The 55,988-nt window shown below is 65.3% G+C and carries 50 protein-coding genes, 1 tRNA gene and 1 pseudogene (2 of these 52 cut by a window edge); 24 read left to right on the plus strand and 28 right to left on the minus strand.

What is annotated here, in order from left to right; translation table 11 throughout:
* Positions 1–119: the 5' portion of an ABC transporter substrate-binding protein gene (locus ACYBYQ_RS04965; RefSeq protein WP_459617366.1), read on the minus strand. 1,432 nt of this gene lie to the left of the window's left edge; only the first 119 of its 1,551 coding nucleotides appear in the window; it begins with the start codon at positions 117–119; its stop codon lies off the left edge, out of view.
* Between the two features lie 47 nt (positions 120–166).
* Positions 167–1,438: an amino acid deaminase gene (locus ACYBYQ_RS04970; protein ID WP_459617368.1), complete on the minus strand. Its 1,272-nt coding sequence runs from the start codon at positions 1,436–1,438 to the stop codon at positions 167–169.
* A gap of 180 nt (positions 1,439–1,618) precedes the next feature.
* Between ACYBYQ_RS04970 and ACYBYQ_RS04975 the strand changes: the two genes are divergently transcribed.
* The 3 genes from ACYBYQ_RS04975 to ACYBYQ_RS04985 all read left to right on the plus strand — a co-directional run bounded on the left by ACYBYQ_RS04975 (position 1,619) and on the right by ACYBYQ_RS04985 (position 4,800).
* Positions 1,619–2,959: a replication-associated recombination protein A gene (locus tag ACYBYQ_RS04975; RefSeq protein ID WP_459617370.1), complete on the plus strand. Its 1,341-nt coding sequence runs from the start codon at positions 1,619–1,621 to the stop codon at positions 2,957–2,959.
* Positions 2,960–2,991: 32 nt separating this feature from the next.
* Positions 2,992–4,338, plus strand: a complete 1,347-nt coding sequence (gene serS / locus ACYBYQ_RS04980; protein WP_459617372.1) for a serine--tRNA ligase — start codon at positions 2,992–2,994, stop codon at positions 4,336–4,338.
* A gap of 213 nt (positions 4,339–4,551) precedes the next feature.
* Positions 4,552–4,800: a hypothetical protein gene (locus ACYBYQ_RS04985; RefSeq protein ID WP_459617374.1), complete on the plus strand. Its 249-nt coding sequence runs from the start codon at positions 4,552–4,554 to the stop codon at positions 4,798–4,800.
* A 241-nt stretch (positions 4,801–5,041) separates the two neighbouring features.
* Here ACYBYQ_RS04985 and ACYBYQ_RS04990 read toward each other — a convergent pair whose 3' ends face one another.
* Positions 5,042–5,350: a virulence factor gene (locus ACYBYQ_RS04990; RefSeq protein WP_459617376.1), complete on the minus strand. Its 309-nt coding sequence runs from the start codon at positions 5,348–5,350 to the stop codon at positions 5,042–5,044.
* A 310-nt stretch (positions 5,351–5,660) separates the two neighbouring features.
* Between ACYBYQ_RS04990 and ACYBYQ_RS04995 the strand changes: the two genes are divergently transcribed.
* Both ACYBYQ_RS04995 and ACYBYQ_RS05000 read left to right on the plus strand, forming a co-directional pair.
* Positions 5,661–5,855, plus strand: a complete 195-nt coding sequence (locus tag ACYBYQ_RS04995; RefSeq protein ID WP_459617378.1) for a hypothetical protein — start codon at positions 5,661–5,663, stop codon at positions 5,853–5,855.
* A gap of 534 nt (positions 5,856–6,389) precedes the next feature.
* A complete protein-coding gene (locus ACYBYQ_RS05000) occupies positions 6,390–6,986 on the plus strand; it encodes a BPSL1445 family SYLF domain-containing lipoprotein (protein WP_459617380.1) in 597 nt (198 codons plus the stop codon).
* A gap of 73 nt (positions 6,987–7,059) precedes the next feature.
* Here ACYBYQ_RS05000 and ACYBYQ_RS05005 read toward each other — a convergent pair whose 3' ends face one another.
* From ACYBYQ_RS05005 to ACYBYQ_RS05015, 3 genes are read right to left on the minus strand one after another with little or no spacing between them, the layout of a single operon-like run.
* On the minus strand, positions 7,060–7,734 hold the full coding sequence (locus tag ACYBYQ_RS05005; RefSeq protein WP_459617382.1) for a 3-oxoacid CoA-transferase subunit B: 675 nt from the start codon (positions 7,732–7,734) through the stop codon (positions 7,060–7,062).
* On the minus strand, positions 7,731–8,420 hold the full coding sequence (locus ACYBYQ_RS05010) for a 3-oxoacid CoA-transferase subunit A (RefSeq protein WP_459617384.1): 690 nt from the start codon (positions 8,418–8,420) through the stop codon (positions 7,731–7,733). Before ACYBYQ_RS05010 ends, ACYBYQ_RS05005 begins: the two co-directional genes overlap by 4 nt.
* 27 nt (positions 8,421–8,447) lie before the next feature.
* Positions 8,448–9,623, minus strand: a complete 1,176-nt coding sequence (locus tag ACYBYQ_RS05015; protein ID WP_459617386.1) for a thiolase family protein — start codon at positions 9,621–9,623, stop codon at positions 8,448–8,450.
* A 233-nt stretch (positions 9,624–9,856) separates the two neighbouring features.
* On the opposite strand from ACYBYQ_RS05015, the gene ACYBYQ_RS05020 reads away from it, so the two are divergent.
* The gene (locus ACYBYQ_RS05020) at positions 9,857–11,038 is read left to right on the plus strand and encodes an IS110 family RNA-guided transposase (protein ID WP_459616964.1); all 1,182 of its coding nucleotides are present in this window, start codon (positions 9,857–9,859) and stop codon (positions 11,036–11,038) included.
* Positions 11,039–11,046: 8 nt separating this feature from the next.
* Here the strand turns inward: ACYBYQ_RS05020 and ACYBYQ_RS05025 are convergent, their stop codons facing one another.
* The 6 genes from ACYBYQ_RS05025 to ACYBYQ_RS05050 are packed head-to-tail and all read right to left on the minus strand — an operon-like array spanning position 11,047 to position 17,865.
* On the minus strand, positions 11,047–11,445 hold the full coding sequence (locus ACYBYQ_RS05025; RefSeq protein WP_459617388.1) for a Zn-ribbon domain-containing OB-fold protein: 399 nt from the start codon (positions 11,443–11,445) through the stop codon (positions 11,047–11,049).
* A 13-nt stretch (positions 11,446–11,458) separates the two neighbouring features.
* Complete coding sequence (locus tag ACYBYQ_RS05030) at positions 11,459–13,546, minus strand: 3-hydroxyacyl-CoA dehydrogenase NAD-binding domain-containing protein (RefSeq protein WP_459617390.1); 2,088 nt, start codon at positions 13,544–13,546, stop codon at positions 11,459–11,461.
* A gap of 6 nt (positions 13,547–13,552) precedes the next feature.
* Positions 13,553–13,765: an acyl-CoA carboxylase biotin carboxyl carrier protein subunit gene (locus tag ACYBYQ_RS05035; RefSeq protein WP_459617392.1), complete on the minus strand. Its 213-nt coding sequence runs from the start codon at positions 13,763–13,765 to the stop codon at positions 13,553–13,555.
* A 31-nt stretch (positions 13,766–13,796) separates the two neighbouring features.
* Positions 13,797–15,161 (minus strand): acetyl-CoA carboxylase biotin carboxylase subunit, encoded by a 1,365-nt coding sequence (locus ACYBYQ_RS05040; protein WP_459617394.1) that lies wholly within the window; start codon positions 15,159–15,161, stop codon positions 13,797–13,799.
* A 7-nt stretch (positions 15,162–15,168) separates the two neighbouring features.
* Complete coding sequence (locus ACYBYQ_RS05045) at positions 15,169–16,713, minus strand: acyl-CoA carboxylase subunit beta (RefSeq protein WP_459617396.1); 1,545 nt, start codon at positions 16,711–16,713, stop codon at positions 15,169–15,171.
* Positions 16,714–16,746: 33 nt separating this feature from the next.
* Positions 16,747–17,865, minus strand: coding sequence for a Bug family tripartite tricarboxylate transporter substrate binding protein (locus ACYBYQ_RS05050; protein ID WP_459617398.1), 1,119 nt, complete (start codon positions 17,863–17,865; stop codon positions 16,747–16,749).
* A gap of 85 nt (positions 17,866–17,950) precedes the next feature.
* Here ACYBYQ_RS05050 and ACYBYQ_RS05055 point away from each other — a divergent pair, with 85 nt between their 5' ends.
* From ACYBYQ_RS05055 to ACYBYQ_RS05065, 3 genes are read left to right on the plus strand one after another with little or no spacing between them, the layout of a single operon-like run.
* Positions 17,951–18,931 (plus strand): Bug family tripartite tricarboxylate transporter substrate binding protein, encoded by a 981-nt coding sequence (locus ACYBYQ_RS05055; protein WP_459617400.1) that lies wholly within the window; start codon positions 17,951–17,953, stop codon positions 18,929–18,931.
* Positions 18,932–18,948: 17 nt separating this feature from the next.
* Positions 18,949–19,737 (plus strand): class II aldolase/adducin family protein, encoded by a 789-nt coding sequence (locus tag ACYBYQ_RS05060; protein ID WP_459617402.1) that lies wholly within the window; start codon positions 18,949–18,951, stop codon positions 19,735–19,737.
* On the plus strand, positions 19,734–20,741 hold the full coding sequence (locus ACYBYQ_RS05065) for a D-2-hydroxyacid dehydrogenase (RefSeq protein WP_459617404.1): 1,008 nt from the start codon (positions 19,734–19,736) through the stop codon (positions 20,739–20,741). Before ACYBYQ_RS05060 ends, ACYBYQ_RS05065 begins: the two co-directional genes overlap by 4 nt.
* Before the next feature lie 32 nt (positions 20,742–20,773).
* Here ACYBYQ_RS05065 and ACYBYQ_RS05070 read toward each other — a convergent pair whose 3' ends face one another.
* Genes ACYBYQ_RS05070 through ACYBYQ_RS05080 form a run of 3 tightly spaced genes read right to left on the minus strand, consistent with a single transcriptional unit; the run spans position 20,774 to position 23,866 of the window.
* Entirely contained in the window at positions 20,774–21,484 is a 711-nt protein-coding gene (locus ACYBYQ_RS05070; RefSeq protein WP_459617406.1) for an IclR family transcriptional regulator, read from the minus strand.
* 14 nt (positions 21,485–21,498) lie between these two features.
* On the minus strand, positions 21,499–22,401 hold the full coding sequence (locus tag ACYBYQ_RS05075) for an NAD(P)-dependent oxidoreductase (RefSeq protein ID WP_459617408.1): 903 nt from the start codon (positions 22,399–22,401) through the stop codon (positions 21,499–21,501).
* Between the two features lie 19 nt (positions 22,402–22,420).
* Positions 22,421–23,866: an aldehyde dehydrogenase gene (locus ACYBYQ_RS05080; RefSeq protein WP_459617410.1), complete on the minus strand. Its 1,446-nt coding sequence runs from the start codon at positions 23,864–23,866 to the stop codon at positions 22,421–22,423.
* Between the two features lie 145 nt (positions 23,867–24,011).
* Between ACYBYQ_RS05080 and ACYBYQ_RS05085 the strand changes: the two genes are divergently transcribed.
* Complete coding sequence (locus ACYBYQ_RS05085; protein WP_459617412.1) at positions 24,012–24,977, plus strand: Bug family tripartite tricarboxylate transporter substrate binding protein; 966 nt, start codon at positions 24,012–24,014, stop codon at positions 24,975–24,977.
* 57 nt (positions 24,978–25,034) lie between these two features.
* On the opposite strand, the gene ACYBYQ_RS05090 is transcribed toward ACYBYQ_RS05085, so the two are convergent.
* Genes ACYBYQ_RS05090 through ACYBYQ_RS05115 form a run of 6 tightly spaced genes read right to left on the minus strand, consistent with a single transcriptional unit; the run spans position 25,035 to position 32,803 of the window.
* A complete protein-coding gene (locus ACYBYQ_RS05090) occupies positions 25,035–25,943 on the minus strand; it encodes an NAD(P)-dependent oxidoreductase (RefSeq protein WP_459617414.1) in 909 nt (302 codons plus the stop codon).
* Positions 25,940–27,370, minus strand: coding sequence for an NAD-dependent succinate-semialdehyde dehydrogenase (locus ACYBYQ_RS05095; RefSeq protein WP_459617416.1), 1,431 nt, complete (start codon positions 27,368–27,370; stop codon positions 25,940–25,942). The genes ACYBYQ_RS05090 and ACYBYQ_RS05095 overlap by 4 nt, the downstream gene beginning before the upstream one ends.
* A gap of 18 nt (positions 27,371–27,388) precedes the next feature.
* The gene (locus tag ACYBYQ_RS05100) at positions 27,389–28,378 is read right to left on the minus strand and encodes a Bug family tripartite tricarboxylate transporter substrate binding protein (RefSeq protein WP_459617418.1); all 990 of its coding nucleotides are present in this window, start codon (positions 28,376–28,378) and stop codon (positions 27,389–27,391) included.
* 31 nt (positions 28,379–28,409) lie between these two features.
* Positions 28,410–29,300 carry an NAD(P)-dependent oxidoreductase gene (locus ACYBYQ_RS05105; RefSeq protein WP_459617420.1) on the minus strand — a complete coding sequence of 297 codons (891 nt, stop codon included), beginning with the start codon at positions 29,298–29,300 and terminating at the stop codon, positions 28,410–28,412.
* A gap of 14 nt (positions 29,301–29,314) precedes the next feature.
* Positions 29,315–31,435, minus strand: coding sequence for an acetate--CoA ligase family protein (locus tag ACYBYQ_RS05110; protein ID WP_459617422.1), 2,121 nt, complete (start codon positions 31,433–31,435; stop codon positions 29,315–29,317).
* A gap of 18 nt (positions 31,436–31,453) precedes the next feature.
* Complete coding sequence (locus ACYBYQ_RS05115; RefSeq protein ID WP_459617424.1) at positions 31,454–32,803, minus strand: MmgE/PrpD family protein; 1,350 nt, start codon at positions 32,801–32,803, stop codon at positions 31,454–31,456.
* A 193-nt stretch (positions 32,804–32,996) separates the two neighbouring features.
* On the opposite strand from ACYBYQ_RS05115, the gene ACYBYQ_RS05120 reads away from it, so the two are divergent.
* On the plus strand, positions 32,997–33,986 hold the full coding sequence (locus tag ACYBYQ_RS05120; protein ID WP_459617426.1) for a Bug family tripartite tricarboxylate transporter substrate binding protein: 990 nt from the start codon (positions 32,997–32,999) through the stop codon (positions 33,984–33,986).
* Positions 33,987–33,997: 11 nt separating this feature from the next.
* Here ACYBYQ_RS05120 and ACYBYQ_RS05125 read toward each other — a convergent pair whose 3' ends face one another.
* The gene (locus tag ACYBYQ_RS05125) at positions 33,998–34,888 is read right to left on the minus strand and encodes a LysR family transcriptional regulator (RefSeq protein WP_459617428.1); all 891 of its coding nucleotides are present in this window, start codon (positions 34,886–34,888) and stop codon (positions 33,998–34,000) included.
* A gap of 29 nt (positions 34,889–34,917) precedes the next feature.
* On the opposite strand from ACYBYQ_RS05125, the gene ACYBYQ_RS05130 reads away from it, so the two are divergent.
* On the plus strand, positions 34,918–36,075 hold the full coding sequence (locus tag ACYBYQ_RS05130) for an acyl-CoA dehydrogenase family protein (protein WP_459617430.1): 1,158 nt from the start codon (positions 34,918–34,920) through the stop codon (positions 36,073–36,075).
* A 53-nt stretch (positions 36,076–36,128) separates the two neighbouring features.
* Here the strand turns inward: ACYBYQ_RS05130 and ACYBYQ_RS05135 are convergent, their stop codons facing one another.
* From ACYBYQ_RS05135 to ACYBYQ_RS05150, 4 genes and pseudogenes are all read right to left on the minus strand, one after another.
* Positions 36,129–37,112, minus strand: a complete 984-nt coding sequence (locus tag ACYBYQ_RS05135) for a Bug family tripartite tricarboxylate transporter substrate binding protein (protein WP_459618709.1) — start codon at positions 37,110–37,112, stop codon at positions 36,129–36,131.
* 29 nt (positions 37,113–37,141) lie between these two features.
* Positions 37,142–37,645 (minus strand): 2,4'-dihydroxyacetophenone dioxygenase family protein, encoded by a 504-nt coding sequence (locus tag ACYBYQ_RS05140; RefSeq protein WP_459618710.1) that lies wholly within the window; start codon positions 37,643–37,645, stop codon positions 37,142–37,144.
* Between the two features lie 703 nt (positions 37,646–38,348).
* Positions 38,349–38,756: pseudogene (locus ACYBYQ_RS05145) on the minus strand (iron-containing alcohol dehydrogenase); the annotation flags it as partial.
* A gap of 447 nt (positions 38,757–39,203) precedes the next feature.
* A tRNA-Ser gene (locus ACYBYQ_RS05150) sits at positions 39,204–39,293 on the minus strand.
* Between the two features lie 377 nt (positions 39,294–39,670).
* Here ACYBYQ_RS05150 and ACYBYQ_RS05155 point away from each other — a divergent pair.
* From ACYBYQ_RS05155 to ACYBYQ_RS05165, 3 genes are read left to right on the plus strand one after another with little or no spacing between them, the layout of a single operon-like run.
* Positions 39,671–40,453 carry a 3-hydroxybutyrate dehydrogenase gene (locus tag ACYBYQ_RS05155; RefSeq protein WP_459617432.1) on the plus strand — a complete coding sequence of 261 codons (783 nt, stop codon included), beginning with the start codon at positions 39,671–39,673 and terminating at the stop codon, positions 40,451–40,453.
* Positions 40,454–40,490: 37 nt separating this feature from the next.
* Positions 40,491–41,267, plus strand: coding sequence for a peroxide stress protein YaaA (gene yaaA / locus ACYBYQ_RS05160; protein WP_459617434.1), 777 nt, complete (start codon positions 40,491–40,493; stop codon positions 41,265–41,267).
* A gap of 17 nt (positions 41,268–41,284) precedes the next feature.
* Positions 41,285–42,514 carry an MFS transporter gene (locus ACYBYQ_RS05165; protein ID WP_459617436.1) on the plus strand — a complete coding sequence of 410 codons (1,230 nt, stop codon included), beginning with the start codon at positions 41,285–41,287 and terminating at the stop codon, positions 42,512–42,514.
* Here the strand turns inward: ACYBYQ_RS05165 and ACYBYQ_RS05170 are convergent.
* Entirely contained in the window at positions 42,500–44,737 is a 2,238-nt protein-coding gene (locus ACYBYQ_RS05170; protein WP_459617438.1) for an FUSC family protein, read from the minus strand. The two genes, ACYBYQ_RS05165 and ACYBYQ_RS05170, sit on opposite strands and share 15 nt — an antisense overlap.
* A 509-nt stretch (positions 44,738–45,246) precedes the next feature.
* On the opposite strand from ACYBYQ_RS05170, the gene ACYBYQ_RS05175 reads away from it, so the two are divergent.
* From ACYBYQ_RS05175 to pssA, 5 genes are all read left to right on the plus strand, one after another.
* Positions 45,247–46,962 (plus strand): acetolactate synthase 3 catalytic subunit, encoded by a 1,716-nt coding sequence (locus tag ACYBYQ_RS05175; protein ID WP_459617440.1) that lies wholly within the window; start codon positions 45,247–45,249, stop codon positions 46,960–46,962.
* 13 nt (positions 46,963–46,975) lie between these two features.
* The gene (gene ilvN / locus ACYBYQ_RS05180) at positions 46,976–47,467 is read left to right on the plus strand and encodes an acetolactate synthase small subunit (protein ID WP_459617442.1); all 492 of its coding nucleotides are present in this window, start codon (positions 46,976–46,978) and stop codon (positions 47,465–47,467) included.
* Positions 47,468–47,529: 62 nt separating this feature from the next.
* On the plus strand, positions 47,530–48,546 hold the full coding sequence (gene ilvC / locus ACYBYQ_RS05185; RefSeq protein WP_459617444.1) for a ketol-acid reductoisomerase: 1,017 nt from the start codon (positions 47,530–47,532) through the stop codon (positions 48,544–48,546).
* A 507-nt stretch (positions 48,547–49,053) separates the two neighbouring features.
* On the plus strand, positions 49,054–50,451 hold the full coding sequence (ltrA, locus tag ACYBYQ_RS05190; RefSeq protein WP_459616217.1) for a group II intron reverse transcriptase/maturase: 1,398 nt from the start codon (positions 49,054–49,056) through the stop codon (positions 50,449–50,451).
* 184 nt (positions 50,452–50,635) lie between these two features.
* Complete coding sequence (gene pssA, locus ACYBYQ_RS05195) at positions 50,636–51,412, plus strand: CDP-diacylglycerol--serine O-phosphatidyltransferase (RefSeq protein WP_459617446.1); 777 nt, start codon at positions 50,636–50,638, stop codon at positions 51,410–51,412.
* 18 nt (positions 51,413–51,430) lie between these two features.
* On the opposite strand, the gene ACYBYQ_RS05200 is transcribed toward pssA, so the two are convergent.
* A complete protein-coding gene (locus ACYBYQ_RS05200) occupies positions 51,431–51,952 on the minus strand; it encodes a hypothetical protein (RefSeq protein WP_459617448.1) in 522 nt (173 codons plus the stop codon).
* 199 nt (positions 51,953–52,151) lie between these two features.
* Between ACYBYQ_RS05200 and rpsO the strand changes: the two genes are divergently transcribed.
* The 4 genes from rpsO to ACYBYQ_RS05220 form a co-directional block, all read left to right on the plus strand.
* A complete protein-coding gene (gene rpsO, locus ACYBYQ_RS05205) occupies positions 52,152–52,421 on the plus strand; it encodes a 30S ribosomal protein S15 (RefSeq protein ID WP_459617450.1) in 270 nt (89 codons plus the stop codon).
* A gap of 89 nt (positions 52,422–52,510) precedes the next feature.
* On the plus strand, positions 52,511–54,673 hold the full coding sequence (gene pnp / locus ACYBYQ_RS05210) for a polyribonucleotide nucleotidyltransferase (protein WP_459617452.1): 2,163 nt from the start codon (positions 52,511–52,513) through the stop codon (positions 54,671–54,673).
* Between the two features lie 172 nt (positions 54,674–54,845).
* On the plus strand, positions 54,846–55,571 hold the full coding sequence (locus ACYBYQ_RS05215) for a hypothetical protein (protein WP_459617454.1): 726 nt from the start codon (positions 54,846–54,848) through the stop codon (positions 55,569–55,571).
* A gap of 15 nt (positions 55,572–55,586) precedes the next feature.
* Positions 55,587–55,988, plus strand: partial view of a threonine ammonia-lyase gene (locus ACYBYQ_RS05220; protein ID WP_459617456.1) — the 5' end (the start) only. 816 nt of this gene lie beyond the right edge of the window; the window shows 402 of its 1,218 coding nt (coding positions 1–402); it begins with the start codon at positions 55,587–55,589; its stop codon lies off the right edge, out of view.

Genomic DNA, 55,988 nt, shown 5'->3' on the forward strand with positions numbered 1-55,988 from the left:
GAGATCGTGCCGCCCTTCACGGGCGCGGCCAGGGCGGGCGCACAGGCGGCCAGGCCCAGTGCGCCGGCCAGGAGCAGGCCCGGCAGGCGGCTCGCGGGGCGGGGGTTGCGCAGGTTCATAAGCTTGTCTCCGGGGGAGGGATCAACGACGGACTGCAGTATCAGGATCAGAAATACGTGGGCGCGACGTCGATGACGCGATAGTCGTCGTCCAGCACGAGGACCTGGCGCCACTTGTCGAAGGTCAGGCAGGGGTGTGAGATGTCGAAGGCGATCATGTCGCCCACGGCGATGTCGTCGCCCTCGGCGACCGCCATGAAAGCGTGCTGGTCCATCATGGCCGTGATCTTCCAGTGCGCCGGGGCCGTCCCGGGCGCGGCATTGCCGGGACGGTAGACCAGGGCAGGCTGGGGCAGGCCGGCGTCGAAGGCGGCGTCGCGCTTGCCCAGGCCGATGATGGCGCGGCCGGCTTCCGGCAGCGACTGCACGTACGCCCAGACCTGCAGTGCAGGCTGGAGGCCAGGCGCCAGCCGCTGCACCACCGGGTTGTGCGCCGCCATGCGTTCGGCCGCGCTGCGGTAGATGCCCACATCGTGGCTCAGGTAGCAGCCCGGGCGCAGCACGATGTCCAGCGGCCGGCCGATGTCCAGGCCCGAGAACGCGTCGGCAACCACGTCGAACCACGCCGAGCCGGCGCCGGACAACAGGATCGGGCCGTCGTCGCGCAAGCGTCCGTCGGCGGCCAGCTGGCGCAGGGTCTCCGTGGCGCGGCGCAGGAAGGCGCGGATGGCGCCTTCGTCCTGCAGCACGCCTTCATAGAGCTCCACGCCGCTCAGGGCCAGGGCCTGAGGCCAGCGCGCGATCTCGTCCAGCACGGCCCGGGTCTGCGCGGCATCGCGCACGCCGGTACGTCCGCCCGGCACGCCCAGTTCCAGCAGCACTGGCAGGCGCAGGCCCGCCTGGCTGAAGTACTCCCCCAGCTGCGCAGCGTTTGCCGCGGAGTCAACCAGGCAGCAGAAGCTGAATTCCGGATCGCGCAGCATGTCGGCGACCAGCGCCATGTTGGCGCGGCCAACCAGCTGGTTGGCCAGCAGCACGCGGCGGATGCCGTGGCGGTAGGCGGCCCGCGCCTGCGGGGCGGTGGCCAGCGTGATGCCCCAGGCGCCTGCCTCAATCTGGCGGGCAAACAGCGCCGGGCTCATGGTCGTCTTGCCATGCGGCGCCAGCTTGACGCCGTAGGCTTCCATGAAGCGCTGCATCCACTGCAGGTTGTGGCGCATGCGCGAGTCATAGAGCACGGCAGCCGGCAGGCTGACGTCTTCGCGCAGCAGGTTCCAGCCCAGGCGGGCCGCCTCGGAGGCAGCACAACCCTCGGGAAACGCGCCCAGGCCCTTGCCGTCCGGGTCGAGGACGATGCGCTGCACCGGCTGGTCGGTCATGTCCGTACCTCAGTCAGGTATGAAAATTATTATCAGAAAAGAATCTGTAGATAATTATCATGAAAAGAATTTACATGCGGGAGTTGGGACTTTCCCGTACCGGAAGGCGGATTGCGCCCGCATGGTGTAATGGGCGCTGGCAACCATGCCGCCCTGTTTTTTGCCGTTTTCCGGCCGTCCATGAGCAACGACCTCTTTTCCGCCGATCCGGCCCACCGGCCGTACGTACCGTTGGCAGAACGCCTGCGCCCGCGCACGCTGGCCGAGGTGGTCGGCCAGTCGCACCTGCTGGGCCCGGGCAAGCCGCTGCGCGTGGCGTTCGAGTCCGGCCGGCCGCATTCCATGATCTTCTGGGGCCCGCCCGGCGTGGGCAAGACCACGCTGGCGCGCCTCATGGCCGACGGCTTCGATGCCCAGTTCATCGCCATCTCGGCCGTGCTGGGCGGCGTCAAGGACATCCGCGATGCCGTGGTCACGGCCCAGGTGGCGCAGGGCCAGGGGCGGCGCACCATCCTGTTCGTGGACGAGGTGCATCGCTTCAACAAGGCCCAGCAGGATGCCTTCCTGCCCTATGTCGAAAGCGGGCTGTTCACCTTCATCGGCGCCACCACCGAAAATCCCTCGTTCGAAGTCAATTCGGCCCTGCTGTCGCGGGCGCGCGTGTACGTGCTGCAGCCGCTCACCCCCGAAGAACTCGGCGAGCTGGTCGAGCGCGCGGTGGCTGCCTTCAACGAGGGCGCCGGGGAGCAGGCGCGGATCCACTTCGACGGCGACGCCCGCGCGCAACTCGCGGCCTGGGCCGACGGCGATGCCCGCCGGGTCATCAGCGCCGTGGAGGTGGTGGCCGAGGCGGCCCAGTCGGCCGGGCGCGACACGGTGGACAGCGCCTGGCTGGAGACCGCCCTCTCGCAGAACCTGCGCCGTTTCGACAAGGGAGGCGACGCCTTCTACGACCAGATCAGCGCCCTGCACAAATCGGTGCGAGGCTCCGATCCGGATGCTTCGCTGTACTGGTTCTGCCGCATGCTGGACGGCGGCGCGGACGCGCGCTACCTGGCGCGCCGCATCGTGCGCATGGCCTGGGAAGACATCGGGCTGGCGGATCCGCGCGCCCTGCAGATCGTCAACGACGCGGCCGCCACCTACGAGCGCCTGGGCTCGCCGGAAGGCGAACTGGCGCTGGGCCAGGCCGTGATCTACCTGGCCTGCGCGCCCAAGAGCAATGCGGGCTACAACGCCTACAATGCCGCCCGCAAGTTCGCCGCCGAGCATGGCAGCGCCCCGGTCCCGCTGCACCTGCGCAACGCGCCCACCAAGCTGATGAAACAGCTGGGGCACGGGCACGCGTATCGCTACGCCCATGACGAGCCGCACGGCTATGCCGCGGGCGAACACTATTTCCCGGATGGGCTCGACGCGTCCTTCTATCGGCCGACCGACCGCGGGCTGGAAGCTAAAATCCAGCAGAAGCTGGCGTTCCTGCGCGAACTCGACGCCCAGGCGCGCAACGACAAGTCCTGACGCCGGCCGTTCCTCAACCCATTGCACAAACCATGCTAGATCCGATACTGCTGCGCAAAGACCTGCAAACCGTCGTCGACCGGCTCAAGAGCCGGCGCGTCGACTTCGACACGGAACGGTTCAACGAGCTGGAGTCCCGCCGCAAGGCCGTCCAGACCGAAACCGAATCCCTGCAGGCGCGGCGCAATGCGCTGGCCAAGCAGATCGGGCAGCTCAAGGCCAAGGGCGAGGACGCCACGGCCGTCATGGCCGAATCCCAGGCCTTGCCGGCACGCCTCAAGCAACTCGAGGAAGACCTCGCCGACGTCCAGTCGCAGCTCAACGAGCTGCTCATGGCGGTTCCCAATCTCCCGCACGACAGCGTGCCGGTCGGGGCCTCGAGCGATGACAACGTGGAGGTGCGTCGCTGGCTGCCCGGGGCCGCCGGCCCCGACGGCAATCCCGCGCCCCTGGGGTTCGAGCCGCGCGACCACGTCGCCGTGGGCGAGCCGCTGGGCCTGGACTTCGACATGGCCGCCAAGCTCTCGGGCGCGCGCTTCAGCTTCATGCGCGGTCCCATCGCCCGCCTGCACCGCGCCCTGGCCCAGTTCATGCTCGACCTGCAGACCGGCGAACATGGCTACACCGAGTGCTACACCCCCTACATCGTCAACAGCTCCACGCTGTACGGCACCGGCCAGCTGCCCAAGTTCAAGGACGACATGTTCTTCGTCACCAAGGGCGGGGGAGACGACGACCCGAAGGTCGACGACCATGGCAATCCTTATGTCCGCGAAGACCAATACCTGATCTCCACCTCCGAGATCACGCTCACCAGCGTCGCCCGCGACAGCATCCTGGCCGAGTCCGACCTGCCGCTGCGCCTCACCGCGCACACGCCGTGCTTCCGCTCGGAAGCCGGCAGCGGCGGCCGCGACACCCGCGGGATGATCCGCCAGCACCAGTTCGACAAGGTCGAGATGGTGCAGATCACCACGCCGGGGCAGTCGTACCAGGCGCTCGAGGAAATGGTCGGCCACGCCGAGCAGGTGCTGCAGCGTCTCGGGCTGCCGTATCGCGTCATGCTGCTGTGCACCGGCGACATGGGTTTCGGCGCCGCCAAGACCTACGACCTCGAAGTCTGGCTGCCGGCGCAGAATACGTGGCGCGAGATATCCTCGGTGTCCAACTGCGAGGCATTCCAGGCCCGCCGCATGCAGGGTCGCTTCCGCAACGCGCAGAAGAAAACCGAATACCTGCACACCCTCAACGGGTCGGGCCTGGCCGTGGGGCGGGCGCTGGTCGCGGTACTCGAGAACTACCAGCAGGCCGACGGCAGCGTCGTCGTGCCGGCCGCGTTGCGGCCCTACATGGGCGGCATGGAGCGGCTGCAGCCCTGACGCCGCAGGGTGGTCCAACCGGCTGTATCCATGAACGGAGCCTGCGGGTTCCGTTTTTCTTTGCCACATGCCTGTCGTGTTTGGTCGCTAGGATGCGACTTCAACGCTATTGATGTGAACAATTGTGTGAAAGCAATAAAAGGGCCGGATGTTGCGGCAAAATGTCGCCCGTATTGGCAAGCCTGCCCTTTCATCTCAATAGAGGAAGCTGACATGACTTCGCGAATGATCGGTGATTTTCGGGTGCGTTGCGCCGTGGTCCAGGAAGAAGGCCTGGGCTACACCGTGCAGATCTGCACGCGTCGCGTCGGCGCGAATGCTCCGGAAAAGTGCTGGCAGATTCCGGGCCTGGCCCCCTACGCGAGCCTCGACGAGGCGGAGCGGAGCAGTCGTGAAATCTTCGAGAAGATCAATGGCGTGCGTTTCAACGGAGAACCGGAGTTTGCCCATGCGTCCGTATAACGGTTGGTGGCGGGGGTCCAGCACCCCGCGCCGCTGGATCGACCAGATCCGCCACCCGGCGCGTCCGTCGCCGGCCCCGCAGCCCGATCGCAGCGATCGGCAGGCGGGGGCGTCGGTGCAACAGGCGCCGGCCCGCGGCGGCCTGTAGGCCTGGTGTTCCGGCGCGGCCGGAGCGGTCCTCCGGCTGCCCACGAACAAAGGGCCCCACGCAGGGGCCCTTTGACGGTGATGCCAGCGGAGGTCAGTCGCGTCCGCGGTGGCGATGATGGTGGTGGCCCTTCCAGTGCTTGTGGCCGTGATGGAAGTGGCGCGGGCCGCCGTAGTACACCGGGGCCGGGTACACCACCCGGGGCGGGGGGGCGTAGTACCGGGGCGGCGGCGCATACACCACCGGAGGCGGCGCCACGTAGACGGGGGCGGGCGCAACGTACGCCGGGCCGACGTACAGGCCGGGCACGCCGATGCTCACCCCTATGTCGACACGGGCCAGCGCGGTGCCCGAAATGAGCAGTCCGGCGATGCTTGCACCCGCGATGAGCCATTTTTTCATTTTCAGCCTACCTTGCCGCCCGCAGCGGCGAGTTGAACAGTGACTCTATTTTCGCCGCACGGACCCGCGAAAGCGTAATCGCGCCCGTGCCAATGGCGACAATCCGCAACCGCGCGCCCGGCTGCCAGCCCGAAACTGCAACGCCGGCGGCCCGGGTTTCCCCTGGGAACAGCGCTTGCTTGAAACCCGCTGAAATGGCTGCACGACGCGCTTGCGGCCCGGCTGTTTTTACGTTTTGTCACGATGCCGAGGCCCTGCCGCAGCCCCAATTGTCGGTCTGCCCCTGCACGCCTCTATGTATACTGGCCGCATGACGACCGCTCACGACCTGAAGCCCGGGTACTACTGGTACACCATGGCAAACGACCCGCTTGCCGTCATTCACATCCACGACGACGGCGGCGCCACGCTCATGGGCACCGACTTCCGGCTGGATGCCGAAGGCGTGGCCGACATGCTGCGCCAAGGCGAACGCTTCTTCTGGATCGAACCGCCCCAGACCTGACCCTGGCGTTCCCGCTATGCGACAGGTGCGTGCATCGCGTCGCCATATTGTGTCGAGAAAAGCAAAGAAGCGTCGAATTCCATCGGATCGGCGTCCCTGAATATTGGCGCTGCGCAGCGATGCGATTAGAGTTCCCCTGTGTCCGGTACGCATTCAATCCGGATGCTGTTGTAAGGTTTCCAACAGGGGAGCATCGATTGGAAGCGACACGGGAAGGGCGCGCGGTGTCCTATCAGGGCAGGCGCTATGAATTTCTTACCGTAGATCAGGCGATGGGGTTCGCGCGGTTCATCCAGCAGGGCCGGGAGCTCCAGCACGCATGCCGCATATGGAAGCCCAAGCGCATCCTGGCCGCGGCGCCGGCCGTGCCGGCAACACTCCAACCCATATGAACGCCGTCAGGCAGTGTGAAACCGGCTTCTGCCCAGGATAGCAATCGTTGCGTTTGCTGGCGTAATGTCGCTGCTTGATCACCTCGCGGATACGCAGGAAGCGTAAAGTAGGTCGGACCCCTCATAAACCAAGGAGAACGACATGCTAGGAGCTTCCTCTGTGCTGCGCCGCAGTGGCCTCGCCGCGGCTTCCGTTGCGCTGGCAGGCCTGGTGTTCACCGGTTGCACCACCAATTCGCAGGACGCCTCGGCCACGCCTTCCGAGCAGCGCAGCGAAATCAATTCGGGCGCCGACGCCACGTTGTCCAAGCTCTACGAGGCTTCGCCCCAGGCGCGGGCCCTGGTGGAGCAGGCCAAGGGCGTGCTGGTGTTCCCGTCGGTGCTGGGGGCCAGCTTCATCGTGGGCGGGGAATACGGCAAGGGCGTGCTGCGCGTGGGCGGCCAACCCGTGGCCTACTACAGCACCGCGTCCGGCTCCATCGGCTTCCAGGCCGGTGCCCAGTCGCGTGCCACCGTGCTGCTCTTCATGACGGATGAAGCGCTGGCGCATTTCCGCAACAGCAACGGCTGGACCGTCGGCGCGGATGCCACCGTCGCCGTCGCCAAGATCGGCGCCAACGGCAGCATCGATACCAACACGGCGCGGCAGCCTGTGGTGGGCTTCGTGATGAACAATGCGGGCCTGATGGCCGGCGTGTCCATCGACGGCACCAAGATCACGCGCGACACCAGCCTGTAGCGTCCCAGGTGCGCCAGTAGCGGGTTTGCCCGCTCCCGGGCGATCAGGTCGACCCGGGGGCGGGCCTTGCGCATCAAGGTTCGAGCACGTAGCAGTCAGGCGCCAAGGCGAGGCGGCATTCGGTTATCGCCTGCAATGCACCGAATGTCATGCCCGGCACCATCGCCCGCACCAGCATGGCGTCGGGCTGGACATCCAGGATCGCGACATCGGTGTAGATGCGGTCCACCACGCCCATCCCCGTCAGCGGATAGCTGCATTCATTGACGATCTTGGGCTTGCCGTCCTTGGTGACGTGCTCCATGGTGATGTAGACTAGGTGATCCCCGGCCACCAGGTCCATGGCGCCTCCTACCGCCGGAATGTTCCCGGGTGCGCCCGTATCCCAGTTGGCCAGGTCGCCGCGGGCTGAAACCTGATAGGCGCCCAGCACGGTGAGGTCCAGGTGCCCGCCCCGCATCATCATGAAGGAAATGACGTGGTCGGTGATGGCGGCTCCGGGCAGCAGCGTCACGGGTTCCTTGCTGGCGTTGATCAGGTCGGGATCGACCTGCGCTCCAGGCGAGCCCGGCCCCATGCCGACGATGCCGTTCTCGGTGTGCAGGATGACGTCACGATCCGGCGGCAGGAAGCCCGAGATCAGTGTAGGAATGCCGATGCCGAGGTTCACGTAGAAGCCGTCAGGAATGTCTCGAGCCACCATCTTGGCGATCTGCTGGCGCTGCAGCCTCTCAATAGCCGTGCTCATATCGTTCCGCGCCTCACTTCAATGACCCGCTGCACAAAAATGCCGGGCGTCATCACGTGCTCGGGAACGAGCTCGCCCAGCGGCACGACCTTGTCGGCTTGCACGACCGTGGTCTTGGCGGCCATGCACATGACCGGCGAAAAATTCCGGCCCGCATAGCGATACATCAGGTTGCCCCAGCGATCGGCGGCCTGTGCGCGGATGAGCGCGAAGTCCCCCCTCAAGGGAGACTCCAGCACGTAGCCCCTGCCGTCGATCACGCGGGTCTCCTTGCCTTCGGCCAATGGAGTCCCGTATCCGGTAGGGGTGAAGAACGGGCCGATACCGGCGCCTGCAGCCCGCATGCGTTCGGCCATGGTGCCTTGCGGGCAGCATTCCAGCTCGATCCTGCCGGCGCGCCAGGCGTCGGCGAAAGCCTTGGCGTTCGGATTGACGCGGTCGGTGGAACGGCCGAATGAGCAGATCATCTTGCGCACGCGGCCTGCCTCGATCAGCTGGCTCAGGCCGACGGGCCCATTGCCGGCGTTGTTGTTGACGATGGTGAGTTCACGTGCGCCCTGGTCGAGCAGGGCGCAGAGCAGTTCGGTGGGAACGCCTGAAATGCCGAAACCGCCGACAAGGATGGTGTCGCCATCCTTCACGCCGGCCACGGCTTCCTCGAGTGTCCTGACTGTTTTATCCAGCATGAATTGCGAGCCTCCCGCACCGCGCGATCAATAGGTGGATGGTCCGCCCAGAATGGCCGTCGCCTGGCTGGATAGGGTGCCGCCATTGCCATGGACGAGGGCGATTTCCGCACCCGCAACCTGCCGCTCGCCCGCCTGGGCGCGCAACTGCCGGACTGCCTCGATGATGAGGAAGATGCCGTACATGCCGGGATGCACGCAGGACAGGCCACCGCCATTGGTGTTGACGGGCAGCCGTCCGCCTGGGGCAATCGCGCCGTTCTCGACAAAAGCCCCGCCTTCGCCCTTGCGGCAGAAGCCCAGGTCTTCCAGGAACAGCAACGTGTTGATGGTGAACGCGTCATACAGCTCTGCAACATCGACGTCGGACACGCTCACGCCCGCGCGCTGCATGGCCAGGCTGCCGGATTCGGCTGCGGCAGTCACGGTCAGGTCTTCCATGGAGGAAATCTGGCGGTTCCAGCACGCCGTGGCGCTTCCCAGCACATACACCGGCGGCTGTTTCAGGTCCCGTGCACGGTCGGCCCGCACCAGTACATAAGCGCCGGCGCCGTCGGTAACCAGGCAGCAGTCCCGCACGGTCAGCGGGGACGAAACCGGCCGGGAGTTCAGCACATCCTCGATGCTGAGCGGGCCGCGCATGGCCGCTTCCGGATTGAGTTGTGCCCAGCGCCGCGCAGCGACGGCGATCTCTGCGAGCTGCTCGCGCGTCGTGCCGTATTCGTGCATGTGGCGCGCCGCCGCCAGCGCGTAGGACGAGGCCGGCTGGATGGGCTGGTAGGGGTGTTCGAAGGGCAGCGGATCCAGCATGGCTCGCGCCTTGACCTCGGCGCGGCGGTCCACGGTGGATGTTCTCTGTGTGCTGCCATAGCAGACCAGCACCGCATTGCACTGGCCCGACATCAACGCCATGATCGACGGCAGCAGGTGGGAGATGAAGCTCGAGCCGCCCAGCATGGTTGCTTCGACGTAGCGTGGACGGATGCCCAGGTATTCAACCACCGGCATACTCCACATGGTGGCAGAAGAGCTGCACGTGGCCAGTCCGTCGATGTCGCGGAGGGACAGCCCCGCGTCGGCCACGGCCCTGATCGCCGCCTGTGCCTGGATCTCGATTTCAGCGTAGCCGTGTGCTTCTCCCAGCCCTGCATGGCCCACGCCCGCGATGGCAACCTGGCCGCGCAGCGATTCCAGCGTATTCATGCAGCCCTACCTTTCTCGTTACCGAGGAATCGGTGCCTGGGATAGCATGCCAAGTTAGGTTCCAGGCGGTGCGAGGGGATGGTTTTCATGCTGGCTGCCCTTGATGGCTCAGGAGGCATTTCCCCCCTCTGCACCCTCTCTTGTCGACCACTGATTAGGCTTTGCGATTGATCGCTGTGTAGGGCGAAGTTGGCGTGCAAGGGATGCCTGACCGATAGCCAAGGAGACTGATCATGACGACCTTCGTCGGAATCGATGTCGCCAAGGAGGTTCATTGGGTCTGCGCCATTGACCCTGGCGGCAACGCACTTATTAACCGCAAGTTGCTCAACACTCCCGAAGACCTGCAACGGCTGGTGACCGAACTGCAAGCGCTGCCGGCGCCGTGGCGTATCGGCATCGATGTGCTGGGTGGTATCGCCTCGCTGGCCCAGGCGATGCTGCTGCATGCCGGCTTCGAGCTCGTTCACGTCAGCGGCCTGGCCGTCAATCGTGCCCGCCAGGGCACGGTGGGCGGCGAGTCCAAGAGCGACCCGCGTGATGCGCGCGTCATCGCCGATCAAGTGCGCACGCGCACGGATCTGCGGCCCGTGACGGCTCAGAGCGAGCTGGATATCGAACTGCGGCTGCTCGTCTCGCGGCGCGGCGATCTGGTCGCCGAACAGACGCGCCGCCTGGCGCGCATGCACGACCTGCTGGTAAGCATCTTTCCCGAACTCGAACATGCGCTGGACCTCACCAGCAAGACGGCCTTGGTTCTGCTCTGCCAGTTCGTCACGCCACTGGAGTGGCGCCAAGCCAGTGACGAGCAGCTGCGTGTGGCCCTGGGGGCGATGGCCAACCGCAGCTACGCGCACAAGCTCATCGCCGCCGCCCGCGGCGCCGCAGCCCGGCAAACTATTACCGTGCCCGGAGAAACCCTGACCGCCCGGCTGATCAAGGAGCTCGCCGCCGAAGCCAGGCATACTCTGGAGCAACTGGCCAGACTCGATCTCGACATCGGGCAACGCCTCTGCGCGCACCCTGATGCGGCCCTCATCCGAAGCCTGCCGGGCATGGGGGCCTTGATGACCGCCCAGTTCATCGCCGAGGCAGGCTCCATCGCGCGCTTCCGATCCGCTGATGCCCTGGCCGCTGCCGCCGGCCTGGCTCCCGTACTCAAGCAGTCCGGCAAATCCCGCCGCTTGCAGCGGCCCCACGGTGGCAACAAGGGGCTCAAGCGCGTGTTCTACCAGGCGGCCTTCGCCTCGCTGCGAAGCCCCGACAGCCGAGCCTTCTACGCGCGCAAACGACAAGAAGGAAAGCGCCACCACCAGGCCGTCATCGCGCTGGCGCGACGGCGCGTCAATGTCCTGTGGGCCGTGCTGCGCGACCGCACGCCATTCAGCCTTCGTACGTCGGCTATGAACGCTTGACAAAAACATTAGGCTGCCTCCGTCGGTTCGAAAACCACCAGGGGGCTATCGCCCGGCAACACCCTGGCCCGCACCTTCATGCCTATTCTTATCTCGTGCAGCGCGATCCCGTCGACGCGGCTCATCATGCGCACGCCCTCGTCCAGGTCGATCAGCGCCACGTTCCGGTCTCCGCCGTGCTCGGGTTTTGCAAGGATCACGCTCACCGAATAGACGGTGCCCGTGCCAGCCGGCGTGATCCACCGCAGCCCGGTCGAGCCGCAGTGCATGCACATCACGCGGGGGAAAAACTGGTGCCTGGCACACGTATCGCAACGCTGGATCTCGAAGTTGCCCTGGGCAAGGCGCGCGAAGTAGTGCGCCCGTGGCCCACGATCCGCAGTCTGGCTTTCTGGTGTAGTCGTCATAGGTATCCCATTTTCACAAGTCGCTGAATGCGCGGCCTTCGGCAACCAATCTTTCGAGCAACGGGGCCGGTTGCCAGAACTCGCCGTGCTTCGCGTGAAACTCCCGGATCGTCGCCAGCACCGCCGGCAAGCCGATCTGTTCGGCGTAGAACATCGGCCCGCCACGGAATAGCGGGAAGCCGTAGCCGTTGACGTACGTCACGTCGATGTCGGATGCGCGCAAGGCGATCCCTTCCTCGAGGATCTTCGCGCCCTCGTTGACCAATGCATAGATGGTGCGCTGTACGATCTCCTCGTCGGTGACCTGTCGCCGCACGATGCCGTCTTCCTTGGCACACTGTTCGATGAGTGTCTCAACCACGGGGTCGGGTATCGGATCGCGCTTGCCGGCTTCATAGCGGTAGAAGCCATTGCCGGTTTTCTGGCCGAATCGTCCCATCTCGCACAGTCTGTCGGCCACTCGGGAATAGCGCAGGTGCCTGGGGCGGGTCGATGCCGTACGCTTGCGGAATGCCCAGCTGATGTCCAGGCCCGCCATGTCGGTCATTCGCAGCGGACCCATGGCCATGCCGAAGCGTTGCAGAGCGCCGTCCACGTCCTGCGGACGCGCGCCTTCTTCCAGCATGAAATGCGCCTCGCGCGTGTAGTGGCCCAGCATACGGTTGCCGATGAAGCCGTCGCAGTTTCCCGCCAGGACGGGCAGCTTGCCGATGCGGCGGGCCAGGCGGAACACATCGGCAAGCACGCTGCCCGCCGTGGCCCTGCCGCGAACGACTTCAAGAAGCCGCATCACATTGGCGGGACTGAAGAAGTGCATGCCCAGCACTTTCCCGGGCCGCCTCGTAACCCCGGCGATGGCATCGATATCGAGCCGTGAAGTATTCGTCGCCAGAATGGCGTCGGGCTTGCATACCGCATCGAGCTGAGTGAAGATCTGCCGCTTGACTTCCATGTCTTCGAAAGCCGCCTCGATCACCAGATCCGCCCGGGCGAGCTCCCGCATGTCCAACGACCGGGCGATGCGAGCAAGGCGCGCCTGCACTTCGCCTTCCGCCAGCCTGCCGGATGCAACGCTGGAGGCGTAGTTCTTCTCGATGTTGCGCCAGCCTTTTTCGAGCGCCGCGGCCTCGCGTTCGACCAGGATCACAGGGATACCTGCGTTGGCCAGGCTCATGGCAATGCCGCCCCCCATCGTGCCTGCACCCACCACCCCGATCGTTTCGATCCTGCTTGCGGGAATCCAGTCGTCGGGCAGCTTGAGCGCCTCGCGCTCGGCGAAGAAAAGGTGGCGTTGCGCCTTGGACTGCGGTCCTGCGACCAGCTCCAGGAAACGCTGGCGCTCGAGAGCCAGGCCCTGGTCCATCTCGTGCGTGACGGCAGCCTGCACGCATTCGATGCACGCCAGCGGCGCGACACAACCGCGGAAGCGCTTCTGCGCCTGCCGGCGCGCCTTGTCGTAGACGTCCGGGGTGCCGGGTTCGGCTGCTCGGCGCACGCCCAGGACACGGGAGGAAAGCGCCACGCCTGCCTTGTCCAGGGCGAAGGCCGCTGCGCACCGGGCCAGGTCGTCGGAGAATACTTCATCGACCAGGCCGAACTCCGCTGCGCGCGCAGCGTCGATCATGTCGCCGCTGGTGATCATGTTCAACGCGTGTTCGACGCCGATCAGGCGCGGCAGGCGCTGCGTGCCGCCTGCGCCAGGCAGGAGGCCCAGCTTGACCTCGGGAAGCCCGAAAGTCGTGTCGGGCCGGGTCACGCGATAATGGCATCCCAGGGCCAGTTCCAGCCCGCCGCCCAGGGCCGTTCCGTGTATTGCCGCGACCACCGGCTTGCCAGCGCGTTCGATACGGTCGATCACATCGCGCAGGATGGGCGCCTGGCTGGACTTCGGCGTGTTGAATTCGCGGATCTCGGCACCGCCGCAAAAGAGCCGGCCATCGCCCACGATGACGATAGCCTGCACGGCGGGGTCTGCCAGCCCGGCGTCCAGGGATCGAAGCAGCTCTTGCCGCAGCGCGGCGCTCAGGCTGTTGACCGGCGGATTGCACAGCCGCAGCAGCGCGACCCGGCCATCCTCGAGGTATTCGGCTTGGATCTTCATGGCAGCTCATTCCAGCTCGACGATCGTCTGGCCTTCTTCGACTTCGTCGCCCATCGCCACAAGAATGCCCGCCACGACGCCGGCCCGCTCCGCTTCGACGGGGATCTCCATTTTCATGGATTCCACTTTGGCGACGATGTCGCCCGCGGCGATGTGCTGCCCCGCGGAAACATCGATCGACACGACACGACCTGCCACTTGGGTTTCAATTTTGCTCATGATCTGCTCCTGGATGTTGCTGGACTGAGAGCTATGCAGCCGACTGGGCGGCTGCGATTATTCGTGCCGACAATCCCGTGGAAACGCGGCCCGCGATGAAATCGGCATCGTTCAGCACCTTCAATATGAAAGGAATATTGGTCTTCACGCCTTCTACCTGGAATTCAGCCAGCGCTGTCTTCAGGCGGTCTATGGCTTCATCTCGCGTGGCGCCGTGGGCGATGACTTTCGCCAGCATGGGGTCGTAGTGGCTCGACACACGGCAGCCAGCGCCGTAGCCTGTCTCGACGCGTATGTCGGGAAGGCTCGGCGGCGCGAATGCCTTCAACATCCCGGGTGAGGGCAGAAAGCGGGTGGGGTCCTCCGCATAGACGCGCGCCTGCACGGCATGGCCGTTCAGTCCGGGCGGTTGCGGCAGCACGGCGTCCAGCGGCTCCCCGGCGGCCAGGCGTACCTGGGCCGATACCAGGTCTATGCCCGTCACCTCCTCGGTGACCGCATGTTCCACCTGCAGGCGCGTGTTCATTTCCAGGAAGGAAAAGCCCGTTTGCGGCGTGTAGAGCATTTCCACCGTGCCGATCACGTCGTAGCGCAGGCGCTCGAGTATGTGCTCGAGCTTGGCTGCCATGGCTTCGAGCTCGCTGCGCGGCAATGCAGGAGCCGGCGCCTCCTCGATCACTTTCTGGTGGCGGCGTTGCGTTGAGCAGTCGCGTTCGAACAGGCAGCGTACCTTGCCGTTGCGGTCTGCCAGGATCTGGAATTCGATGTGGCGCGGGTCCATCACCAGCTTTTCCAGATACAGGTCGGCGCGGCCGAAGCTGCGGGTGGCGATCGTCTGGGCACGGCTCCATTGCTCGATCAGTTCGCCGTCGCTGTGTGCCTGCAGCATGCCGATTCCACCGCCACCGGCCGCGGGCTTGATGAGCACGGGGTAGCCCAGGTCCTGCGCAGCCTGCCTCAAAACCTGTGCATCATCATTCAGCAGACTGCTGCTGGCGACCATGGGCATCCCCAGCTCGCGCATCAGATCCCGCGCCTGCGTCTTGTGGCCCAGTGTGCGTATCCAGTGCGGCGAGGGGCCGATGAAGATCAACCCGCAGTCCTGTACTTTCTCGGCGAACTCTGCATTTTCCGACAGGAATCCATAGCCGGGATGCAGTCCATCGGCGCCGCTTTCGCGGGCAGCCTTCAGTATTGCAGCCTGGTCCAGGTAGCTCCGGGTGGCCGGTGCGGGGCCGATCGCGATGGCCATGTCGGCTTCGCGCACATAGGGCAGGTCGGCATCCGCTTCGGAGTAGACCGCCACCGACTCGATGCCCAGCTTGCGCAGCGCCCGGATCACGCGATGCGCGACTGCGCCACGGTTGGCGATGATGACTCGTTTCAGTTTCGTCATCTCAACCTCACGGACGGTAGCTGAAAGCACGCGGTCCTGTTTTGCGCAACGGGGTGGCGACTTCCACGAACTCTTCCAGGACGTCGCGGGTCGTGGCCGGATCTATGATGTCTTCGGCATTGAAAGCCTCCGCACTGCGGAACGGCGACATCAGGCTGCGTACGCGTGCCTCGATTTCGCGCATCTTGGCCTCGGGGTCGGCGGCGGCCTCGATCTCGGCCTTGTAGGCGACTTCGAGCCCCCCCTCCAGGGGCAGTGAGCCCCACTGCGCCGACGGCCATGCATAACGGAAGTTGTAGCGGCCCGCGCTCTGGTGAGCCCCCCCCGCAACGCCGTAGGCCTTGCGCACAATGATCGTGCACCAAGGCACGGTGGATTGCGCCACGGCGGTCAGGGCGCGGACGCCATAGCGCATGGCCCCGCTTTTTTCAGCTGCCAATCCGATCTGGAAGCCGGGGATGTCGACCAGATTGACGACGGGAAGATGAAAGGTCTCCGCGAGGTCGATCATGCGCACGTACTTCTCGGAGGAAGGGCCGTCCAGGCTGCCACCATAGATGTAGGGGTCGCTCGCGAACACCACCACCGGCCAGCCGTTGATGCGCGCCAGGCCCGTGATCATGGCGCGGCCCCAACGCGCGCCGATCTCCATGAAAGAGCCTTCGTCCACCACGGTCTCGACGATGGTACGCATCTTGTAGACCGCGCGCGTATCTTCTGGAACGATGCGGCGCAGCTTTTCCTGGTCGGCAGCAGGGCGGCCGGGCTCGGCTCGCGGCGGCAGTTCGTCGATGTTGCGTGGCAGGTATGACAGGAACCGGCGTGCTTTGGCAAAGGCCTCTTCCTCCGAATCGGCCTCGTCATCGACCACGCCGTTGCGGGTATGGATGGCGCTGCCACCGAGCTCGTTCTTTTCGAGTTTCTGGCCAATGCGCGCGACGACGGGCGGTCCCGCGATGAACAACTGCGATGTGTTCTTCACCATTACGGAATAATGGCTTGCAGTCACCCGGGCGGCGCCCAGACCGGCCACAGAGCCCAGCGCCAGAGACACTACCGGTATGGTTGCCAGGTTCTCCGCCATCAGCGGCCACATGCGCATCTTGGGCAGCAGGGTATGGCCCTTGTTCTCGATGTTGCGAACCGAGCCGCCACCGCCTGTTCCGTCGACCAGCCGGACCAGGGGCATCCTCAGGTCGTGTGCCATCTTCTCGGACTCGACCAGCTTGTCTCCCACCGCGCCGTCGTTGGCGCCGCCGCGCACCGTGAAGTCGTCGGCGGCGACGACCACAGGACGACCCTGGACCTTGCCGCGGCCGATCAGCAGGTTCGACGGGGTCAAGTCGGTCAGGTTGCCCGCGGCGTCGTACTGGCCCGTGCCGGCGAAGGCGCCCACCTCTCTGAAGCTGCCGGGATCCAGCATCTTCTCGATGCGTTCCCGTACGGGGACGCGGCCGTTCTCGCGGTGGCGCCGCACTTTCTCCTCGCCACCCATGCGGGCGGCGAGTCTCTTGCGCAGGGCCAGTTCATCCAGTTCTTTCTGCCAGGGCACCTTGGTCTCCTCTCTTGCTCAACGACGCCGTAGTTACTCGGCCTTGATCGCGGCGCGCGTGATCAGGTCTGCATTCTGTTCGAGTTCGGTCGAGATCCTTTTCTTGAATGCATCGACGCTCATGGGGTCGGGGCGGCCTTGCGCCCACAGGCGCTTCTGCACCTCGGGATCCTTGATGACCGCGTTGATCTCTTTGTTGAGCAATGCCACGACTTCAGGCGGAGTGCCGCCCGGCGCAAAGATGCCCACCCAGAAGCCGACGTCGAATCCGGGGTAGCCGAGTTCCGCCACGGAGGGAACCTCGGGAATGTCCTGCCAGCGTTGCGCCGTTGAAACCGCCAGCGCCTTGAGCTTTCCCGACTTGACGAGCGGCAGGCCCGACAGCGTGTCGAAACCGAAGTCGATTTCCTTGCTCATGAGTGCCGCTTCCATCGGGGCGGCGCCACGGTAGGGCACGTGCGTCATCTTGACATCGGACATGGTGGCCAGCTGGGCTGCTGCCAAGTGCATCAGGTTGCCATTGCCGGCGGAACCGTAGGTCAGCGCGTCGGGATTCTGGCGTGCGTAGTCCACCAGCGACTTCAAGTCTCCGATGTTGCGCATGCGAGGATTCTCGGGATTGACCAGCAGCACGAAGGGCACGGAAATCACGGGCGTTACCGGCGCCAGGTCCTTCAGGGGATCCATCTTCGCGTCTTTGAAGAGCAATGGATTCACCGTGATCGAACTGGAGTTGCTGACCAGCAGCGTGTAGCCGTCCGGTTTGGCCTGGGTAACGGTGCGCACGGCGATGAGGCCATTGGCGCCGGTTTTGTTCTCTACGACGAAGGCCTGCTTCAGGCGCCTGGACAGCGCCTCGCCGATGATGCGCCCCGTCGTGTCGATGGTGCTGCCGGGGGTGAAACCCACGACGAGCTTGACCGGTGCGTCTGACGGATATCCCGCCGCCTGCGTTGCCGAGCAAGCGGCCGCGAGTGCCATGGCAACGAGCGTTCTGCCCCATTTGAACGACATGATGTCTCCTTTGTCTGGTTGTTTTCGTCGCCGAAGAAGTCTCACGCCGTCCCGCTGCGTCGACTGTGAAAAATCGGCAAGCCTCGATTCTTCGTATGGAAACGCTGCGTTGAAATATTGAATTTCCCAGGTTTCCACCGTAGAATCCGCTACAACATAAAACGGAACAGACGTTCCGTCAAGTAGAACGACTACCAAGATGAACGATCCCAGGAGACAATGAATGGACCGCATGAAAGGCCGTATTGCCGCTTGTATTTCTCTGGCACTGATCACGGGCGCTGCCGCAATCGCCGGCCCTGCGGCGGCCGCATGGCCAGACAGGCCGCTGACGCTGGTGGTGCCCTACTCGCCAGGAGGCAGCACGGATACCACCGCCCGCCTGGTTGCAGAGCAGATGAGCGTGATCCTCAAGCAGAGCGTCGTTGTCGAGAACCGGCCCGGCGCTGGCGGCAACCTCGCGGCGACCCACGTCTCGCGGGCCGAGGCCGACGGCAACACGATGTTGATGACGTCCACCGCTCACCTGTCCAATCGTGCGCTCTACAAGTCTCTCCCCTATGACATCGTCAAGGACTTCGCGCCTGTTTCACAGATCTCGCTGCTGCCTGCCGTGCTGGTCGTGAGCGAGAAGTCTCCGATCCAGGATCTCGCTTCATTTGTGGAGCGGGCAAAAGGAGCTTCCACGCCCTTGACCTACGGTTCTGCTGGCGTAGGCACGATTCAGCATCTGGCCGGGTCGCTTTTCGCCAGCAAGGCGGGCCTCGAGATGACCCACGTTCCCTATAAAGGGGGATCCCCGGCACTGACGGATCTGATCGGCGGCCAGATCGACGCGGTCTTTGCGCCGGAAGTGGAGGTGCTCGGACACATCCGTGAGAAGCGATTGAGGGCATTGGCGGTAAGCACGCCCCAGCGTTCTGCCGCACTACCCGGCGTGCCGGCCGCCAACGAAGTGGTGCGCGGCTTCGATATTTCGTTCTGGAACGGCCTGTTGGTGCCGGCTGCAACGCCTGCCGACCGGGTGAAGACGCTCAGTGATGCGGTGATTCAGGCCCTGAAGACACCGAAGGTGAAGGATGCGCTGGAAGCCCAGGGGTCCACGCCTACCGGCAATACACCCGAACAGTTCAAGGAGCTGATCGGCACCGAGATTCCGCGCTGGGCGGAGATCGTCAGAATATCCGGGGCGGAGCCTCAGTAAATCCATCGGAGGGCACCATGACAGCATTGAATGCAGTTCCCAATACCCGGTTCCCGGATGCCGAATGGCAGGCCCGGGTGAACCTCGCCGCCTGCTATCGGCTGGTTGACCACTACGATATGTGTGACATGATCTACAACCACATATCGCTGCGGGTGCCGGGGGAGGAGAACGCCTTCCTCATCAATCCTTTCGGGCTTATGTACGCCGAGATCACTGCTTCGTCTTTGATCAAGATCGACATCGAGGGCAACATCCTCTACAACCCTTGGGAGGAGTACGGGGTCAATAAGGCGGGCTATGTGATTCACAGCGCCATCCATGCCGCGCACCACCACATCGACTGTGTGATCCACACCCACACCCCCGACGGCATGGCGGTGTCGGCATTGAAGTGCGGCCTGCTGCCGTTGACCCAGACTGCGATGCGCTTCTCGAAGGTGGCCTATCACGATTACGAAGGCGTCGTGGTCGATGACAACGAGCGCGAAAGCCTCGTCCGCGACCTGGGCGACAGCGAGGTGATGATCCTGCGCAACCATGGTCTCCTGGCAGTCGGCGCAACCGTGCAGCAGGCATTCAACAATATCTACCGGATAGAGCGCGCCTGCCGCACGCAGATCAAGGCAATGTGCTGCAACAGCGAGCTGCTGATTCCGCCGCAAAGCGTCATCGACCGGACCAACGACCAGCTGCGCGTCCAGCCCAGTGCCGATGCCCCGGGTAAGCAGAAGCCCTACGGCGTGCTCGAATGGCCTGCCATGCTCCGCATGCTCGATCGCAAGGACCCTTCCTACAAGACATGACGACGCTACTTACATCCCGGCTTGTACGCGAGCGTTATGGCCACTTGCTGGGCGGTGACGGCGCCGCCGTGCAGTGGATCGTCTACGATCCGGATGCCGGGGCTTCGATACCGGATTCGGCCCTGGAGCGGGTCGAAGCCGCCTATCTGTCTACAGACATACTGGGTACCTCCAGCAAGACCGATCTCACCCTGCCCATGCGGGAATTCTGTGACCTGCTGCGCAGGGCGCGGAATCTGAAGTGGGTTCAGGTTCCGTCCTCCGGATTGGATCGTCCCATCCACAAGGAACTCGCCGCGAAAGGCGTACGCCTGACGAACACGGCCGGGCTGGCCGCGGAGACGGTGGCGCTCACTGCGTTGACCGGCCTGCTTGCCCTGTCGCGACGCATGTTGCTCTGGATCGAAGGGCAGCGGGACCGCACCTGGAATCCCCTGCGCCTGGACGAGCGCGAGCCCGTCGAACTGCGTGGCCAGCGCGTGCTCATCGTGGGCACCGGCAGCATCGGCCGCGAACTGGCAAGGCTGTGCCAGGCGGTCGGACTGGTCACGCATGGCCTGCGTCGCAGTGTGTCCGGGCCGATGCCGCATTTCGACGAGGTGGGGCCGATCTCGGGCCTGGACGACGCCCTTCCGCGTGCCGACTGGATCGTGCTCGCTTGCCCGCTCACCGACGACACGAAGCACTTGCTGAACAAGCGCCGCTTCGATCTGTTCAAGCCTGGGGCGCAGCTGATCAACGTTGCGCGCGGCGAGGTGGTGGCGGAGCAGGATCTCATTGAAGCGTTGCGCGATGGCCGCGTGGCGGGCGCCTATCTCGATGTGGTCGAGAAGGAACCGCTGGATCCGTCGTCTCCGCTGTGGGATATGAAGAACGTGCTGATCTCCCCTCATTCCGCCGGCGACAGCACAGGACGGCATGGTCGCATTGCCGAGCTGTTCTTTGATAACCTGAGGCGCCTGCGTGAGGGCGAACCGCTGGTCAACGAGGCCAGGCCCACCTGACGCCGGATGATCGGCGGCGGGCGGGGCGCGTGTCAGCGCCCGGAGGGCCAGCGGCCGCCCAGCGCCCGGGTGGCCTGCCGGGCGGCATCGCGCGCAAGTTTCGACATTTTCTTGATCGCCGCGGGCGTGTAGCGTTCCTTGGGCCCGGATAGCGAGATGACGCCGCACATGACGTTGTCGGGGCCGTAGACCGGGCTGGCGACTGCTGCGCAATCGGGGTCACGCTCGCCCATGGAGGTTTCCACCTCGGGTATGGCCTCGGCTTCTTCGCCCCGGATGGCGCGGCTCAGCAATTTCCCGGCTGCGCCGCGCGCCAGCGGCAGCAGGTCTCCGGGGCGGATGCGGTCGAGTGTGGAATGATGCGAGTCCACGCGCAGCAGGCAGACTCGTGACGTGGCGTCATGGTAGACGTGAAAGGAGGCGCTCTCGGAGCCGGCTTCGACGACTTCCTGCAACAGGGGCAGGATGACGTCGGTGAGGCCATATGCCTTCTCGTAGGCGCGTCCCAGGCGATAGGCATAGGGCCCCAGGCTATACCGACCATCTACCTGGCGCATCACCAGTGCCGCGCGCTCGAGCGAGGCGATCAAGCGCAGCAATGTGCTTTTGTAGAAACCCGTGGCACGCGCGAGATCGGCGAGCCCGATGGGCTCTCCATGCTGGGCCACGGCCTCGACAATGGCCAGCGCACGCTCAACCGCTGCTACACCTTCGGTGGTTTCGGAAGAAGGGGGTCGACTCATTCACGTCTGCAGAATTACTGGGATGACCCGGATTTTACGCTGTCGACCAGCCGGCTGATAACCGGAAAATACCGGGTGCTCAGCCCGGCCTCGACGGCGCGCGCAAACCAGGTCTCGACGCTGCGTGCGCCCAGGGCCTCCACGCCCGTCTGGTCGGCCAGCGACAAGGCGTAGCGGAGGTCTTTGCGTGCATAGTCCACCGGGAAGGCCTTTTCGGGAAACTCGCCCGGCAGGATCGCCTTGAGGCCGTGATTACGCAGTGCGAAGCTGTCGGACGAGCCCAGCGTGAGGGTTTCAAGCAGCACCTTGGGGTCTACGCCTGCGCGGCGGGCGATGGCTCGCGCCTCGGACAGGGCCATCACGGTTTCGAACAGCACCATATTATTCATGATTTTCAGGACCTGGCCACTGCCTATGGGGCCGCACAGGGTGATCTCGCTGGCAAAGGTGGCAATGAGGGGGCGTACCCGCTCGAATGTCTCAGGCTCGCTGCCCACCATTACCGACAGCGTGCCGGCTTCGGCAGCGGCACGGGTGCGGGCGACCGGCGCGTCCATGAAAATCGTGCCCTTGGCGGCGAAGGCCTGCGCCAGGTTGCGGGTCACGTCCACGGGGGAGGTGCTGAGATCGATGATGATCTGGCCCGCGCGGGCGTGGGCCAGCAGGCCGTCGGCCTGCTCGGCGAGGCGCTGCACGACCTCGCCGGAGGGCAGCGACAGGAACACGACGTCGCTGCTTTTCATCACGGCAGCGATGTCTGCTGCCGTCTGTACGCCATGGGACGCGAGTCGGCGCAGGGGTTCGGGATCGGTATCCAGGCCCCAGACAGGCAGCTTCGTTTTCTGTGCCAGATTGCGGCATATGGGTTCCCCCATGACGCCCAGGCCGATGAATCCCAGAGTATTGAATGCATTCATTGATGTTCTCCCTGATGCGTTACATGCCGAAGTAAATGCCCTTGCTCTGCTGGTACAGGCGTATGCCCGACAGGCCTTTTTCACGCCCGATGCCGCTCTGCTTGAACCCGCCAAAAGGTGTGGAAATGGAAAGCTGCTTGTAGGTGTTGATCCAGACGCTGCCGGCCTCCAGGCGCCGCGCCACGCGCCACGCACGGCGGTAGTCGGCAGTCCAGATGCCCGAGGCCAGGCCATAGGCGCTGTCGTTGGCCTGGTCGATGAGGTCTTCCTCGTCGTCGAACTCCAGGGCGCACAGCACCGGCCCGAAAATTTCCTCGCGCACCACCAGCGCGTCGCGGTCCAGGCGGCCGAGGATGGTGGGCAGGTAGAAGGCGCCCTGATCCAGGCCCCGCGGGCGCTCGGCTCCCAACAACGCCTCGGCGCCGCTGCTCAAGGCCTCGGCTACCATGCCCTCGATCTTGTCGCGGTGAGCAAACGATGCAATGGGACCCATCTGGGCACCTTGGGCATCGGGCATGTCGACCTTGATGCGGCCGGCGCGGGCCACCAGCTTCTCCAGGAATTCCCGGGCGATGCCGCGCTGCACGTACAGCCGGGAACCCGCCACGCACGATTGGCCGCTACCTTCGAAGATTCCGCCGACCACGCCTTCGATGGCGGCATCCATATCGGCATCGGCAAACACAATGTGCGGCGACTTGCCGCCAAGTTCCAGCGCTACCGGCATGAGCTTGTCGCCAGCGGCGCGCGCAATGGTCCGGCCGCTGGCCGTGCCGCCCGTGAACGACACCATGCGGACGCCGGGATGCTCGACCAGGCGCTTTCCCACGGTGGCGCCCAGGCCCGTCAGTACGCTGAGTATGCCCGGCGGCAGGCCCGCTTCGAGCGCGATTTTTCCCAGCAGTAGAGCAGGCGACGACGTGACCTCCGATGGCTTGAGCAGGACGGCGTTTCCGGCTGCCAGCGCGGGCGCAACTTTTTGCGCCTCCATGGTCATGGGCGAGTTCCAGGGAGTGATGGCTGCGATGACGCCATACGGCTCGTACTGCGTCATGGACAGATAGTTGCCCCGCGGTGGCGTGACCTCGGCGGTGATGGTCTCGCACACGGCAGCGTAATAGCGGAAGGTTGCTGCCGCGCTGCCTACCTGGGCCTTGCATTCGGCCCAGACCTTGCCGTTCTCGATCATCTGCAGGCGGGCGAATTCTTCGGCGTTCCTGTCGATGCCGTCGGCGATGCGGCGCAGGATCGCGGCACGCTGATGCGGCAGCATGTCGCGCCACGCCGGCTGTCGAACTGCGAGCCAGGCCGCGTCGACGGCTTCATCGACCTGCGCGGAGGAAGCCGCCCCGATGCCGAAATTGCGTTGGCCCGTGGCGGGATTGATCGACTCAAATTCGCCGTCTGCAGCGGGCACCCATTCGCCACCTATCAGCAGGGATTTGGTTTCAGAGGGGGTAGGCATTCTCTTGCTCCTCGTGCTGGCCTGTTGCACCCGTTCAGGCTTGACAGCATGTCTCGTTTGAAGTTAAAAAACAGAACATATGTTCTGTTAGAAAGAACATGTCAAATATACCACTATGGCCGTGAATGGCAAGAGGAGACGGAGAATGAGAATGCAATGGCATGCGCTGCTGGGAGCGGCCACCCTGGCTTTATGCGCCGTGGCGCAGGCAGCGGACTACCCGACAAGGGCCGTCAGCATGGTGGTGCCTTATCCTGCGGGCGGCGCCACGGACATCGTGGCCCGCGCCGTAGCCGAGAAGCTCGGCGCAGCCTGGAACCAGAGCGTGGTGGTCGAGAACCGCGGGGGCGCCGGTACCACCATCGCGGCCAGCTATGTGGCGCGATCGCCTGGAGACGGCTATACCCTTTACATGACGACGTCAGCCCATACCATCAGTGGCCATCTGTACAAGTCGCTCAGCTACGATCCGGTAAAAGACCTGTCGCCCATCACACTGGTGACCAAGGTGCCGCTGGTGCTGGTCATCAACCCCGAGATCCCGGCCACGGATCTCGAGGGGTTCCTGGGCTATCTCAAAGAGCAGGACGGCAAGGTGAATTTCGCTTCTCCTGGCACGGGTACGGCTCAGCACTTGAGCGGCGAGTTGTTCAAGATCGCAACCAAGAGCAGCATCACCCACGTGCCTTATCGCGGCGATGCGCCGGCGTTCACCGATCTGGCCGGGGGTCAGGTGCAGATGATGCTGGCTACGATCAGTTCGGCCTTGCCGTTGATAAAGTCGGGCAAGTTGCGTGCCATCGCCGTGGCCAACGACCAGCGCGTCAAGGCCCTGGCCGACGTCCCCACCTTTGGCGAGCAGGGCATGCCCGGCTTTGAGGCGGGTACTTGGTTCGGCCTGCTGGCGCCTTCGTCCATCGCGCCGGAGCTGGTGCAGCGCATCTACCAGGATGCCGCGAAGGTGGTAGATACCCCGGAGATGCGCCAGCGTATCGAGGACATGGGCGGCGCTGTCGTCAACAGCACGCCGGCCGAGTTTGCGAGCTTCATGGCCAGCGAGCAGGAAAAGTGGGGCGAGGCGGCCAAGGCTGCGGGGATCGAGCCCCAATGACGGGGGCAGGGGCGGGGTGGCGGCGCCGTTCGTGGCGATGCCACCCGGGGCTCCTGCCTATGCCTTGGCGGCCGAGCCCATTTCGGGAGCGGGATGGCGCCCGACCACGCGGTAGATTACCGGGTAGTAGTTGGCGCCGTAGCCTGCGGCCTCGGCTTTTTCTAGCGTATCGGCCGTGGCGCGTGAAAGCGTGCTCGGTCCGTCCACGTGTTCGGCCAGGGTGATGGCCAGATTCAGGTCTTTCAACGCATAGCTGGTGGGGAACATCTTCTCGGGGAAGTCGTCCCTGGCCAGGTAGTTGTCTCCGGTCAGCTTGAGGGCGAAGGAGTTGGCCGACCCCAAAGACAGCGCACGTGACAGCAGATCCTTGGCCACGCCGGCTTTTTCGGCGATGGCGAAGGCTTCGGCCAGGGCATGAACGGTGTTGAGCAGCACCTTGTTGTTCATGATCTTCACGACCTGGCCGCTCCCCACTCCGCCGCAAAGCAATACGTCGGTACCCATGCACCGGAGGTAGGGTTCCAGCAGGGCGAAGTCACCGGCGCTGGCGCCAACCGTGATCAGCAGTGTCCCGTTATTGGCGGCCTCGCGACTCCGCGCGACAGGGGCGTCCACCAGGGTGATCCCTGCCGCCTGGAGTTTTTCCGCCAAGGCCCGGGTGCGGCCTACGTCGCTGGTGCTCATGTCGACGATGAATTTCAGCGCGTCCGCGTTGCTGACCAGGCCTTGGTGTCCCAGGCAGACGTCTTCCACTTGCGCGATGGACGGCAGCGACAGGAACACGATTTCGCATTGGCGGGCAATCTCGGACAGATTGCTGGCGCTTACGCCGAAAGACGCTACCGCTTCGAGATTGGGCTGAGATACGTCTGCAGCCCGAACCAGGCATCCGGACTTGAGGGCAAGATTCTTGCACAGCCCCCCGCCCATGACCCCCACGCCCACAAAACCCAATGTGGTGCTCATGCCAGACCTCCTTGACGTACACACTTGGTCCGCAGGAATTCGCGCATGCCTTCCGTGCCGCCCTCCGACCCGAGGCCGCTGTCCTTGTAGCCGCCGAATGGGGTCTCGGGCAGCGAGGCCTGCAGTTCATTCACGCACACCACGCCGCTCTCGATTTCGTCGGCGAAACGATGGGCCAGCCGCATGTCCTGCGTGAATGCATAAGCGGCCAGGCCAAAGGGCAGGCGGTTGGCCTCGCGCAAGGCTTCATCGGCATCCCGGACCGGCATCATCAGCGCGATGGGGCCGAAGGGTTCGATATGGCAGGCGTCTGCCGCGAGATCCCTGACCCCGAGTGCCGTGGGTTCGTAGTAGTAGCCCGGGGCGTCGATACGGCGCCCGCCACACAGCACCTCGGCGCCTTTGGCCTTGGCATCCTGCACCAGAGCCTCGATGGCTGCCAGGCGGCGGGCGTTCTTCAGCGGGCCCACCTGCGTGGCAGGATCGAAAGGGTCGCCCACTTTGAGCGCCCGGGCTGCCTGCGCGAATTTCCGGCTGAACTCGGCATATATGCTCTCGTGCACCAGGAAGCGCGTGGGCGAGGTGCAGACCTGGCCGGCATTGCGGTATTTGGTGGCCACGCACGACGCTGCCACCCTGTCCAGGTCTACGTCGTGCCAGACCACGACCGGCGCATGTCCGCCCAGTTCGAGCGTGGCGCGTTTCATGTGGGCAGCCGCCTTGGCGGCCAGTTCCTTGCCCACCGCCGTGCCCCCTGTGAAGGTGATCATCGCCACCTCCGGCGCAGTGCAGAGCATGTCGGCGATCCCGGCAGGATGGCCGAACACCATATTGAGTACTCCTGCCGGCACGCCGGCGCGCTGTGCCGCCTGGGCCAGGATGAGCGCCACACCCGCGGTTTCTTCCGAGGGTTTGATGACGATGGTGCAGCCGGCCGCGAGCGCGGCGCTGATTTTGCGCGAAGGCGTGATGGCCGGCGCATTCCAGCCGGAAAAGGCCCCGACGACTCCCATGGGTTCGAGCTGGGCGACCTGCACGATGCCGCGCGTACGCGCCGGGATGACGCGTCCGTACAGGCGGCGCGCCTCTTCGGCGGCCCATTCGAACATCTCGGCGGCAACGTCCACTTCCTTCTGCGCTTCGGCGTACGGCTTGCCGAGCTCCAGGGTGATCTGGCGGGCCAGCGCATCGCGTCCGGCGCGGATCTCGTCTGCCGTCTTGCGCAGGATGACCGAGCGCTGGACGGCGCCGGTCTGTTTCCATGCCGGCAGGGCGTTGCTGGCGCTGGTAACGGCGCGGCGTACATCGTCGGCCGAGGCGTGCTTGTAGCACCCCAGTGCTTCGGCGCTGGAAGGGGACATCACTTCGAAGATGGCTTCGCCGGTGCCGTCTGCGAAGGCTCCGTCTATGAATTGGGTGTAATGCATGGCGGTTCCGTGTCGGTCTTACTGGATCTCGATGCTGGTCCGGTCGATGACCTTGTCCCAGTGCGCGGTCTGTTCCGCGATGTAGTACCTGAAGTATTGCGGCGTACCGTTGAACGGGTACTGCTCCATTGAAGCCAGCCTGGCGACGACGTCGGGGTCTTTCATGGCCTCGTTGACCGCTGCATTGAGCTTCGCCACGATGTTCTCGGGCATGCCGGCAGGCCCCATCAGTCCGTTCCATGGTTCAGCGGCATAGCCCGGGATGCGGGACTCCCCGATGGTGAGCAGGCCTGGAGCGCCGCGGCCAGGAACGGCGCTGGCCGAGGCCAGGAGCCTGAACGCTCCCGTCTTGACATGCGGCAGGGCGGCTGCGCCCGCGATAAAGGCAAAATCCAATCGGCCGGCAACAAGGTCGCTGATGGCTGCCGAGTCGCCCTTGTAAGGGACGTGCGTGGCATTGATCCGGGTTTCGGCCTTGAACCACTCTCCGGCCAGGTGGTTCACCGCCCCCGTGCCTGCCGAACCATAGTTCAGTTCGGCGCCAGGCTTTCTGCCGTACTCGACCAGTTCGTCGTAGGTCTTGAAGGGGGAGTTGCCTGGCACCACCAGGAAGTACGGATAGTTGGCAACAAGCGCGATGGGCGTGAAGTCCTTGATGGGGTCATAGCCGGCGTCGTTCCGGATATTGGGCACGATGGACAGCGTGCTGCTGCTACCCAGCATCAACGTATAGCCGTCGGGCGCAGCCTTTTTCACGATATTGGCGGCCAGGGCGCCGCTGGCGCCGGCCTTGTTGTCGATGATGAAGGACTGGCCCAGCTTGTTGCTCAGCTTGTCGGCCAGGATGCGCGCTACGACGTCGGTAGGGCCTCCTGCGGAGAAGCCGAGCACGATCGTCACGGTCTTGTCCGGATAGGAGGATTCCTGTGCCAGGCCGCTGCCAGCCATGGACAGGCCTGCGATGCTGCCCAGCAGGGTCTTGATCAATGTGCGTCTGGTTCTTCTCATGGATGTCTCTCTCCTCGGTGGGGTATATGGCTCAAAGGCGGATTTTCTCGAGTGCGTTCGTTTCCGCCCAGAAGTCCGTGAGGCAGGAGGTGTCCTGGCCCGCCTTGCCCGCATTGAGGGCCATGCGGAAGATATTGCGCGTGATGTCGCACACGGGCAGTGACACGTTGCCCTGCTGGGCTGCCGTGGCGGCCAGGCTGATGTCCTTGAACCCCAGCGCGATATCGAAGCCAGGCGTGAGATCGCCGGCCAGCACCTTGTTGGGCCACTTTTCCTTGAGCTGGCCGTTGCTGGCGGTCGTGCTGGTGATCACCTCGAAGGTCTTCTTCACATCCAGGCCGAGCGCCTTGGCCAGTACCAGCGCCTCGGAATTTATCTGGCAGTAGCACAGCACCATCATGTTGTTGACCAGCTTCGTGCGCGTGCCGCTGCCGGCCTCACCGCAGTAATGTACGGTCGTGCCCATCTTGTAGAGCACGGGTTCCACCGTGGCATGATGCTCGGGCGCAATACCCAGCATGAAAAGCGATTCGCCCCTGTCGGCGTGCGCGGCAAGACGGCCAACCGGCGCATCTCCAAACACGATCCCGCGCTCGCGGCATGCCGAGTGCACGGTATCCACCGTGGCCACATCGACGGTACTCATGTCGATATAGATGCCGCCGCTTTTGAGGGAGTCGGTTATGCCGCCTTTGCCCAATGCCACTTCGAGAACCTGTTTTGGGCCGGGCAGCATGGTGATGAGCAGATCGACCTGGCTGCAGACGTCGGCTATGCCTGACGCTGGCTGCCCTCCTGCCTGGGCAATCCGTGCAACCACGGCAGGATTGGTGTCGTAGACGACGACTTTCTCGCCCTTTCCAAGTAAAGACGAAGCGAGCGCGAAGCCCATGCGGCCCAAGCCGATGAAACCAATATTCATATCTACTCCTGATGTCACTTCTCGTACCTGAGGGTTTGGTCGTTCTTTCCTTCAAGGCGCAGCAGGCCGTCCACGGCCACTACGCCGCCGGCTTGTACGAACAAGGGATTGATCTCGGCCTCGGCCACGCGGCCGTCCTGCCACAGCGCCAAACGGGAGAATGCCGCGATGGCTTGCGCCAGGGCATCCATGTCCCCCTTGGGAAGGCCGCGGAAACCACGCACCAGCCGGGTCGCGCGCACTTCGTCGATCATGCTCAAGGCCTGCTCGCGGCTTACCGGCGCCAGGCGGATCGACACGTCGGGCGATAGCTCGGCAGCGACGCCGCCGGCACCCAGCACTACGATCGGGCCTACCAGCGCGTCGTGGCGATAGCCCAGTATCAGTTCCAGCAGCCTGCTCTCCATTTGCTGCACCAGCAGGCCATCGATGCGTGCCCCCGGCGCCCGCTGGCGCACGACATCGAACATTGCAGCGGCCTGATGGCGCAGGTCTGCGGCATCACGGATGCCCACGCGCACGCCGCCGCATTCGGTCTTGTGCGGGATGTCGCGCGAGGAGATCTTCAGCGCGACCGGGTAGCGCAGATCGGCCGGGGGTCGGACATCGGCGTCGGCGGGCAGCAACTGCATGGCAGCAGTGGGTACGCCCAGCGCCGCAAATACCCGGCCCGCCTCGTACTCCGTGAAGCTGCCTTCCTTTGGCAGGTCTTGGGGCCAGACGGGGGACGAAGCCTCGGCGACGGGTGGCGAAGGCAAGGGGCGCCTGAGAAACAGCGCCAGGGCCTCGGCGCATGATTCGGGGGTCCGGAAACCCGGGATTCCCGCATTCTGCAGGACCTGCAGCGACGCCATGGCGTCGGGCGCAAGAAAGGCCACCAGCGGTTTGTCGTCGGGTTTGGCGGCGCACTGCAGGGGCCTGACGACCAGCTCGGGATGGAACTGCGCCGACGAACCGGCCACGCTCAGTACGGCGTCGCACCAATCCGCCTGCAGGAGCTGCTCGAGCAGGTCCTGGTACTGGGCGCTGGTGGCGGCCAGGGTCAGGTCGATGATGGGCGCCGGGCGCAGCTTCAAGCCGCGTCCGGCCATGTGCGCGATGAAGGCATCGGGCGGCGTGGCGGCCACCACGCCCCTCAGGCCCAGGTTGTCGACCACGGTTGCCGCGCCGCCACCCGTGGTGGTGATCACGGCCACGCGCGGCGTGTGCGCCACGGGTTTGCAGCGGCCGTAGCGCTGTGCCAGCGGCACGATCTCGAACAGGGTTTCGAGCGACTCCACGCGCAGCACGCCGTGCGCCCTGAAAAAGGCGTCCACCGCGGCGTCGTTGCCTGCCATGGCGCCGGTGTGGGATTGCGCCAGAGCCTCGCCCTGGGCCGAGCGGCCCAGTTTATAGGCGATCACCGGTTTGCCTGCGGCATGGGCCCGGTTCAGCGCACCTGCCATCACAGGCCCGTCCCGCAGGGTTTCCAGGAACAACAGGATGACCTGGGTTTCCTCATCGTCCACCAGCGCATCCACGATCTCGCCGACCGAGACATCGCTTTCGTTGCCCACGGAGACCGATTTGGCGAAGCCGATGCCGCGGGCGGCGGCGCGCGATAGCAACGAACCCATCATCGACCCGCTCTGGGATACCATGCTGACGTGGCCGGCCACCAGCGTGTCGGATTCGAACACGGCATTCACCGACAGGATGCTGCCGGCATTGAGATTGGCCATGCCGATGCTGTTGGGGCCCAGCACGCGCAGGCCCAACGCGTGCGCCTTGCTGACCAGATCTTCCTGGCGCATGCGGCCCTCGGGGCCGGACTCGCCGAAGCCATCGCTATAGATGGTCACCACTTTTGCGCCCGCCCGGGCGCAGCCCTCGAGCTGTTCTACCACCCGGGAGCCTGGCACCATCACGAAAACGTGGTCTACGGGGCCGGGCAGCGCACCCATGTCGGGATACGCGGTTTCCCCCATGATCTCTGCGCGCGTCGCGTTGATCGGATAGATCCTGCCCTTGTAGCCGTGCTTGCGCATGAAGCGCAGGGGCCGGGCGGTGTTCTTGGCAACGTCGCCCGATGCGCCGATGAGGGCGATGTGCTGAGGGTCGAGCAGGGCTTGGCGGAAGGTCGCGGAATTCATCATGTCGTGGCGTAGGGAGTCTTACAGAGGCTGGTGCAGGCGTAGCGCACGTACATCCAGGGCATCGATGTTCCAGGCGCTTTCGCGCAGTTGCTGCGCGCGCGCAGCCCCCAGCACGGGCGTCACCAGCTCGTCGAATTTGCCGTTGAGTTCGGCGTCGCTGAGCGGAGCCTCGGGGTCGCCCTTGCGGTAGGGGGAATCGTGGCGCACGCTGGATCCGTCGCGCTTGATGATGGTCACGCGCGCAGCCCGCTGGCCCGGGAACGCAGCGGTCAATTCCGGATCGGCACGCAGCGTGACGCGATCCATCACGGCGCGCAGGGCCGGATCCATCAGGCGCTCTGCGCCGAAGGCGTCGAGACGCACCGACCCATACTTCAGTGCGTGGGCCAGCACGTAGCACAGGCTGAACTTCCCCTCGAAGGCCGTCCGGGGGTCGCGGTTGCCAGTCACGTCCAGCGCGGTCTGGTAGGTATCGACCTCGATCGCCTCGATCTCGTCCAGCGTCAGCCCATGGGCTGCGCGCAGTGCGAGCGCCGCATCGATGGCGGCGAAAGTATGGCCGCAGCAGCCATGGTTCTTCTGCGTGATGCGTTCGATGTTGTAGCGCTCTCCCAAGCCTTGAACGACGTTTGACCAGTCGGGTGATCCGGCGAGCGCCGCCCCAAAGCCCACCGGGCCGTCCAGCATGCCTGCCGCCCCGGTCAGGCCGTGCGCAGCGCCCAGGCCGGCGCGCACGCCTGCATTGGCGGCGTTGCCGGCATGCAGCGCCTTCGTCATCGCATCCGAGCGAAAAGCCTGCTGCAGGCCGGCGGCGAAGCTGGCCGCGGTGGCCAGCGCGTGGTACATGGCCTGCGCGTCGCCTGGCGCCGCCAGGGCCGTCGTGGCTGCCGCTGCGCCGAAGCTCCCCACGGTGCCGGTGGTATGGAAATAGCGGTAATGCGCGGGTTGTACGGCTGCGCCGATCCGGGTGGAAATCTCATAGCCCACCACGATGGCGCGCAGCAGGTCGGTGCCGCGCATGTCGCGCTCTTCGGCCACGGCCAGCGCTGCAGCAATGACGGGCGGGCCGGGGTGGTAGACGGCGTCGCGGAAAATGTCATCGAACTCCACAGCGTGCGACACGCTGCCATTGATCCAGGCGGCGGTAGGGCTGAAAGCCGTGGTGCCGCAGCCCGGCAGGCTGGAACGGCCGAAGCCCAGCTCCGCTGCATGCGCGGCCAGCAGTTGCGGGCATGGCGCCACGCGGGTCCCTGGGTACAGGGCGGCAAACCAGTCCACCAGTGCCCGCTTGGCGTGATGAATCACACTGGGGGGAAGCTCCCGCACGCTGTCGCGCGCGCCGTATTCGGCCAATTGTTCGAGAAGCATTGGCGTGTCTCCGTGGGGGTGTGCCGCCTTTTCCTGGGTCGGCTTGTATCGGCACTCAATCTAAAGGTCCGCTGGATGGCGAGGTTTGAAAAAAAAGAAAACCAGCGTTGAAGAATCGCCCGCTTCCTGCGTGCGTGCGGCTCCTACCATTCGATGCATAAAACGATTCTCACAAAGCCAAAGGAGACACGCGATGCAGGGATGTCATTTCGGCGCCTGGGTTGCCGGGCTGTGTCTGGGAATTGCGGGCGTGATCGGCGCCGCCGCCGGCGAGGCCGACAACTACCCCTCGCGGCCCATCACGTTGCTGGTGGGCTTTCCGGCGGGCGGTCCGTCGGATAACGCGGCACGCATACTTGCCAGCCGTCTTGAAAAGGAGCTAGGCCAGAGCGTGGTGGTGGAGAACCGGGGCGGCGCAAACGGAACCATTGCCGCCGGCGCACTCACCAAGGCTGCGCCCGACGGCTATACCTTGTTCCTGGTCACCAAGAGCCACGTCAACACCAAGTGGCTGTTTCCGAACCTGCCTTTCGACCCGGCCACCGACTTCCAGCCCGTGGCGCTGCTGCTCAATATGCCCAACATCATGGTGGTGGGGCCGTCGGTGAAGGAAAGCGACTACAGGAGTTTCTACGAGGCGGCCAAGGCCCGGCCCGGTGGTTTCACGGTGTTCTCCACCGGCAATGGATCCGATCCGCACCTGGCTGCGCTTGAATTCCAGGAACAATCGGGCCTGAGGTTCCTCCATGTTCCGTACAAGGGCGGCGCGCAGGGCATGGTCGACATGTTGAGCGGCCGCGTGGATCTGTCTTTCGCGACTGCCGGAACGGTGATGAGCTACATCAATGCCAAGGACGGCAAGGTGCGCGCCCTGGCAGTGGGTTCAGCGCAGCGCTATTCCCTGTTGCCCGACGTGCCGACTTTTGCCGAGCTGGGTTTCAAGGAATTCGCGCCTTCGGCCTGGTACGGCGTGATGGCGCCCGTGGGCACCCCGCGCGCCATCCTGGAAAAACTCAACAAGACCATCAATCACACCATGAATCAGCCTGATGGCGTGACCCAGCTGGCCGCCATGGGAGCGCTGCCGGTGAATGCGTCCATCGAGGACTTCGCCAGGTTGTATCAGCATGACATCCAGCACAACGGCGAGCTCATCAGGCGCCTGGGCGTGCAAGTGGATTGAGGCGGGGCATGTCAGGTCGGCTGGGTCAGGAAATGCAGCAGTTCGGAGGTTGCCGCACTGATGCTGTCGGTTTCGTGCACGGCCACGAAGAACTGCCGCACGGCCCAATCGTTCTTCAGGCGCAGCAGAACCAGGCCCATGCTGCTGAGGTAGTTGGCCGCGATCTGCTCGGGAACCATGCCGATGCCAAGACCTTCCCGGATCATGCGGCAGCGTGTTTCGAAGTTGGAGACCTGCAGCTTTACCGTAGGCGGGCGTGTCATCGTCTGGCCTGCATAGGCCAGAAACTGCTCCAGCGAGTGGCGGGGAAAGTAGCCCAGCAGGTCATAGTCGAGCGCTTCTTCCAAGTGGAGCTCCCCGCGCCCGCTCAGGGGATGGTTGATGGGTACCACGAGGCCTACGCGATCGGTTGCGAACGGAAACGACACGATGCCGGGCGCCGGATGATCGGCATGGTAAATGCCGATGTCGATGACGCCGTCGACCAGCATGCGAGGCACGTCGTAGCTGTGCGCCTCGATCAGGTCCACGCTGACATCGTCGCGCTGCGACAGGAAGCGGCTCATGCGGCTGGGCAGGAACTGCAGAATGGTCGACGGGTTTGCCGCCAGGCGCAGTTTCACCTGACCATCAGGGCCGTAGATCCGCATGGCCGATTCGGCCAGTTGTACCGAACGCAGAATGGCTTTGGCACGCTGGTAGAGCAAGGTGCCGGCAGGCGTGGGCGCCACGCCGCGGCCATGGCGTTCAAGCAGCGTGCGCTGCAGGTGCCGCTCGAGCTCGGCGATGCGCTTGCTGACCGCGGACGTGACCAAATTGGTGCGTTCGGCCGCCTTGGAAAGGCTTTTCTCCTCTACCGCCGCCACAAAGGCTTCAAGGGCGGGGACGTCCATTCCTTTCATTGTCTTGTTCTCGTACTGGGTGATCCAATATGGACTTTAATCTGAATCCCGACTATCAATCCTATGCCGATTCGGTCCGCCGCTTCGCACGGGATCATCTGGCGGAAGGGGCTCTCGCTCGCGCACATGCGGATGAATATCCCTGGGAAACGGCGCAGTTGTTGGCCGAGAACGGATTCCTGGGCATTGCGTTCCCGGAAGACGAGGGGGGGCAGGGGGGCACGCTGATGCACGCCGTGCTGGCCATCCAGGAGGTTGCCCTGGTGTGCCCGCGTAGCGCCGATATCGTCCAGGCTGGAAATTTTGGCCCCATCCGCACCTTCGTGGAATATGCGACGCCCGAGCAAAAAGCCCGCTTCCTGCCCGACCTGCTCGGTGGCCGCAAGCTGATCTCGTTGGGCATGACGGAACCCCAGGCCGGGTCGGCTGTCACGGAACTCGCCACCAGTGCCGTGATCGACGGCGACGAGGTCGTCGTGAACGGAACCAAGATATTCTCCACGCACAGTTCCGAGGCGGCCGTGTATCTGGTGTATGTGCGCTTCGGACCGGGCGTGGGCGGCATCGGCTCGGTATTGATAGAGCGCGGCACCCCGGGTTTTTCCGTGGGCCAACCCTCGCGGTTCCTGAACGGCGAGCACTGGTCGCAACTGTATTTCGACAACGTGCGTATCCCTGCGTCCAATGTCCTCCTCGGGCCCGGCGGCTTCAAGAAGCAGATCTCCGGCTTCAACGTGGAACGTCTCGGAAATGCCTCTCGTTCGCTGGCCGTCGGCCGCCATGCATTCAACCTGGCACGCGAACACGCACTGATCCGCAAGCAGTTCGGCCGCGAATTGTGCGAGTTCCAGGGGCTCCAGTGGAAGTTTGCCGAAATGTGGATGAAGCTTGAGCAGGCCCAGCTGCTTCTCTACAAGGCCGCTCTGGAAGGCGAACACGGTCTGCCCAGCGCACAGAGCACCGCCATGGCCAAGCTGGCCTGCAATGAGGCGGGCTTCTTCGCCGCCAACGAGTCGCTGCAGATCATGGGAGGAACGGGCTTCAGCGAGGAATCTCTGGTTGAATACTGCATGCGCCGCTGCCGCGGCTGGATGATCGCTGGCGGTTCCATCGAGATTCTCAAGAATCGCATCGCCGAGGGCGTGTTCGAGCGTACCTTCTCGCAACGTCCGCCCAAGGCGGTTTGATCCGGCGGCGTGCGGAAACCGCCCGCCACGCTGCCGGCGCCCGGGCGGGCGGACTAGTCGAGTTTCTCTATGCCTGCCGCAGCGATCACCTTGGACCAGTGCTGCTGCTGCGCGCGGATGTGCCGGCCGAAGTCGTCCCCCGAGCCGCGGAACGGATACTGGCCGTAGCTCAGCAGCTTCTTGCGGGTCTCCTCGCCGCTCAGTACTTCCTGTACCGCCGTATTGAGTTTCTGCACGACGGCGGCATCCATGCCGGCAGGGCCGATGATGCCGTTCCAGGGCCCGATGATGAAGTCTGCCTGATTGGTCGCCTCGATTACCGTAGGCACGTCAGGCAGGAATTCGGCGCGCTGGGCGGTGCCGATGCCGATGGCGCGCAACTTTCCCCCCTGCACCTGGGGCAGGGCCACCGCCGCGCTGATCAGGGCCATGTCGACGCCACCCGTCAGCATGCCGTTGATCATGGCGGAGTCGCCGCCGCTGTACGGCACGTGCAGCAAGGGAACGTTCATCTGCTTGGCGAACCATTCGCCCGCCAGGTGATTATCGGCGCCCATGCCGGCCGAGCCGAAGGTCATGGGCTCCTTGGCGGCCTGGCCGCGCTTGACCAGGTCGGGAATGGACTGGATATCCGATTTGGCGTCCACCACCATCACGTACGGATACTGCGCCACCGGCGAGACAATGGTGAAGTCCTTGAAGACGTCGTAGCTGATGGACTTGCGGTAGGCGGGTTCGATGGCGAGCGAGCCGCTGCTGGCCAGCAAGAGCGTATAGCCATCGGGCTTTGCTCGCTGTACGTACTGCAGCGCGATGAGGCCGTTTGCGCCGGGCCGGTTCTCGACCACCACGGCCTGTCCGAGTTTGTCGCCGAGTTGCTGCGCCATGTAGCGACCGACCACGTCGGTCGGTCCGCCGGCCCCGAATCCGATCACCAGCGTGATGGGCCGCGACGGATATTCGGCCGCGGCTGCGGTGTTGAGCAGTACGGATGCCGCCAGCGCGCCCAGCATTGCCAGGAAGCGGTTCTTTTTCATTGCCTGTCTCCTTGCCTTCGGTATCGTGCCTATCGGATGATGGATTCGAGCAGGGCTTCGTCCAGGCCCACACTCCGATAGTGGGACCGGCATTTCTCCACGCGGTCGAACACGTCGGTGAATCCCACCTGCCGGCCCTGTTCGTCGACGTAGATCAAGGCGCCGTTGACCAGGAACCAGGTCAGCATCTCGTCGTCTTCGTCCGACACCAGGGTGTGCGTTTCCCCCGGCGGCTCGAATACGTAGCTGCCCTCCGATGCCGTCCATTCGTGTTCCAGGTATCGCCAGGATCCCTTGAGCACATAGCCATGCACCGTGGAAGTGTGACGATGACAGCTCACCACGCCCTTGCGCCGCACGCGCAGCACGCTGGTCCAATAACCATGCGTGATGTTCAGAAGCAATGGCTTGAACCATACGTTGTCGTGGATCGGCACCCACATGCGATCGTCGCCTTCGAGCACGGGGCTCACGATCTCCTTGCGTATGCCGGCAGGCTGGAGTTCCCGCGGGAAGGGGCGTACAGCGGTCATGCTTGTCTCCTTTATCGGTGACTCGATGGGGGGGGCAGATCGGGGATGGGGTGGCCAGCGCTTCCAGCTTGCGCATGGCTTCGACGATGCCGGGCTGGGTGATGCCCTGCGCGCCGTTCTCCAGGTATGGCGCGGTGAGGGCAAGCCGGGCCACCTCGTGCAGGGCATCGTCCGGCAACTGCCGTACCCCGATGTCGGCCAGGCTGGCGGGCAGCCCTACGGCCCGTACCATGTCCAGCAATTCGTCGAACGCGTGGCGCTGGCGTTCGCATGCCAGCACCTGTACCAGGGCGCCGTAGGCCACGAGTTCTCCATGCAGGAAATCCTCGGTGCCCGGTATCACGGTCAGTCCGCGCAGCAGCCCATGGGCGAGGGACAGGCCGCCGCCTTCGAAAGCCAGCCCGGAATACAGCACGCAGGCTTCGACCAGGCGCTCGAAATGCGCGCCGGCCGTGCGTTGCTCGCATTCGCGCAGGCCTTCGACCGCATGCTCGCGTATCAGGGTGTAGCAGCGTTGAGCCAGGGTGTGGGACAGCTCCAGGCTGCCCATGCCGAAGGTGTTGGGCACGGCGAACGCCATCGCCTGCTCCACTTCGAAGCGCTTGGACAACGCATCCCCGATGCCTGCAGCCAGCAAGCGCCGCGGCGCCTCCGCCAGGATTGCCGTGTCTACCAGAACCAGATCGGGGTTGCGCGGCAGCACGCGGGAGTACTTCAAGGCATGGCCTTCGTAGACCGCAACGAGCCGGCTGGTCGGCGCATCGCTGGAGGCGGCGGAGGGCATCACCACCAAGGGTCGCGCCAGGTCGGCGGCTACCGCCTTGGCTGCGTCCAGCGTCTTTCCGCCGCCGAACCCGATCACGCAGTCGTTGCGGTGAACCCGGGCGCGCTCGGCCAGCGATGCGATGACCGCTTCGGTACACGCCCCCGGAAAGGAAATGGCATCGATGGCGAGGCCCGAAGCCCGGAAACGCGGCAAGTATCTGGCCAGCGCGCCGTCATGGATGAGCGTGGCCGAATCGGCGCGCAGGCATTCGCGCAGGATGGCTTGCAGGCTGTCGAGCGCGCCTGGGCCCTGTATGTAGCGGCACGGAAACCCCATGCCAGCCATGTCGGAATGAAAATGCACCAAAGTGCGTGTCCCCTAAAGACAGCGGATCCGTGCAGGCGATGTTGGAGGCGTTCATCGTGTCGGGATCCGTTCTTGATTGTTCTTTCAGACAGAATATCTGTTCTATATTGGTCATTCTTCCGTCTTTGGGGAGGCTTGTCAACGCCGGGGTCAGCCTGGAGCTGTCGGACGAGGCCTGTACGGGGGCAGGCGTGAGCGGAGTCTGGGCGAAGTGGGGAAGGATGCTCCGGGAGACCCGGGGCCGCAGTTGGCATTTGCAGCGCGGAAGCAGGAGTCGCCAGGCTGTGCCAGGACGGCATCCACCTGACACCGGACCAGGGCGGCGTCCGCAGTGAGCTGGTCCGAACCGCCCTGGAAAGAAAAAACCCCGCAAGTTGAACACTCACGGGGTCTTTGCATTGCCCTGGACCTGCCTGGACAAAAATCTGGCGGAGAGGGTGGGATTCGAACCCACGATACGCCTAAACGTATACCGGATTTCGAGTCCGGCGCATTCGACCACTCTGCCACCTCTCCGGTGGGCTCGATGTGCGGCAGCCAGTGCCGGCGCATCGCCGCTGGGTTCTTGCCTGGCATCCCGGTTTCGCAGCGGGCCGTGGTCAGGGCGCCGATGCGCAAGGCAAGCTTCGCTTTCAGGCCTGGCCTTGATCGCGTCGCTCCGGGCTGCGTTGTAAGCAGGATCCAGCAAAGCCCGCTATTCTACCCGAAATATTCTGGTTTTGGAAAGCCAATCGAAATGGCTGCCGGCGGTTGATTCGGACGACCCCGGCATCGGGGCACAAGCCTGCCTCCGCGGCGTGCCGAAAGCCGGTGGCAGGAGTAGCATGCCGGGTGCCCCACGCGTGTCGAACCCCGCGGCCGCATCGGCGCCGCGCCCTTGAAGGAGAATGTTCATGCTCAAAGGAAAAGTCGCCGTCGTCACCGGTTCCACCAGCGGCATCGGCCTGGGAATCGCCACCGCATTCGCCAGCCAGGGTGCCGACATCGTGCTCAACGGCTTCGGGGATGCGGCGCAGATCGAGCAGGTGCGCGAGGCGCTGGCCAAGGAGCATGGGGTGCAGGTGCTGTACGACGGCGCCGACCTCTCGCGCGGCGAGGCGGTGCGCCAGCTGGTGGCCAACACGGTGCAGAGCCTGGGCCGCATCGACATCCTGGTGAACAATGCCGGCATCCAGCACACCGCGCTGATCGAGGACTTTCCGGTCGAGAAGTGGGACGCGATCATCGCCCTGAACCTCTCGGCCGTGTTCCATGGCTCGGCCGCGGCGCTGCCGCACATGAAGAAGCAGGGCTGGGGCCGCATCATCAATATCGCGTCGGCCCACGGCCTGGTGGCTTCGCCCAGCAAGTCGGCCTACGTGGCGGCCAAGCACGGCGTGGTGGGGCTCACCAAGGTCACGGCGCTCGAGACCGCCGGCACGGGGGTCACGGCCAATGCCATCTGCCCGGGCTGGGTGCGCACGCCGCTGGTCGAGAAGCAGATTTCGGCCATCGCCGCGCAACAGGGCGTGGACCAGGAAGCCGCGGCGCGCGAGCTGCTGGGCGAGAAGCAGCCCTCGCTGCAGTTCGTCACCCCCGAGCAGCTCGGCGGCACGGCCGTGTTCCTGGCGTCCGACGCCGCCGCGCAGATCACCGGGGCCTCCATCTCGGTCGACGGCGGCTGGACCGCCCGCTGAATCCGTTTCCGATCCATCGATACAAGGAAAACCCGACATGCTGTTCCTGCTTTCCCCGGCGAAGAAGCTCAATTACGACACGCCGGTGCATGTGCAAGCCCATAGCCAGCCGCTGTTCGTGCAGCAGGCGGCGGCGCTGATCAAGGTGCTCAAGACCAAGTCCGCCGACGAGATCGCCGCGCTCATGAGCCTGAGCCCGGCGCTGGCCGAGCTCAACGTGTCGCGCTACGCCGCCTGGAAGCGCACCTTCACGCAGGAGAATGCGCGCCAGGCCGTGCTGGCCTTCAACGGCGACGTCTACGAGGGCCTGCAGGCGGGCAGCCTGTCGGCGCGCCAGCTCGACTGGGCCCAGGAACACGTGGTGATCCTCAGCGGCCTGTATGGCGCGCTGCGTCCGCTGGACCTGATGCAGCCGTATCGTCTCGAGATGGGCACGCGTCTCGAGACGTCCAAGGGCAAGAACCTGTACGAGTACTGGGGCGACGCCATTGCCCGGTACCTCAACGAACGCCTGGAGGGCCAGCGTGCGCCGGTGGTGGTGAACCTGGCTTCGGAAGAGTACTTCAAGGTGGTCGACCTCAAGACGCTCCAGGCGCGCGTGGTGCAATGCGTGTTCCAGGACTGGAAAGGCGGAGCCTGGAAGGTCGTCAGCTTTCATGCCAAGCGGGCCCGGGGCCTGATGGCGCGCTACGCCATCGAGCACAAGATCGCCAAGCCGGAAGGCCTGCAGGGATTCGACGCCGAAGGCTATGCGTACGACGCCACCGCGTCGAGCGACGACAAGCTGGTGTTCCGCCGCAAGCAGGCAGCCTGATAGGGCGGACCCGATCGATGTCTGCCGGGCTGCGGGTTTTCGTCTTTTTCTCGCTGGGCTATCTCACTTCCTATGTGTTCCGCGGGCTGAACATCGGGTTCGGCCCCTACATCACCGCCGAGATGCAGCTGTCGGCGGCGGATCTCGGCACACTGACCAGCCTGTATTTCCTGGGTTTCGCGCTGCTGCAGATCCCCGCCGGGCTGTTGCTCGATACCTGGGGGCCGCGCCGGGTCAATGCGGGCATGCTGGTGCTGGCGGCGGTGGGAACCACGGTATATGGCCTGGCCGATGGGCCGGCGAGCCTGATGGTGGGGCGGCTCCTGATCGGCGCCGGCGTGTGCGTGTGCCTGGGCGCCAGCTTCCAGGCGCTGGCGCAGCATTTCCCGATGGCGCGGCTGCCGCTGGTCAACGGCCTGCTGATGGCCGTGGGCGGGCTGGGCGGCGTGCTGGTGGGTTCGCCGCTGTCTTGGCTGCTGGGCCATGCAAGCTGGCGCGCCGTCAGCCTGGGCATGGCGGTGTTCACGCTGGCGGTGGCGGCCATGCTGCTGCTGGGCGCGCCGCGCGAAGCCGTGCGTGAGCGCCATGCACGGGCTGGTCTGGGCGAGCAATGGCGCGGCATGCTGGCGCTGCTGCGCATGCCGCGCTATTGGCAGCTGGTGTCGCTGCCCACCGCCTCGGCGGGCGTGTTCTACGGCGTGCAGTCGCTGTGGGTGAGGCCCTATCTGATCGAGTTCAACCAGGTGGACCCGGCCACCGCGGCCTGGCTCGTGTCGCTGGTGGGCCTGGCCATGATGGCCGGCAACGTGGGGCTGGGGGCCCTGGCGCGCCAGGCCGAGCGCGGCGGACTGGGTCTGTACGGGTTCGGGGGCCTCTGCATGACGCTGTTCATGCTGATGCAGGCGCTGATCGTGGCCGACGTGCCGCTGCCGCTGGCCGTGCTGTGGATCGGCTACGGCATGTTCGGTTCTTCCAACATCCTGATATTCGCCTTGCTGGCGCGCGAGTTCCCGCGCGAGCTGCTGGGCCGGGTGGCTTCGACCACCAACCTGCTGATGTTCACGGCGATCTTCCTGTGCCAGGTGGGCATGGGCGCCATCATCGACCTCTGGCCGCAGGAGGCCGGGGCGTATCCGCCGCAGGCCCACACGGCGGCCTGGCTGGTGCTGCTGGCGTTCCAGGCGGTTGCCGCGGCGTATTACTTCTGGCCGCGGCAGCGGGTGGCGGCGCCTTCAGCCGGCCACTGACACGCGGCCGCCCGCCGGTTCCTCCGGTTCGGCCAGGCCGGCCAGCTCCCGGCGGATCATGGTGCTGGCGCGCAGCATCTGCTTGAGCGGATAGGCCAGCGCCGCCAGTTCGCCTTCGGTGTCGAACTGGCTGGGCAGGTCCGCCGGGGCGGGCTGCTTTTCGTCGAGCAGGTCCAGCATGCCCTCGAGCGCCCGCCGTACGGGTTCCGGCGTGGCGGCCAGGCCGGCCAGCAGCGGGATGGCCGCGGTGATCTGCGAGGCCAGGACATGGTTCTGGATCAGCAGGTTGTTGTATTCCGGGACATTCACCTGGTGCGAGCGCGGCTCGCTCATCATGCGGTAGAAGGCCTCGGCGAAGTTGCTGAAGGCAATGTGCACGTTCTTGCGCGCCAGGCGCCATGCCAGGTCGGCATCCGTCAGGGTGGCGGCGGCTGCGGCGGCCTCGCCCTCGGGCAGGTCGGGGCGGGAGGCGGCATGGGTGGCGCGCACGAAGTCCAGTCCGGCGCGCAGGTATTCGCGGTTGGCGCGCGCGGCGGCCCGCGCCAGCGGTTTCATGTAGCGCGCCTCCCACCAGGGCAGCACGTAGCTGCATACCAGCGCCAGCGCGCAGCCCAGCGCCGTATCGAGGGCGCGTTCGCCTATCACCTCCAGCGACACGCTGCCCGGCGCGACGAAGTGGAACACCAGCACCACGAAGAGCGTGTTGAAGATGGCGCTGCCCATGTAGTTGAGCTGCACTAGGCTGTTGCCCATGATGCAGGCAGCCAGCAGCACGGCGAACAGGATCTCCGGGCGGCTGGTGAGGGAGAACAGGCCCAGCGCCAGCAGGCAGCCGATGAGGGTGCCCATGAGCCGCCAGCCGTTGCGCTGGCGGGTCAGGGCGAAGCCGGGCTTCATGATGATGACTATGGTCAGCAGCACCCAGTAGCTGTGCGAGGATATCCCGGGCGCCTGCCAGCTGCCGATCAGCGCCAGGGCCAGCGCGGCCGCCAGCGCGACGCGGATTGCGTAGCGGCAATGCGGCGAGTCCAGCCGCAGGTTGCTGGTGATCTGGCCGAGCCGCACCTCCTGGCGCGACATGAAGCGCGTGAGCGACTTGTCGATGCGCAGCAGGTCGGTGGGGCGGGCATCGGGCCGCCGCTGGGTATGCTCGGCCAGCCTGTCGACGATGCGCGAGGCGTTGCGCAGCCGGCGCAGCACCTGCACCATCAGCGCCACCACTTCGGGTTCGCGGTCGGCCAGCCCGCCCTGGCGGATCTGCTCGATCTCGTATTCGATGGCCCGCAGCTCGGCCTTGGCGCTGCTGCGATATTGCGTCTGGCGCCCGCGCGAGACGTCCAGCGCGATGCGGTTGAGTTCCAGCGACATCTTCACCAGCGCGTCGCGCATGAAGATCAGCGCGTCGTGGCCCGCCAGGGCGCGGCGCAGGGTGGCATAGTCGGTATGGGTGGCCACCAGGGTATCCAGCAGCTGCAGCATGTCGATGAACATGTTCCACAGCATCACCCGGGCCGCGTCGCGCTGCCCGCCGCCGCCGCGCGGCAGTTCGCGCAGCACCATGTCGCGCGCGGTCTGGTGCTTGTCGGTCATGATCGCCTGCCGCTGGATCAGCTGCCGGTAGGTGTCGTCCAGGTCGCTCGCCTCATCGTAGAAGCTCGCCCGTGTCGCCATGTAGTCCGCCGTGGCGAACAGGCCCACCGACAGCGCCTGGCGCTCTTCGCGCAGCCGGAACAGGCGCGAGAACCCCAGGCTGAAAGCCAGGTAGAACAGAGACCCGCCCAGGCTGGCCCCGGCGTGCCGCAGCACTTCGTCCGGAGCCATGGGCGTATGCATGGTCAGCGTCATGAGCAGCAGGGCGGCGAAGCCGATCAGGCCGCCGCGCTTGCCGAAGACCGACAGCATGGAGAAGGCGAAGCACTGGAGTATCACCACCAGCCACAGCAGCACTGGGAAGGTGGAGGCCAGGCCGGTGAGCGTCACGCTGAGCGTGCCCAGCAGGGCGCCGCCCAGCATCTCGTTGGTGCGGTGGCGGCGCGGGCCGCCCGGCTGGTCGATGATGGCCAGGCACTGGGCCCCGAAAGTGGCCACCAGCCCCATGCTGTAGTGTCCGCCCAGCCCGCCTACCAGCAGCACCGGCAGCAGCATGCCCACGCCCTGCCGCACCCCGCCGAAGAAGTAATGGCTGTAGAGAAACTGGCGGATGCTGGCAATGCGCAAATCCATGGGACGAATACCCGTGTGCGTGAACGGCTCCAAGTATAGAAGCGCCGCCGGGTTTCGGGGCCGGATGGTTGCGGCGTGGACGGCGATTGCCCCTCCTGGGAAAGCCGCGCGCACCCGCCGCCACGTAGCGATTTGCTACCGTGCCGGCAAAGCGGTACATTTGCCAGCTTGCGCCGGCCTGCCTATCCGATGCCGGCGCACAGGATCGCAACGCGCCGAGCCACCTTTCGGCGCTTTCCGTTCCAGCATCACCTGCCGTTTGGCCGCGCCACAAGCGTGTGTTGCCGAGGCTTCCATTTCGACCTCCAGCGTCTTCGGGTTGCCGCCCGGGGCGTTTGCACTGCGTTCCTGACGAGCGCGTGCCGGGTCGGCAAGGTGTCCGGGTGGCGTGGCTCCGTGAGCCGCAAAGCGCCGGGTCATGTTGCCGGTACCGGTTCGGGTTCAGGTTGCCGCCGTATCCGGGCGTGCAGCGGTCAGGGAAACAGCGCCGGTACTGAAAGGAACACAACATGGAACTCACAGGCGCCGATATCGTCGTGCGCTGCCTGGCCGATGAGGGCGTGGAACACGTCTTCGGCTACCCCGGCGGCGCGGTGCTGTACATCTACGACGCGATTTTCAAGCAAGACAAATTCCAGCACATCCTGGTGCGTCACGAGCAGGCTGCCGTGCACGCCGCCGATGCGTACTCGCGCGCTTCGCAGAAGGTGGGCGTGTGCATCGTCACCAGCGGCCCGGGCGTCACCAATGCCGTCACCGGCATCGCCACCGCCTACATGGACTCCATCCCGATGGTGATCATCAGCGGGCAGGTGCCCACGGCCGCCATAGGCGAGGACGCCTTCCAGGAGTGCGACACCGTGGGCATCACGCGGCCCTGCGTCAAGCACAACTTCCTGGTGCGCGACGTGAAGGACCTGGCCGAGACCCTGCGGCGCGCGTTCTACATCGCGCGCACCGGCCGGCCGGGCCCGGTGCTGGTCGACATCCCCAAGGACATCACGGTGGCGCAGTGCAAGTACGTGCCGCCCAAGGGCGAGATCAGCATGCGCTCGTACGCCCCGGTAACCAAGGGGCACCAGGGGCAGATCAAGAAGGCGGTGCAGATGCTGCTTTCCGCCGAGCGCCCCATGATCTACAGCGGCGGCGGGGTCGTGCTTTCCGATGCCTCGGCCGAGCTGCGCAGGCTGGCCGAGCTGCTCGGCGCGCCGGTCACCAATACGCTGATGGGCCTGGGCGCCATGCCCGCCAGCAGCCGCCAGTTCCTCGGCATGCCCGGCATGCACGGCACCTACGAGGCCAACATGGCCATGCAGCACTGCGACGTGCTGCTGGCCATCGGCGCGCGCTTCGACGACCGCGTCATCGGCAATCCGCGGCATTTCGCGCAGAACGCCCGCAAGATCATCCACATCGACATCGACCCCTCGTCGATCTCCAAGCGCGTGCGCGTGGACGTTCCCATCGTGGGCAACGTCAAGGACGTGCTGCAGGATCTCTGCGCCCAGTACGAGATCGCCAGCGCCGACGCCAAGCCGGCGCCGATCGACAAATGGTGGCAGCAGGTCGAGGCCTGGCGCGGCAAGGAGTGCCTGAAGTACGCGCCTTCCGACGAGGTCATCAAGCCGCAGTTCGTGGTCGAGAAGCTGTGGGAAGTCACCGGCGGCAATGCCTTCGTGACTTCCGACGTGGGGCAGCACCAGATGTGGGCGGCCCAGTACTACCGCTTCGACGAGCCGCGCCGCTGGATCAACTCCGGCGGCCTGGGCACCATGGGGGTGGGCCTGCCGTACGCCATGGGCGTGCAGATGGCCAATCCGCAGGCCGACGTCGCCGTGATCACGGGCGAGGGCTCCATCCAGATGAACATCCAGGAGCTCTCCACCTGCGCCCAGTACCACCTGACGCCCAAGATCATCTGCCTGAACAACCGGTTCCTGGGCATGGTGCGGCAGTGGCAGCAGATCGACTACGGCTCCCGCTACTCCGAGTCCTACATGGATTCGCTGCCCGACTTCGTGCGCCTGGTCGAGGCCTACGGCCACGTCGGCCTGCGCATCGAGCGCCCGGCCGACGTCGAGCCGGCGCTGCGCGAGGCATTCAGGAAGCACAAGGACCGCCTCGTCTTCCTGGACTTCATCACCGACCGCACCGAGAACGTGTGGCCCATGGTGAAGGCCGGCCGTGGGCTGACCGAGATGCTGCTCGGTTCGGAAGATCTGTAGGGCGGAGGCTGATATGAAACATGTGATTTCGGTGCTGATGGAGAACGAGCCCGGCGCGCTGTCGCGCGTGGTCGGCCTTTTTTCCGCGCGCGGCTACAACATCGAGACGCTGACGGTGGCGCCCACCGAGGACGCGACGCTGTCGCGCCTGACCGTGGTCACCGTCGGTTCCGACGACGTGATCGAACAGATCACCAAGCATCTCAACCGCCTGGTCGATGTGGTCAAGGTGGTGGATCTCACGGAGGGCGCGCACATCGAGCGCGAACTCATGCTGATCAAGGTGCGCGCCGTCGGCAAGGAACGCGACGAGGTCAAGCGCATGGCCGACATCTTCCGCGGCCGCATCATCGACGTGACGGACAAGTCCTATACGATCGAGCTGACCGGCGACCAGGGCAAGATCCAGGCCTTCATCGAGGCCCTGGACCGCAGCGCCATCCTGGAAACCGTGCGTACCGGCGTCTCGGGCATCGGCCGCGGCGAACGCATCCTCAAACTCTGACCGGCGTACGCGCCACGCAGCACCCTCAACATTCATTCAAAAATCAAGATCCGGAGCACCCCATGAAAGTTTTCTACGACAAAGACTGCGATCTCTCCCTCGTCAAAGGCAAGACCGTCGCCATCATCGGCTACGGTTCGCAAGGCCATGCCCACGCCCTGAACCTGCATGATTCGGGCGTCAAGGTGGTGGTGGGCCTGCGCAAGGGCGGCGCCTCCTGGAACAAGGCCGCCAATGCCGGCCTGGAAGTCGCCGAGGTGGCCGAGGCCGTCAAGCGCGCCGACGTGGTCATGATGCTGCTGCCCGACGAGAACATCGCCTCGGTGTACCGCAACGAAGTGCACGGCAACATCAAGGCCGGCGCCGCGCTGGCCTTCGCCCATGGCTTCAACGTGCACTACGGCCAGGTCGTCCCGCGCGACGACATCGACGTGATCATGGTGGCGCCCAAGGCCCCCGGCCACACCGTGCGCTCCACCTACAGCCAGGGCGGCGGCGTGCCCCACCTGGTGGCCGTCTACCAGGACAAGTCGGGCTCGGCCCGCGACATCGCCTTGTCGTACGCCAGCGCCAATGGCGGCGGCCGCGCAGGCATCATCGAGACCAACTTCCGCGAGGAAACCGAGACCGACCTGTTCGGCGAGCAGGCCGTGCTGTGCGGCGGCACGGTGGAGCTGATCAAGGCGGGCTTCGACACGCTGGTCGAGGCCGGCTACGCGCCCGAGATGGCCTATTTCGAGTGCCTGCACGAACTCAAGCTGATCGTGGACCTGATCTACGAGGGCGGCATCGCCAACATGAACTACTCGATCTCGAACAACGCCGAGTTCGGCGAATACGAGACCGGCCCCAAGATCGTCACCGACGAGACCCGCAAGGCCATGCGCCAGGCCCTCGTCGACATCCAGACGGGCGAGTACGCCAAGAAGTTCATTCTCGAGAACGCCGCCGGCGCGCCCACGCTCACCTCGCGCCGCCGCATCAACGCGGAGTCGCAGATCGAGGTGGTGGGGGCCAAGCTGCGCGCCATGATGCCCTGGATCGCGGCCAACAAGCTGGTCGACAAGTCCAGGAACTGAGCCGTCGCGGGGCGGCATGCCCCGTGTGGACCTCAGGGCGGCACGCCGGGCGGCGTGCCGCTTTGCTTTGGTGCGCCCGGCAGGGCGCACCCACTTGGAGGTGGAAGTCCTCTACTCGCCCGACAAGGGGAAGAGTTAGCCGAAGGCAAGGGTTTCGCGGGCGACTGCGAGTCTGAAGGAAGCCGGATGGCAAAGCGCTGGCCTGACGCACAGGAAGCGGATGAGGCGTGTCAGCGGGGTAAGGCGGCCAAACTCGTCAAAGCCCGATACTTGTCCGGAACGCTGGGACGTATATCCGACAGGCATAAGCGTGAAGGTGGGTGTGCAATACCCGGGGAGATCTGACCGCGTGCTGGGCTGGCCCAGCTACCGAAGCCGCAAGGCGAGGGGACGCGCGATCAGAAGTCAGCCGAGGGCATAGTAGGTCGATGGCGAAGGCGGCGAGCCGATGAGGACCATGACCGAAGGCCCGAACAGAGGATACCGAGAGTAGGACGGGTGATCTTGATGCGAGCTGTGGATGCAGAAGCTCTGGAGACAGGGGCCTTGGAGGCGGGAGGCGGCCGGAAGCTGTCCGAGCGCGGCCGGGGTGCGCAGGCCCGCACAGCGACACCCGGGCAAACGAAATCGGAGGGCGACTCGCTGATGCGGCGGGTCGTGGAACGCTCGAACATGAGCCAGGCGTACAGGCGAGTGCTGGGGAATAAGGGGTCGGCCGGCATAGACGGCATGACCGTGCAAGACCTTGGCGGCTGGCTGAAGGCGCACTGGCCCAGCGTAAGGGCGGCGCTGCTGGCGGGGACGTATATGCCGCGGGCGGTGCGCCGGGTGGACATACCGAAGCCGCAAGGCGGGGTACGGACACTGGGCGTGCCGACCGTGGTAGACCGGCTCATCCAGCAGGCGTTGCATCAAGTGCTGCAACCGATCTTCGAGCCGACGTTCTCGGCGAGCAGCTTCGGGTTCCGTCCTGGCAGGAGTGCGTTGGACGCGGTGCGTCAGGCGCAGGCCCATGTGCAGGCGGGACGGCATTGGGTGGTGGACCTGGACTTGGAGAAGTTCTTTGACCGAGTGGACCACGACGTGCTGATGGCCCGGGTGGCGCGGCAGGTGCAAGACAAGGAGGCCCTGAAGCTGATTCGCCGCTTGCTGCAAGCGGGGATGATGGCCGATGGGCTGGCGCAGGCGCGTACAGAAGGCACGCCGCAAGGCGGACCGCTCTCGCCGCTGTTGTCGAACATCCTGCTCAGTGATCTGGACCATAGACTGGAGCGCCGAGGCCTGGCGTTCTGCCGCTATGCGGACGACTGCAACATTTACGTCGCAAGCAAGCGGGCGGGCGAGCGGGTGATGCGCAGCACCAGGGCCTATCTCGAGAGGGTCTTGAGGCTGCGCGTGAACGAGGCCAAGAGTGCGGTGGCCCGGCCGGGGGCACGCAAGTTCCTGGGGTACCGGGTGGCCGTACGGCTTGGGCAGGCGCACCTGCGGATCGCCCCGGAGAGCATCGAGCGATTGATGAGCCGGGTGCGGGAGGTGGTGCGCGAAGGCCGGGGTTGGTCCGTTGGTTACACGATCCAGACGCTGAACCCGCTACTGAGGGGTTGGGCGAACTACTTCCGGCTGAGCCTGCAGCGACGCCGGATGCAGGGACTGGACGGCTGGATAAGGCGGCGGTTGCGCTGCCTGATCTGGCGGCAATGGAAGCGGCCACGGACGCGAAGACGGCACATGATCGTGCTGGGGCTAGACCCGGCACGCGCGGCGAAGTCCAGCGTCAATGGCCGTGGGCCTTGGTGGAATGCGGGCGCCTCACACCTGACGCACGCGTTGCCCAACGCGTACTTCCAGGGGCTGGGGCTGATCTCGATCCGCGATACCGTGGATCGCCTCCAGCGTATCAACTGAACCGCCGTATGCGGAACCGCACGTACGGTGGTGTGGGAGGGCTGAGGGGGTGACCCCTCACCCTACCCGATCGCCGCAGGCTGTGCCCGCGCCGCCGCCCCGCCGAAAGCCGCTTGCGGCCTGTCAAATCGGTTAATCTTTGGACTCCGCTTTGGACTCCGCCACGCGCGAGTGATATCGATAGATGCCCAATTTTTCCATGCGTGATCCCGAGAATCGCCACCGCAGCATCTACCTGCTGCCCAACGCCTTCACCACTGCGGCCCTGTTCGCCGGGTTCTATGCCGTCGTCCAGGCCATGAACGACCGCTTCGAAGTCGCGGCGATCGCCATCTTCGTCGCCATGGTGCTCGACGGCATGGACGGGCGCGTGGCGCGTCTCACCAACACGCAGTCCGCCTTCGGCGAACAATACGATTCCCTCTCCGACATGACCTCCTTCGGCGTGGCGCCGGCGCTGGTGGTGTACGAGTGGGTGCTCCAGGACCTGGGCCGCTGGGGCTGGCTGGCGGCGTTCGTCTACGTGGCCGGCGCCGCCCTGCGGCTGGCGCGCTTCAACACCAACATCGGCGTGGTCGACAAGCGCTTCTTCCAGGGGCTGCCCAGCCCCTCCGCCGCGGCGCTGGTGGCGGGTTTCGTGTGGCTGGCCATCGACAACAAGCTGCCCATCCACGAGGGCTACATGGCCTGGGTGGCGTTCGTCGTCACCATGTACGCCGGCATCGCCATGGTGACCAACGCGCCGTTCTTCAGCGGCAAGAGCTTCGCCCTCGGGCGCAGCGTGCCCTTCTGGGGCATCCTGCTGGTCGTGGCGGTATTCGTGTTCGTGTCCAGCGATCCCCCGCTGGTGCTGTTCGGCCTGTTCGTCCTGTACGGGCTGTCCGGCTGGGTGGTCATGGCGTGGCGCTGGAACCGCGCCCGGCGCCTGCAGCAGGAGCGCCGCAGCGGCCACCAGGGCTGAGTCCGGCCCCGGCCGGGCCTACCAGAGCTGGAACCTGTCGTCGTCGAACATCGGGTCGGGGCCGGGATGAAAGCGCGTCACCTGGCGGCCGTCGCGTCCCATGTACACGTACATCAGTGAATTCCAGGCCCCGGCTTCCCGATACCGATACGCCCACACCACCTCCCGCACGCTGGGCATGCCCACTTCGTCGATCCTGGCCGGCGGCCCGAACTCGCACCGCACCTGGTCCGCCGTCCAGGTGCCGGCGCCCAGCCGCCTGAAGTGCTCGTCGGTAAGCAGGGCTTCCATGCGCACGATGCGCCCGTCCGGCGCGACGTCGGTGCCCCAGGCATACTGGCCCATGGGCTGCTGGGTCCAGACGAGGCGCCGCGTCCCGTCGGGTCGCTGGCAGGTGAAATTGGGGGCGCCCCAGTGCGCCTGGACCTCCGTCCACGGGGTGCCGGGCGGAGTTTGCACCATGGTGGTGCATCCGCTGGCCAGTGCAATCAGTGCCGGCGCCGCCCAGCGGCGCAGGAGTCGGGAAAGGGCGTGCGGCATGGGGAAGTCTCCTCGGGCGGGCCCCGGCGCTCGCGCAGACGGGCCTTTGGGCCCATTCTAGCGAATCAGCTATAATTGTCTTGTTTTGCCCCTGCAAAGTGGCAAGCACGGCAGAACCCCTCTTCTTTCCAGCAGGTCTGCATTTTTTCAACCCACGTCCGGGCGCCTCGGCCCTGACGCAAGTCCATAGAGGTCATCAATGTCCGTTGCCGACATCAATAAAGCTGAAATCGTTTCGCAATTCCAACGCGCTCAAGGCGATACCGGCTCCCCCGAAGTCCAGGTGGCTCTGCTCACCGCCCGCATCAACGAGCTGACCGGTCACTTCAAAGAGCACATGAAGGATCACCACTCGCGCCGCGGTCTGCTGCGCATGGTCAGCCGCCGCCGCAAACTGCTCGACTATCTCAAGGGCCGCAATCCCGATTCGTACCGCGCACTGATCGAAAAGCTCGGTCTGCGCAAGTGATCGACGGGGCAGGCTCCCCATGACGAAACCGTGGTCGGTGCGACGACGTCGCAGCGGCCACGGTTTTTTATTTGCAAGGAATATCCGTCATGTTCAACAAAGTGACTAAAACGTTCCAGTACGGCCAGCACAATGTCGTGCTGGAAACGGGCGAGATCGCTCGCCAGGCTTCCGGCGCCGTGCTGGTGTCGGTGGAAGACACCGTCGTGCTGGCCACGGTGGTGGCTGCCAAGAAAGCCAAGCCCGGCCAGGATTTCTTCCCCCTCACCGTCGACTACATCGAGAAAACCTACGCCGCGGGCCGCATTCCCGGCGGCTTCTTCAAGCGCGAAGGCAAGCCTTCCGAAAAGGAAACGCTCACCTCCCGCCTGATCGACCGGCCGCTGCGTCCGCTCTTCCCCGAGGGCTTCTACAACGACGTGCAGGTGGTGATCCACACGCTGTCGGTGAATCCCGAGATCGATCCCGACATCCCCGCCATGATCGGCGCCTCGGCCGCCCTGGCGATCTCCGGCATCCCGTTCAACGGCCCCATCGGCGCCGCCCGCGTGGGCTACGTCGACGGCCAGTACGTGCTCAACCCCACGGCCTCGCAGCTCAAGACGTCCGCGCTCGATCTCGTGGTCGCCGGCACCGAGACCGCCGTGCTGATGGTCGAGTCCGAGGCCAAGGAACTGCCCGAGGACGTCATGCTGGGCGGCGTGGTGTACGGCCATGAGCAGATGCAGGCCGTCATCAACGTCATCCACGACCTGGTGCGCGAAGCCGGCAAGCCCGAATGGGATTGGAAGCCCGCGCCCAAGAACGAAGCGCTGATCGCCGCGGTTACCGCCGCCGGCCAGGAAGGCCTGGCTGCGGCCTACCAGATCCGCCAGAAGCAGGAGCGCACCACCAAGCTGCGCGAAGTCTACGCCGAAGTCCATGCCAAGCTGGCCGAGCAGGCCGCCGCCGCCGGCCAGGATGCGCCCGACAGCGTGGCCGTCGAGAACATCCTGTTCGACCTCGAGGCGCGCATCGTCCGCAGCCAGATCCTCAACGGCGAGCCGCGCATCGACGGCCGCGACACCCGCACGGTGCGCCCGATCAGCATCCGCCTCGGCGTGCTGCCGCGCGCGCACGGCAGTGCCCTGTTCACCCGCGGCGAGACCCAGGCGCTGGTCGTGGCCACGCTGGGCACCAAGCAGGACGAGCAGATCATCGACGCGCTCATGGGCGAATACCGCGACCGCTTCATGCTGCACTACAACATGCCGCCCTTCGCCACCGGCGAAACCGGCCGCATCGGCGTGCCCAAGCGCCGCGAGATCGGCCACGGCCGCCTGGCCAAGCGCGCCCTGGTGCCGCTACTGCCGGCTCCCGAAGACTTCCAGTACACCATCCGCGTGGTGTCGGAAATCACCGAGTCCAATGGTTCCTCGTCCATGGCTTCGGTCTGCGGCGGCTCGCTGGCCATGATGGACGCCGGCGTGCCCGTCAAGGACCACGTGGCCGGCGTGGCCATGGGCCTGATCCTCGACGAGGGCAAGTTCGCGGTCCTCACCGACATCCTCGGCGACGAAGACCACCTGGGCGACATGGACTTCAAGGTGGCCGGCACCGAGAACGGCGTCACCGCGCTGCAGATGGACATCAAGATCCAGGGCATCACCAAGGAAATCATGCAGGTTGCGCTGGCCCAGGCCCGCGAAGGCCGCCTGCACATCCTGGCCAAGATGCGTGAAGCGCTCGACGGTTCGCGCGGCGAGCTCTCTGCCTTCGCCCCGCGCATGCTCACCATGAAGATCAATCCGGAGAAGATCCGCGACGTGATCGGCAAGGGCGGCGCCACCATCCGCGCGCTCACCGAAGAAACCGGCACGCAGATCGACATCTCCGATGACGGCACCATCGTCATCGCCAGCGTCGACGAGTCCAAGGCCAAGGAAGCGCAGCGCCGCATCACCGAGCTGACGGCCGATGTCGAAGTCGGCCAGATCTACGAAGGCTCCGTGCTGCGCCTGCTGGACTTCGGCGCCATCGTGCAGGTGCTGCCGGGCCGCGACGGCCTGCTGCACATTTCCGAGATCGCCAACTACCGCATCGCCAACATCAACGATGTGCTGAAGGTCGGCCAGCAGGTCCGCGTCAAGATCATCGAGGCTGACGACAAGGGCCGCCTGCGCCTGTCGATCAAGGCCATCGGCGGCATCGAGCAGCAACAGCAGCCCGCATCCGCCGAGGAGGCCGCCCAGCCGGCCCCCCAGGCTGAATGACGCGCTGCGGCGCTGACACCGGAACGGCACCTGCGGGTGCCGTTTTTTTTGCCGGACGGCGTCCGGGAGTGCGCCTGGCGTCAAGTCATGCCGTTTACGGTAAAGTCATGCCACGTCGGCGGGTAGGGCGCCGGCCGGCGGGCCGGAACAGGCCGTCCGACAAGGGGAGCGTATGGTGAGAGGGTGGCGCGCGGCATGCGCATCGGGGCTGGCGGCCATGGTGCTGGCAGGCTGCGCGGGCTCGGTTGCGCCCGATGGCGGCGCTCCCCGCAGCGAAGACATGTCGGCCGACCAGCTGATGCAGTCGGACTTCAACCGCACCGTCACGCTGGCTCTGCGCGACAATCTCAACAGCCTCTACATCCTGCTCGACAAGCTCTACCGGCGCAACCCCCGGGAATGGCGCAAGAGCGGGCAGCCCGGCATGGAGGCCGCTGCGGCGCGCGTGAAACAGATGATCGCGCAGGGGAGGCCGCCCAAGGCGCTGTCGGGGCTGCGGGACGTGCAGATCCTGGCCGTGGCGCTGGATCCGGCCTACCAGGGCGATCGGGTGGCGGCGTTCGTCTACGGCCTTGCGGACAACATCCTGGCCGCCCACGACGGCAAGACGCGGTTCTACGTATCGGACGTGCTCGATGGCCAGCGGATCTACAATGCGGCTCGCAACGTCGAGGCCGCCGCCTGGCTGCTGGCTTCGCGCCGCACCGTGCAGGGCGAGCCCCTGCTGCTCGCCAACGAGATGTCGGTGGCGGTCACCAACCTCAGCTTCGAGCGCGAATTCGGCGCCATCGTCGGCCGTCTCGACCTCATCGCCAACCTGCTGGGAGAGAACACGCGGCGCATCGGCATCAACTATGCCCAGGGCCTGCTGTTCCTGAATTTCCTTCCTGTACGCTGAACCGGACTTGCCATCGTGATCGATCTCGCCGCCATCCAAGCCGCCCGGCGCACACTGCATGGCCAGGTGCTCAAGACGCCGTTCACCCTGTCGCGCACGCTCTCCGACATGCTGGACGCCGAAATCTGGCTGAAATTCGAGAACCTGCAGTTCACCGCCTCGTTCAAGGAGCGCGGCGCCCTGACGCGCATGCTGGCGCTTTCGCCGGCCGAGCGCAGCCAGGGCGTGATCGCCGTCTCTGCCGGCAACCATGCCCAGGGCGTGGCCTATCATGCGCAGCGCATGGGCGTGCCGGCCGTGATCGTCATGCCCCGCTTCACGCCCACGGTGAAAGTGGCCAACACCCGGCGCTTCGGCGCGGAAGTGGTGCTGGCGGGGGATACGTTCGACGATGCCAAGGCGCATGGCTATGCGCTC

The sequence above is a fragment of the Bordetella sp. 2513F2 genome (genome assembly GCF_054642735.1).

Coding starts and splice junctions, on each gene's coding strand:
- ACYBYQ_RS05015 (WP_459617386.1), bottom strand. CDS start 9,623: ATGAATACGCTGGAATCGCTGCGCGGCCAGGTTGCCATCGCGGGCGTG.
- ACYBYQ_RS05155 (WP_459617432.1), top strand. CDS start 39,671: ATGCTCAAAGGAAAAGTCGCCGTCGTCACCGGTTCCACCAGCGGCATC.
- ilvC (WP_459617444.1), top strand. CDS start 47,530: ATGAAAGTTTTCTACGACAAAGACTGCGATCTCTCCCTCGTCAAAGGC.
- pnp (WP_459617452.1), top strand. CDS start 52,511: ATGTTCAACAAAGTGACTAAAACGTTCCAGTACGGCCAGCACAATGTC.
- ACYBYQ_RS05115 (WP_459617424.1), bottom strand. CDS start 32,803: ATGCTTCTCGAACAATTGGCCGAATACGGCGCGCGCGACAGCGTGCGG.
- ACYBYQ_RS05025 (WP_459617388.1), bottom strand. CDS start 11,445: ATGACGACTACACCAGAAAGCCAGACTGCGGATCGTGGGCCACGGGCG.
- ACYBYQ_RS05110 (WP_459617422.1), bottom strand. CDS start 31,435: ATGATGAATTCCGCGACCTTCCGCCAAGCCCTGCTCGACCCTCAGCAC.
- ACYBYQ_RS05090 (WP_459617414.1), bottom strand. CDS start 25,943: ATGAGCACCACATTGGGTTTTGTGGGCGTGGGGGTCATGGGCGGGGGG.
- ACYBYQ_RS05080 (WP_459617410.1), bottom strand. CDS start 23,866: ATGCCTACCCCCTCTGAAACCAAATCCCTGCTGATAGGTGGCGAATGG.
- ACYBYQ_RS05175 (WP_459617440.1), top strand. CDS start 45,247: ATGGAACTCACAGGCGCCGATATCGTCGTGCGCTGCCTGGCCGATGAG.
- ACYBYQ_RS04990 (WP_459617376.1), bottom strand. CDS start 5,350: ATGAAAAAATGGCTCATCGCGGGTGCAAGCATCGCCGGACTGCTCATT.
- ACYBYQ_RS05055 (WP_459617400.1), top strand. CDS start 17,951: ATGGACCGCATGAAAGGCCGTATTGCCGCTTGTATTTCTCTGGCACTG.
- ACYBYQ_RS05020 (WP_459616964.1), top strand. CDS start 9,857: ATGACGACCTTCGTCGGAATCGATGTCGCCAAGGAGGTTCATTGGGTC.
- ACYBYQ_RS05035 (WP_459617392.1), bottom strand. CDS start 13,765: ATGAGCAAAATTGAAACCCAAGTGGCAGGTCGTGTCGTGTCGATCGAT.
- ACYBYQ_RS05200 (WP_459617448.1), bottom strand. CDS start 51,952: ATGCCGCACGCCCTTTCCCGACTCCTGCGCCGCTGGGCGGCGCCGGCA.
- ACYBYQ_RS05140 (WP_459618710.1), bottom strand. CDS start 37,645: ATGACCGCTGTACGCCCCTTCCCGCGGGAACTCCAGCCTGCCGGCATA.
- ACYBYQ_RS05130 (WP_459617430.1), top strand. CDS start 34,918: ATGGACTTTAATCTGAATCCCGACTATCAATCCTATGCCGATTCGGTC.
- ACYBYQ_RS05170 (WP_459617438.1), bottom strand. CDS start 44,737: ATGGATTTGCGCATTGCCAGCATCCGCCAGTTTCTCTACAGCCATTAC.
- ACYBYQ_RS05100 (WP_459617418.1), bottom strand. CDS start 28,378: ATGAGAAGAACCAGACGCACATTGATCAAGACCCTGCTGGGCAGCATC.
- ACYBYQ_RS05060 (WP_459617402.1), top strand. CDS start 18,949: ATGACAGCATTGAATGCAGTTCCCAATACCCGGTTCCCGGATGCCGAA.
- ACYBYQ_RS05165 (WP_459617436.1), top strand. CDS start 41,285: ATGTCTGCCGGGCTGCGGGTTTTCGTCTTTTTCTCGCTGGGCTATCTC.
- ACYBYQ_RS04975 (WP_459617370.1), top strand. CDS start 1,619: ATGAGCAACGACCTCTTTTCCGCCGATCCGGCCCACCGGCCGTACGTA.
- ACYBYQ_RS05125 (WP_459617428.1), bottom strand. CDS start 34,888: ATGAAAGGAATGGACGTCCCCGCCCTTGAAGCCTTTGTGGCGGCGGTA.
- ACYBYQ_RS05135 (WP_459618709.1), bottom strand. CDS start 37,112: ATGAAAAAGAACCGCTTCCTGGCAATGCTGGGCGCGCTGGCGGCATCC.
- ACYBYQ_RS05005 (WP_459617382.1), bottom strand. CDS start 7,734: ATGAGCACGGCTATTGAGAGGCTGCAGCGCCAGCAGATCGCCAAGATG.
- pssA (WP_459617446.1), top strand. CDS start 50,636: ATGCCCAATTTTTCCATGCGTGATCCCGAGAATCGCCACCGCAGCATC.
- ACYBYQ_RS05065 (WP_459617404.1), top strand. CDS start 19,734: ATGACGACGCTACTTACATCCCGGCTTGTACGCGAGCGTTATGGCCAC.
- ACYBYQ_RS05010 (WP_459617384.1), bottom strand. CDS start 8,420: ATGCTGGATAAAACAGTCAGGACACTCGAGGAAGCCGTGGCCGGCGTG.
- ACYBYQ_RS04995 (WP_459617378.1), top strand. CDS start 5,661: ATGACGACCGCTCACGACCTGAAGCCCGGGTACTACTGGTACACCATG.
- ACYBYQ_RS05075 (WP_459617408.1), bottom strand. CDS start 22,401: ATGAATGCATTCAATACTCTGGGATTCATCGGCCTGGGCGTCATGGGG.
- ltrA (WP_459616217.1), top strand. CDS start 49,054: ATGCGAGCTGTGGATGCAGAAGCTCTGGAGACAGGGGCCTTGGAGGCG.
- ACYBYQ_RS04970 (WP_459617368.1), bottom strand. CDS start 1,438: ATGACCGACCAGCCGGTGCAGCGCATCGTCCTCGACCCGGACGGCAAG.
- ACYBYQ_RS04985 (WP_459617374.1), top strand. CDS start 4,552: ATGACTTCGCGAATGATCGGTGATTTTCGGGTGCGTTGCGCCGTGGTC.
- rpsO (WP_459617450.1), top strand. CDS start 52,152: ATGTCCGTTGCCGACATCAATAAAGCTGAAATCGTTTCGCAATTCCAA.
- ACYBYQ_RS05085 (WP_459617412.1), top strand. CDS start 24,012: ATGAGAATGCAATGGCATGCGCTGCTGGGAGCGGCCACCCTGGCTTTA.
- ACYBYQ_RS05040 (WP_459617394.1), bottom strand. CDS start 15,161: ATGACGAAACTGAAACGAGTCATCATCGCCAACCGTGGCGCAGTCGCG.
- ACYBYQ_RS05000 (WP_459617380.1), top strand. CDS start 6,390: ATGCTAGGAGCTTCCTCTGTGCTGCGCCGCAGTGGCCTCGCCGCGGCT.
- ilvN (WP_459617442.1), top strand. CDS start 46,976: ATGAAACATGTGATTTCGGTGCTGATGGAGAACGAGCCCGGCGCGCTG.
- ACYBYQ_RS05095 (WP_459617416.1), bottom strand. CDS start 27,370: ATGCATTACACCCAATTCATAGACGGAGCCTTCGCAGACGGCACCGGC.
- ACYBYQ_RS05105 (WP_459617420.1), bottom strand. CDS start 29,300: ATGAATATTGGTTTCATCGGCTTGGGCCGCATGGGCTTCGCGCTCGCT.
- ACYBYQ_RS05030 (WP_459617390.1), bottom strand. CDS start 13,546: ATGAAGATCCAAGCCGAATACCTCGAGGATGGCCGGGTCGCGCTGCTG.
- ACYBYQ_RS05215 (WP_459617454.1), top strand. CDS start 54,846: ATGGTGAGAGGGTGGCGCGCGGCATGCGCATCGGGGCTGGCGGCCATG.
- serS (WP_459617372.1), top strand. CDS start 2,992: ATGCTAGATCCGATACTGCTGCGCAAAGACCTGCAAACCGTCGTCGAC.
- yaaA (WP_459617434.1), top strand. CDS start 40,491: ATGCTGTTCCTGCTTTCCCCGGCGAAGAAGCTCAATTACGACACGCCG.
- ACYBYQ_RS05070 (WP_459617406.1), bottom strand. CDS start 21,484: ATGAGTCGACCCCCTTCTTCCGAAACCACCGAAGGTGTAGCAGCGGTT.
- ACYBYQ_RS05120 (WP_459617426.1), top strand. CDS start 32,997: ATGCAGGGATGTCATTTCGGCGCCTGGGTTGCCGGGCTGTGTCTGGGA.